The organism is Pusillimonas noertemannii (assembly GCF_003096595.1).
GTDB classification, from domain to species: Bacteria; Pseudomonadota; Gammaproteobacteria; order Burkholderiales; family Burkholderiaceae_B; genus Pusillimonas; species Pusillimonas noertemannii.
In genome coordinates this window covers 59796-115124 of sequence record NZ_QEKO01000006.1, presented here as the reverse complement: position 1 = coordinate 115124, position 55329 = coordinate 59796, and the positions used below count along the sequence as shown (strand labels likewise).

At 64.3% G+C, this 55329-nt stretch carries 56 protein-coding genes and 1 pseudogene (1 of these 57 cut by a window edge); 20 read left to right on the top strand and 37 right to left on the bottom strand.

Annotated elements, in window-relative coordinates:
* Positions 1 to 1014 carry the 5' portion of an aromatic ring-hydroxylating dioxygenase subunit alpha gene (locus C7440_RS16895; protein WP_116519326.1) on the bottom strand. The gene continues 48 nt to the left of window position 1, outside the view, so the window shows 1014 of its 1062 coding nt (coding positions 1-1014); the start codon lies at positions 1012 to 1014; the stop codon falls past the left edge of the window.
* 198 nt (positions 1015 to 1212) lie between these two features.
* On the opposite strand from C7440_RS16895, the gene C7440_RS16890 reads away from it, so the two are divergent.
* A complete protein-coding gene (locus tag C7440_RS16890; RefSeq protein ID WP_116519325.1) occupies positions 1213 to 1920 on the top strand; it encodes a TetR/AcrR family transcriptional regulator in 708 nt (235 codons plus the stop codon).
* Positions 1921 to 1926: 6 nt separating this feature from the next.
* Here C7440_RS16890 and C7440_RS16885 read toward each other — a convergent pair whose 3' ends face one another.
* From C7440_RS16885 to C7440_RS16820, 15 genes and pseudogenes are all read right to left on the bottom strand, one after another.
* Positions 1927 to 3144: a CaiB/BaiF CoA transferase family protein gene (locus C7440_RS16885; RefSeq protein ID WP_165832629.1), complete on the bottom strand. Its 1218-nt coding sequence runs from the start codon at positions 3142 to 3144 to the stop codon at positions 1927 to 1929.
* 25 nt (positions 3145 to 3169) lie between these two features.
* Positions 3170 to 4363 carry an amidohydrolase family protein gene (locus tag C7440_RS16880; protein WP_116519323.1) on the bottom strand — a complete coding sequence of 398 codons (1194 nt, stop codon included), beginning with the start codon at positions 4361 to 4363 and terminating at the stop codon, positions 3170 to 3172.
* Between the two features lie 94 nt (positions 4364 to 4457).
* Positions 4458 to 5042, bottom strand: a complete 585-nt coding sequence (locus C7440_RS16875) for an amino acid synthesis family protein (protein ID WP_017525074.1) — start codon at positions 5040 to 5042, stop codon at positions 4458 to 4460.
* A gap of 78 nt (positions 5043 to 5120) precedes the next feature.
* A complete protein-coding gene (locus C7440_RS16870) occupies positions 5121 to 5765 on the bottom strand; it encodes an amino acid synthesis family protein (RefSeq protein WP_116519345.1) in 645 nt (214 codons plus the stop codon).
* A 1-nt stretch (position 5766) separates the two neighbouring features.
* Complete coding sequence (locus tag C7440_RS16865; RefSeq protein ID WP_116519322.1) at positions 5767 to 6792, bottom strand: UPF0280 family protein; 1026 nt, start codon at positions 6790 to 6792, stop codon at positions 5767 to 5769.
* A 14-nt stretch (positions 6793 to 6806) separates the two neighbouring features.
* Positions 6807 to 8411, bottom strand: coding sequence for a 6-hydroxynicotinate reductase (locus C7440_RS16860; RefSeq protein ID WP_116519321.1), 1605 nt, complete (start codon positions 8409 to 8411; stop codon positions 6807 to 6809).
* 253 nt (positions 8412 to 8664) lie between these two features.
* The gene (locus C7440_RS16855) at positions 8665 to 9360 is read right to left on the bottom strand and encodes a cysteine hydrolase family protein (protein WP_116519320.1); all 696 of its coding nucleotides are present in this window, start codon (positions 9358 to 9360) and stop codon (positions 8665 to 8667) included.
* A 162-nt stretch (positions 9361 to 9522) separates the two neighbouring features.
* The gene (locus tag C7440_RS16850; RefSeq protein ID WP_116519319.1) at positions 9523 to 10572 is read right to left on the bottom strand and encodes a branched-chain amino acid ABC transporter permease; all 1050 of its coding nucleotides are present in this window, start codon (positions 10570 to 10572) and stop codon (positions 9523 to 9525) included.
* A gap of 2 nt (positions 10573 to 10574) precedes the next feature.
* Complete coding sequence (locus C7440_RS16845) at positions 10575 to 11429, bottom strand: ABC transporter permease subunit (protein ID WP_116519318.1); 855 nt, start codon at positions 11427 to 11429, stop codon at positions 10575 to 10577.
* 15 nt (positions 11430 to 11444) lie between these two features.
* Positions 11445 to 12152: an ABC transporter ATP-binding protein gene (locus tag C7440_RS16840; RefSeq protein ID WP_116519344.1), complete on the bottom strand. Its 708-nt coding sequence runs from the start codon at positions 12150 to 12152 to the stop codon at positions 11445 to 11447.
* Entirely contained in the window at positions 12136 to 12885 is a 750-nt protein-coding gene (locus tag C7440_RS16835; RefSeq protein WP_116519317.1) for an ABC transporter ATP-binding protein, read from the bottom strand. The genes C7440_RS16840 and C7440_RS16835 overlap by 17 nt, the downstream gene beginning before the upstream one ends.
* Before the next feature lie 25 nt (positions 12886 to 12910).
* Positions 12911 to 14110: a substrate-binding protein gene (locus tag C7440_RS16830; RefSeq protein WP_116519316.1), complete on the bottom strand. Its 1200-nt coding sequence runs from the start codon at positions 14108 to 14110 to the stop codon at positions 12911 to 12913.
* A gap of 93 nt (positions 14111 to 14203) precedes the next feature.
* Positions 14204 to 14563 (bottom strand): cysteine hydrolase family protein, encoded by a 360-nt coding sequence (locus tag C7440_RS20330; protein WP_371743508.1) that lies wholly within the window; start codon positions 14561 to 14563, stop codon positions 14204 to 14206.
* Positions 14488 to 14727 (bottom strand): annotated as a pseudogene (locus C7440_RS20325) (cysteine hydrolase family protein); the annotation flags it as partial. The pseudogene C7440_RS20325 and the gene C7440_RS20330, both read right to left, overlap by 76 nt.
* 287 nt (positions 14728 to 15014) lie before the next feature.
* Complete coding sequence (locus tag C7440_RS16820; protein WP_017525085.1) at positions 15015 to 15809, bottom strand: TetR/AcrR family transcriptional regulator; 795 nt, start codon at positions 15807 to 15809, stop codon at positions 15015 to 15017.
* Between the two features lie 121 nt (positions 15810 to 15930).
* Between C7440_RS16820 and fdxA the strand changes: the two genes are divergently transcribed.
* Together fdxA and C7440_RS16810 are read left to right on the top strand one after the other, a co-directional pair.
* The gene (fdxA, locus tag C7440_RS16815; RefSeq protein WP_017525086.1) at positions 15931 to 16254 is read left to right on the top strand and encodes a ferredoxin FdxA; all 324 of its coding nucleotides are present in this window, start codon (positions 15931 to 15933) and stop codon (positions 16252 to 16254) included.
* Between the two features lie 35 nt (positions 16255 to 16289).
* Positions 16290 to 17720: an aldehyde dehydrogenase family protein gene (locus C7440_RS16810; RefSeq protein WP_116519315.1), complete on the top strand. Its 1431-nt coding sequence runs from the start codon at positions 16290 to 16292 to the stop codon at positions 17718 to 17720.
* Between the two features lie 66 nt (positions 17721 to 17786).
* On the opposite strand, the gene C7440_RS16805 is transcribed toward C7440_RS16810, so the two are convergent.
* The gene (locus C7440_RS16805; RefSeq protein WP_017525088.1) at positions 17787 to 18545 is read right to left on the bottom strand and encodes an SDR family NAD(P)-dependent oxidoreductase; all 759 of its coding nucleotides are present in this window, start codon (positions 18543 to 18545) and stop codon (positions 17787 to 17789) included.
* A gap of 135 nt (positions 18546 to 18680) precedes the next feature.
* On the opposite strand from C7440_RS16805, the gene C7440_RS16800 reads away from it, so the two are divergent.
* Positions 18681 to 19583: a LysR family transcriptional regulator gene (locus C7440_RS16800; RefSeq protein ID WP_116519314.1), complete on the top strand. Its 903-nt coding sequence runs from the start codon at positions 18681 to 18683 to the stop codon at positions 19581 to 19583.
* A gap of 90 nt (positions 19584 to 19673) precedes the next feature.
* Here the strand turns inward: C7440_RS16800 and nikR are convergent, their stop codons facing one another.
* Complete coding sequence (gene nikR / locus C7440_RS16795; RefSeq protein ID WP_116519313.1) at positions 19674 to 20216, bottom strand: nickel-responsive transcriptional regulator NikR; 543 nt, start codon at positions 20214 to 20216, stop codon at positions 19674 to 19676.
* A 330-nt stretch (positions 20217 to 20546) separates the two neighbouring features.
* Here nikR and C7440_RS16790 point away from each other — a divergent pair, with 330 nt between their 5' ends.
* The 6 genes from C7440_RS16790 (at position 20547) to C7440_RS16765 (ending at position 25988) form a co-directional block, all read left to right on the top strand.
* Positions 20547 to 22652 (top strand): TonB-dependent receptor, encoded by a 2106-nt coding sequence (locus C7440_RS16790; RefSeq protein ID WP_243410959.1) that lies wholly within the window; start codon positions 20547 to 20549, stop codon positions 22650 to 22652.
* A 14-nt stretch (positions 22653 to 22666) separates the two neighbouring features.
* A complete protein-coding gene (locus C7440_RS16785; RefSeq protein ID WP_116519312.1) occupies positions 22667 to 23371 on the top strand; it encodes a DUF4198 domain-containing protein in 705 nt (234 codons plus the stop codon).
* Between the two features lie 82 nt (positions 23372 to 23453).
* Positions 23454 to 23936, top strand: coding sequence for an ABC transporter permease (locus tag C7440_RS16780; protein WP_243410958.1), 483 nt, complete (start codon positions 23454 to 23456; stop codon positions 23934 to 23936).
* Between the two features lie 24 nt (positions 23937 to 23960).
* Positions 23961 to 24605, top strand: coding sequence for an energy-coupling factor ABC transporter permease (locus C7440_RS16775; RefSeq protein ID WP_116519311.1), 645 nt, complete (start codon positions 23961 to 23963; stop codon positions 24603 to 24605).
* On the top strand, positions 24602 to 25213 hold the full coding sequence (locus C7440_RS16770) for an energy-coupling factor transporter transmembrane component T family protein (protein ID WP_116519310.1): 612 nt from the start codon (positions 24602 to 24604) through the stop codon (positions 25211 to 25213). The genes C7440_RS16775 and C7440_RS16770 overlap by 4 nt, the downstream gene beginning before the upstream one ends.
* Positions 25206 to 25988: an energy-coupling factor ABC transporter ATP-binding protein gene (locus C7440_RS16765; RefSeq protein ID WP_116519309.1), complete on the top strand. Its 783-nt coding sequence runs from the start codon at positions 25206 to 25208 to the stop codon at positions 25986 to 25988. Before C7440_RS16770 ends, C7440_RS16765 begins: the two co-directional genes overlap by 8 nt.
* 88 nt (positions 25989 to 26076) lie before the next feature.
* Here C7440_RS16765 and C7440_RS16760 read toward each other — a convergent pair whose 3' ends face one another.
* The 3 genes from C7440_RS16760 to C7440_RS16750 form a co-directional block, all read right to left on the bottom strand.
* Positions 26077 to 26307: a hypothetical protein gene (locus tag C7440_RS16760; protein WP_116519308.1), complete on the bottom strand. Its 231-nt coding sequence runs from the start codon at positions 26305 to 26307 to the stop codon at positions 26077 to 26079.
* 160 nt (positions 26308 to 26467) lie between these two features.
* On the bottom strand, positions 26468 to 28120 hold the full coding sequence (locus C7440_RS16755; protein WP_116519341.1) for a methyl-accepting chemotaxis protein: 1653 nt from the start codon (positions 28118 to 28120) through the stop codon (positions 26468 to 26470).
* A 133-nt stretch (positions 28121 to 28253) separates the two neighbouring features.
* Positions 28254 to 29540 (bottom strand): aromatic ring-hydroxylating dioxygenase subunit alpha, encoded by a 1287-nt coding sequence (locus C7440_RS16750; RefSeq protein WP_116519307.1) that lies wholly within the window; start codon positions 29538 to 29540, stop codon positions 28254 to 28256.
* A 440-nt stretch (positions 29541 to 29980) separates the two neighbouring features.
* Between C7440_RS16750 and C7440_RS16745 the strand changes: the two genes are divergently transcribed.
* Together C7440_RS16745 and C7440_RS16740 are read left to right on the top strand one after the other, a co-directional pair.
* A complete protein-coding gene (locus C7440_RS16745; RefSeq protein WP_017525100.1) occupies positions 29981 to 31060 on the top strand; it encodes an ABC transporter substrate-binding protein in 1080 nt (359 codons plus the stop codon).
* A gap of 65 nt (positions 31061 to 31125) precedes the next feature.
* Positions 31126 to 31674: a cupin domain-containing protein gene (locus C7440_RS16740; RefSeq protein WP_017525101.1), complete on the top strand. Its 549-nt coding sequence runs from the start codon at positions 31126 to 31128 to the stop codon at positions 31672 to 31674.
* A gap of 331 nt (positions 31675 to 32005) precedes the next feature.
* Here C7440_RS16740 and lipA read toward each other — a convergent pair whose 3' ends face one another.
* Positions 32006 to 33007 (bottom strand): lipoyl synthase, encoded by a 1002-nt coding sequence (gene lipA, locus C7440_RS16735; protein ID WP_116519306.1) that lies wholly within the window; start codon positions 33005 to 33007, stop codon positions 32006 to 32008.
* Between the two features lie 270 nt (positions 33008 to 33277).
* On the opposite strand from lipA, the gene C7440_RS16730 reads away from it, so the two are divergent.
* Positions 33278 to 34786 (top strand): mannitol dehydrogenase family protein, encoded by a 1509-nt coding sequence (locus C7440_RS16730; protein WP_116519305.1) that lies wholly within the window; start codon positions 33278 to 33280, stop codon positions 34784 to 34786.
* A gap of 84 nt (positions 34787 to 34870) precedes the next feature.
* Here C7440_RS16730 and galE read toward each other — a convergent pair whose 3' ends face one another.
* Positions 34871 to 35881, bottom strand: coding sequence for a UDP-glucose 4-epimerase GalE (gene galE / locus C7440_RS16725; protein ID WP_017525472.1), 1011 nt, complete (start codon positions 35879 to 35881; stop codon positions 34871 to 34873).
* A gap of 140 nt (positions 35882 to 36021) precedes the next feature.
* Between galE and waaC the strand changes: the two genes are divergently transcribed.
* Complete coding sequence (gene waaC / locus C7440_RS16720) at positions 36022 to 37029, top strand: lipopolysaccharide heptosyltransferase I (protein ID WP_017525473.1); 1008 nt, start codon at positions 36022 to 36024, stop codon at positions 37027 to 37029.
* Complete coding sequence (locus C7440_RS16715) at positions 37026 to 38378, top strand: 3-deoxy-D-manno-octulosonic acid transferase (protein WP_116519304.1); 1353 nt, start codon at positions 37026 to 37028, stop codon at positions 38376 to 38378. Before waaC ends, C7440_RS16715 begins: the two co-directional genes overlap by 4 nt.
* 247 nt (positions 38379 to 38625) lie before the next feature.
* Here C7440_RS16715 and galU read toward each other — a convergent pair whose 3' ends face one another.
* The 4 genes from galU to C7440_RS16700 form a co-directional block, all read right to left on the bottom strand.
* Positions 38626 to 39456, bottom strand: a complete 831-nt coding sequence (gene galU / locus C7440_RS16710) for a UTP--glucose-1-phosphate uridylyltransferase GalU (RefSeq protein WP_116519303.1) — start codon at positions 39454 to 39456, stop codon at positions 38626 to 38628.
* A 112-nt stretch (positions 39457 to 39568) separates the two neighbouring features.
* The gene (locus tag C7440_RS19915) at positions 39569 to 39745 is read right to left on the bottom strand and encodes a hypothetical protein (RefSeq protein WP_017525476.1); all 177 of its coding nucleotides are present in this window, start codon (positions 39743 to 39745) and stop codon (positions 39569 to 39571) included.
* Between the two features lie 29 nt (positions 39746 to 39774).
* On the bottom strand, positions 39775 to 40695 hold the full coding sequence (locus C7440_RS16705; protein WP_116519302.1) for a type III pantothenate kinase: 921 nt from the start codon (positions 40693 to 40695) through the stop codon (positions 39775 to 39777).
* A complete protein-coding gene (locus tag C7440_RS16700; RefSeq protein ID WP_116519301.1) occupies positions 40692 to 41564 on the bottom strand; it encodes a biotin--[acetyl-CoA-carboxylase] ligase in 873 nt (290 codons plus the stop codon). Before C7440_RS16700 ends, C7440_RS16705 begins: the two co-directional genes overlap by 4 nt.
* A 118-nt stretch (positions 41565 to 41682) precedes the next feature.
* Here C7440_RS16700 and C7440_RS16695 point away from each other — a divergent pair, with 118 nt between their 5' ends.
* From C7440_RS16695 to lipB, 5 genes are all read left to right on the top strand, one after another.
* The gene (locus C7440_RS16695) at positions 41683 to 42318 is read left to right on the top strand and encodes an alpha/beta hydrolase (RefSeq protein WP_116519300.1); all 636 of its coding nucleotides are present in this window, start codon (positions 41683 to 41685) and stop codon (positions 42316 to 42318) included.
* A 112-nt stretch (positions 42319 to 42430) separates the two neighbouring features.
* Entirely contained in the window at positions 42431 to 43660 is a 1230-nt protein-coding gene (locus tag C7440_RS16690) for a D-alanyl-D-alanine carboxypeptidase family protein (RefSeq protein WP_040549424.1), read from the top strand.
* Positions 43661 to 43706: 46 nt separating this feature from the next.
* Positions 43707 to 44564, top strand: coding sequence for a D-amino acid aminotransferase (locus C7440_RS16685; protein WP_116519299.1), 858 nt, complete (start codon positions 43707 to 43709; stop codon positions 44562 to 44564).
* Between the two features lie 6 nt (positions 44565 to 44570).
* Positions 44571 to 44858, top strand: a complete 288-nt coding sequence (locus C7440_RS16680) for a DUF493 family protein (protein WP_017525482.1) — start codon at positions 44571 to 44573, stop codon at positions 44856 to 44858.
* The gene (lipB, locus tag C7440_RS16675) at positions 44858 to 45523 is read left to right on the top strand and encodes a lipoyl(octanoyl) transferase LipB (protein WP_116519298.1); all 666 of its coding nucleotides are present in this window, start codon (positions 44858 to 44860) and stop codon (positions 45521 to 45523) included. Before C7440_RS16680 ends, lipB begins: the two co-directional genes overlap by 1 nt.
* Positions 45524 to 45615: 92 nt before the next feature.
* On the opposite strand, the gene C7440_RS16670 is transcribed toward lipB, so the two are convergent.
* The 10 genes from C7440_RS16670 to C7440_RS16625 all read right to left on the bottom strand — a co-directional run.
* The gene (locus tag C7440_RS16670; RefSeq protein WP_180064404.1) at positions 45616 to 46077 is read right to left on the bottom strand and encodes a methyltransferase family protein; all 462 of its coding nucleotides are present in this window, start codon (positions 46075 to 46077) and stop codon (positions 45616 to 45618) included.
* Entirely contained in the window at positions 46074 to 47321 is a 1248-nt protein-coding gene (locus C7440_RS16665) for an MFS transporter (protein WP_116519297.1), read from the bottom strand. Before C7440_RS16665 ends, C7440_RS16670 begins: the two co-directional genes overlap by 4 nt.
* Positions 47322 to 47400: 79 nt before the next feature.
* Positions 47401 to 48444 carry an ABC transporter substrate-binding protein gene (locus tag C7440_RS16660; protein ID WP_017525487.1) on the bottom strand — a complete coding sequence of 348 codons (1044 nt, stop codon included), beginning with the start codon at positions 48442 to 48444 and terminating at the stop codon, positions 47401 to 47403.
* A 260-nt stretch (positions 48445 to 48704) separates the two neighbouring features.
* Positions 48705 to 49319: a cupin domain-containing protein gene (locus C7440_RS16655; RefSeq protein ID WP_116519296.1), complete on the bottom strand. Its 615-nt coding sequence runs from the start codon at positions 49317 to 49319 to the stop codon at positions 48705 to 48707.
* A 49-nt stretch (positions 49320 to 49368) separates the two neighbouring features.
* The gene (locus C7440_RS16650; RefSeq protein ID WP_017525465.1) at positions 49369 to 49923 is read right to left on the bottom strand and encodes a cupin domain-containing protein; all 555 of its coding nucleotides are present in this window, start codon (positions 49921 to 49923) and stop codon (positions 49369 to 49371) included.
* A 26-nt stretch (positions 49924 to 49949) separates the two neighbouring features.
* Positions 49950 to 51056, bottom strand: a complete 1107-nt coding sequence (locus tag C7440_RS16645; protein ID WP_207775425.1) for an ABC transporter substrate-binding protein — start codon at positions 51054 to 51056, stop codon at positions 49950 to 49952.
* Positions 51057 to 51087: 31 nt separating this feature from the next.
* Positions 51088 to 52107, bottom strand: a complete 1020-nt coding sequence (locus tag C7440_RS16640) for an ABC transporter substrate-binding protein (protein WP_051019319.1) — start codon at positions 52105 to 52107, stop codon at positions 51088 to 51090.
* A 120-nt stretch (positions 52108 to 52227) separates the two neighbouring features.
* Positions 52228 to 53436: a porin gene (locus C7440_RS16635; protein WP_017525468.1), complete on the bottom strand. Its 1209-nt coding sequence runs from the start codon at positions 53434 to 53436 to the stop codon at positions 52228 to 52230.
* A 154-nt stretch (positions 53437 to 53590) separates the two neighbouring features.
* The gene (locus C7440_RS16630; RefSeq protein WP_017525469.1) at positions 53591 to 54706 is read right to left on the bottom strand and encodes a cupin domain-containing protein; all 1116 of its coding nucleotides are present in this window, start codon (positions 54704 to 54706) and stop codon (positions 53591 to 53593) included.
* Positions 54707 to 54785: 79 nt separating this feature from the next.
* On the bottom strand, positions 54786 to 55329 hold a 544-nt coding region (locus tag C7440_RS16625; protein WP_133244303.1), incomplete at its 5' end, for a cupin domain-containing protein.

Here is a 55329-nt window from a genome sequence, read left to right as displayed (position 1 = left end):
GCGTTCCGACTTGATCCATTCGTCGACCATCTTGCGCATGCGTATCGGCGAGGCGTCGATGGCCAGCCGGACCGGCGCGGGATTGACCGAGCGCTGTTCATTCTGGTGAATGGCTTCGAGTATGGTCTTGTCTTCGCTGAAGGCCAGGCGGAACTCGGCGGACAGCTTCTTGTTGGTTTCTTCGTCGGCCTTGAAATTCTTCACGTGCAGCCAATGGTCGATGGTGGTGTTTTCGTCGACCGGCGTCATGAAGTGACAGGCATAGATCTGGATGCAGTCGTCTCGATTGCCCTCGGGTGCGCCCGTGCCGGTGGGGGCGCTGCCGAAATCGATGACGGCGATGCTGGGCGCCGTGTAATGGTAGTAGTGCCAGCGATCGACGTTGGTCTTGAAATTGCCGAACTTCTGGAACAGGGGAATGGCCGGCGAATCATTGATCCAGCGCCAGGTAAGCAGGCCGTCATCGGTCTGCTTCATTTGCACGGGAATGTCTTCGCCCGCGGGGGTGCCCAGCGTGCTGAGGTGCACGAAGCTGACGTGGGCGGGGTCGCACAGGTTGTCGCACAGGTTCAGGTAATGGCAGCCGATCTCGAGCGCATCGCCCTCGGCCGAGCTCCAGGCGGGGTCGTGGTACTGGGGCAGGTCGTACACCAGCGAAGTGTCGGCCTTGGCGGGGTCGCCCATCCAGATCCAGACCAGGCCCATGTTTTCATGGGTGGGATAGGTTTCGACGGCCGGGCTGCCGACAATGCGCTGGCCCGGTATGCGGATGCAGGCCCCCGAGCAGTCGAAGGTCATGCCGTGGTAGCCGCACTCGATCGAATCGCCCTTGAGCCTGCCCATGGAAAGCGGGGCCATGCGATGGGGGCAGACGTCGAGGTGCGCTGCCACCTGGCCGGTGCTGCTGCGATACAGCACGACATCTTTGCCGACAATGCGGCGCTTTGCCAGTTCGTATGAAATGTCGCGCGACCAGGCAATGGGGTACCAGGTATTCAGAACGTAATCAGCCATGATTTGTCTCCAGTTGCAGAGGTTTGCGCCCCGTTGCCCGCCAAAACTGCCCTGCGGCTATGGCCCGTAGCGCCAAGTTTATTTAGTACTCACTACATTAGCGTATAATATACTGGAAGGCGCCTGATGTGGCAAACTGTTTTTTTTTCGCCCCATCGGGCGATTCGGAACCAAGGCGCCCACCACTTTGAGCGAGCCATGAATACCAACGACGAAGACATCCGAGGCAGCGCGGCATTCGATACCTCCACCGAGGCGTCCTCGCCCGAGCCCGCCAAGCGCAAGTCGCGGCCCCGGTCGGCCAAGACCACACGCGAGAACATCCTGCGGGCCGCCAAGAAGATTTTCTCCAAAGACGGCTACGACGGCGCCCGCGTCGACAAGATATCCAAGGCGGCCAAGTCGTACGACAGCCTCATTTATTATTATTTCGGCAGCAAAGAGAAGCTGTTCGTGGAAGTGCTCGAGGGCGCCTATAAAGACATTTTCGAGGCCGAGAAGAACCTTCAGCTCGACATGGACGACCCGGTGGGCTCGCTGCGCAAGATCATCGAGTTTCCCTTTCGGTATTACCTTGCCAACCCCGAGATCATCACGCTACTGGGCACCGAGAACCTGCAGAAGGGCAAGCACATAGGCAAGTCGCGCACGGCCGACCAATATGCGCTGCCCGCCATTTCCATCCTCGAAGACGTCATACAGCGCGGCGTCGACAAGGGCCTGTTCCGCAAAGGCGTCAATTGCCGCAAGCTGTACATGTCCATGACGGCGCTGGGCTATTTCTACGTGTCCAACCGCTACACCTTCTCGGCCTTTCTGAATGTCGACCTGATGGACGCCGAGAAAATCGACGGCTGGGCCGCCTACATCAGCGACCTGCTGCTGGATTCGGTGCTTAAGAAATAAGCCGTCTCAGATGGCTTTCAGGGCCTTTAGCTCGGCGATGCGGGCCGTGTCGACACCCAGCTCGGCCAGCACCGCCTCGGTGTCCTGGCCCAGTTCGGGCGGCGGCGAGTCGTAGCGGATGGGCGTTTCGGAAAACCGCATCGGGCTGGCCACCAGGCCCACCTTGCCGTAGCGCGGCGAATCGACTTCGACCCGCAGCTGCCTGGCGCGAATGTGCTCGTCTTCGAATACCCGGTCGATGGTGTTGATGGGGCCGCATGGGAAGCCATGGCGGGTGGCCAGCTCGCACCACTGGTCTATGGTCTTGGCCAGAATGCGCTCTTGCAGCAGGGGGATGAGCTGCGCGCGGTTGTGCACCCGTTCGGCATTGGTGGCGAAGCGCGGATCGGAAGCCAGCTCGGCGCAGCTGGCGGCCTGGCAGAAATTGGCGAACTGGGTGTCGTTGCCTATGGCCAGCATGACATGGCCGTCGGCGCAGGGAAAAGGCTGATAAGGCACGATGGAAGGATGGGCGCTGCCCAGCCGGCCCGGCACTTTGCCCGCGATCAGGTAGTTGCTGGCCTGGTTGGCCAGGGCCGCCACCTGCACGTCGAGCAGGGCGACGTCGATATGCTGGCCCTTGCCGCTATGGCCGCGATGATGCAGCGCCGCCAGGATGGCCGTGGTGGCGTACAGGCCGGTAAGAATATCCACCACCGCGACGCCCACTTTCTGGGGTCCGCCGCCCGGCACCTCGTCGGGCTCGCCGGTAATGCTCATGAGCCCGCCCATGGCCTGGATGAGGGCGTCGTAGCCCGGGCGGGTGGCATAGGGGCCCGTCTGGCCAAAGCCGGTGATGGAACAATAGATAAGGCGCGGGTTGACCTGGGACAGCGTTTCGTAGTCGAGCCCGTATTTTTTCAGCCCGCCCACCTTGTAGTTCTCGACCAGGATGTCGGCCTTCTTGACGAGCTCGAGCAGCACGGCCCGGCCTTGCTCGACCGTGAAGTCGAGCGTAAGCGAGCGCTTGCCGCGGTTGCAGCAGAAAAAATAGGCCGCATCGCCGGCGGCGCCCTCGCCATCGGTGGCGAAGGGGGGGCCCCAGCTGCGGGTGTCGTCGCCCGCCCCCGGGCGTTCGACCTTGATGACTTCGGCACCCAGGTCGGCCAGGCTCTGGGTGGACCACGGCCCGGCCAGAATGCGCGATAGATCCAATACCACCACACCCTGCAATGCTGCTGTCATGTCTTGCCTTGATACCTTGATTTGATCAGTGCCGCTCGATGACCGGGAACTCGGTGGCGGGCGGCGTGTTGCGGCTGCGCTGGCAGCGCACGATGCCGTCGATGATGACCATGCCTACGCCCGGCAGGTCGCCCAGTTGCACGCTTTCAAGCAATGTGGACCCGGCCGTGTGCTGGGCGCGGTCCATGATGACGAAATCGGCGGCCCGGCCAACCTCGATCAGGCCGCAGTCGAGGTTGCGCATGCGCGCGGTGTTGCCCGTGGCGAAACAGAAGGCGATTTCGGCGGGGATGTCGGCAAGGCTGGAAAGCTGCGAAACCATGCGCAGTATACCCAGCGGCTGCACGCCCGATCCAGCCGGGCCGTCGGTGCCCAGTATGACGCGATGCAGGCACTTGAGCTCGTGCGCATGGCGGGCGGTAAGGATGGCGATGCGTTCGTTGCCGTTGTGGACGATTTCGATGCCGCGGCTGGAGCGTTCGCACAGCTCGCATACGTGCTTGTAGGGCAGCGAAGTGTGGCCGCCGTTGATGTGGCCGATGATGTCGGCGTCGGCCTCGAGCACCACGTCCTTGTCGATCAGGCCCGAGCCGGGCACCGAGGGCCCGCCGGTGTGGATGGTGCTCTGGATGCCGTACTTGCGCGCCCACTCGACCATCTGGCGCGCCTCGTCGCCCGCCTTGACGGTACCCAGCCCGATTTCGCCCAGCAGCTTTACGCCCGATTCGGCCAGCTCTTTGAAGTCGGACTCGACCATGCCTTTCTCGATGACCGGAGCGCCGGCCAGCACCTTGACCCCTCCGGGCCGGGCGTTCTCGAAAGCGCGCTGTGCGGTAATGGCCATGGCCTTGAGGCCCAGAATGTCTCTGGGACGGCCGGGGTAGTGCACTTCGCCCGCCGAGATCATGGTGGTAACGCCGCCGTTCAGCGAGGAATCGATCCAGCCCAGCTGGCCCTGGCGCGGCGTCCAGTCGCCCGCGACCGGATGCACGTGGGAATCGATGAGGCCCGGGCACAGCGTGACGCCGCGGCAATCGATGACGGTGTTGGCGCCCTCGACGTCGCAGTCGGCGTACTTGCCCACCGCCGCGATGCGGCCGTCGTCCACGACGATGGTGTCGGCATCGAGTATGGGATTGTCGAGATCGCCCGACAACAGCAGGCCGATATTCCTGATGACGACTTTTCCTGATTTTTCCACTACGGCGGCGGTGGCCATGTTTGCTCTCCTTTCTGTATCGATGACGGGGCGCCGCGCGGCGGCGGCCGGGCCGGGCCCGGAAGCCGCCTTGCGGCGTTACGGGCCCTTGCGCTTAGCGCAGGCCGTCTTCGCCCTTGATTTCGCCGGCCTGCAGGCCGCCGACGCGAGGCAGCGGCCTGCCCGAATCGGTGACCGCCACGGCAACCACGATTTCGTTGGCGCGCGGCGCATCGGAAACACGCGCTTCGACCGCGTCGAAATGGCTGCGCACGAAGGCGGCATCTTTATGGCCCAGCGGCACGTCGATGGCCGAACCGATGCCGCCCATCTTCTTGGAGGAAGGCACCAGGGCGGCACCCTTCTCGACCGCCTTGCGCAGGGGCGCGCCCAGCTTGGGATGCAGGATGGCGGCGGCATGCTCGAGTTCGCCGGCCTCGCCGACGATGGCCGCCTTGCCGTAGCTCTCGGCCTGCCCGGGCTGGATGCCCAGGGCCTTGACGCACTGTTCGCCCAGCACTCCGCCCAGCTCTTCGCCGATGGCGGTGAGTTCGTCCAGGTTTTCAGAATAGCGTCCGGCATAGGGATTTTCGATGACGGCCATGGCGACTGCGCGCCGCGTTGCCGGCTCGATGCGCTGGCCCATTTCGACACGGGTTTCGTCGACCACGACCACCAGTTTGCGGATGTTTGCTGACATGTGTTTCTCCTCGAGTATTCAATGGCGCCGCCCGGCTCGGAGCCGATCGCGGCGGCGTGGGTGCGGCAGGGCCAGCGACTAGCGCAGGCCGTCGTATTTGCTGATCTGCTCGGGGCGCAGGCCGCCCACGCGCTGGTGTATGCGCTCGCCGGTGGTCATGACCAGGACGAAGACGATTTCGTCGGCGGCCGGCGCGCCCGGCACGTGCACCTCCATCGCATCGAAGTGGCCGCGCACGTAGCTGGCGGTGACATGGGTAAGCGGGACGTCCAGCCGGGTGCCGGGCCCGCCCACCTTCTTGGTGGAGGGCACGATGGACAGCGCACGGCCCATTTCCAGGCCCTTGTGCGCCGAGCTTTGGCCTTGCTTGTACGACGAACGGTCGCCCTTCCAGCCCAGCAGCTCGCGCATGGCGTAGCCGCCGGGCACGTGCCAAAGGGCCCCGTGCTCGAGCTCGCCGGCGCCGCCCACGATGGAGCCCTTGCCGTAGCTTTCGATGTCGTCGGGCTCGACGCCCATGGCGGCCACCAGCCTCTTGGCCATGTCCAGGCCGACGTCGTTGAGCTCTTCCATCATGGGCAGGATGTTTTCTTCGTAGCGCCCGGCGTAGGGGTTCTTGAGCACTGCCGCGACCGCGCCTCGGATCAGGGGTTTTTTATCCCTGGGCCCGAATTCGTGGAAGATGGTTTCCACCTCGGTCAGGACCTGGCGTACTTCGATCAAGTCAGACATGGTTTTCCTTTTGTTGTTGCACTGCGAGCGGGCCGATGTGCCCGCTAGTCGCTTTGAAATGAGTGTGCGGCGGCTGGCCTTCTGCCAGGGCCGCCGGGACGGCGGCCAGGCCGACGGTGCGCACCGAGCCCTGCAGCATCAGCACCGCGCCGTGAATGGAGCGGTCGTCGCACAGGCGCTGCGCATAGGCCGCCCCGAGGTTGAGCGCCTGCTCGATGGCCGCCCGGGGCAGCGCCCCCACGTCCACGGTTACCAGGCGGGAGCCCAGGTCGGTGTCGTCCTTGAGTGTATCGGCTGGCGCGCGCCGCACGGCCGGATGGCTGACATACACCTGGTTGGCGACGAGGGTGGCCGCCACGTCGGCCTGGGCGGCGTCCACCGCCAGCACCGTGACGCTGTCGGCAATGCCCATGCTGAAGCTGCGGCCGCGCCACCCGCTGGTGGCAATGCCGCGCACCGGCATGGCGGCGCTGATCTCGAACGCGCCGTCCAAGCCCAGGCCGTCGCGGCCCACGCGGCCCAGGTCGGAAAACAGCCCGACGCGATAGGCTTGCCCCGTTGCGATGTGCAGGGCGATGTCGCCACCATTGTTGACATAGGCGCGCCTGATGCCGGGCTCGGCCGCGAAGAAAGCAATGAGTTCGTCGGCCACCGAGCCCGCGACGGCGGCCATGGGCGTGACGAACACCTGTGAGGCATGAGGCAGGCAGGCGGCCAGCATGCGGGCCGCGACGCGCCCCTGCGGCGCGGCACCCTGCCCAGCGGGCCGGCGCAGCGAAGGCAGCTCGCCGACGAGCTCGGCCAGCACCTGGGTAAAGCGATGCCATGCACGCAGGATGGCCGCCTGGACGGCGGCCGGCTCGCCCTCGATGCCGATGATGAGGTCGATGGGCCCATGCTGGAAATGCCAGCGGCCGTCTTCCAGCACGGCGCAAGCGGCCCCCGACGGATGGGGGGCCGCCACGGCGGCCGCCGCGTGAGAAGCGGCTGCGGCGCCTTGCGTGCCGATGCGGTCCATGGGTTGCGGCCGCCCTAGCCCAGCACGGGCTTGCCGGCAATGGGCCAGGGGCTTGCGGCGTCGACCCAGTCGATGATGCGGTGATTGGCCCGGGCCAACACGTCGTCCATTGCCTGCACGTCGGCCACGTGTCCGCCCAGGCGCTCGTAGTCGCTGAGCCGCATGCTGAACTCGATGGGAGCCACGATGGCCGGCGTGGGCACGTAGCCGAATGAGTTGTCGGGCATGCGCAAGACGTCGACCATGACGGTGATGCCGCCGCCGGCCCAGATGTAGGCCGGCGCGCCCCCGCACGTGACGTTGACCAGCGACTTCTTGATGGAGTTGGTGAGCCAGATGGGGTTCTCGGTAACGCCGGCGCGCAGCGAACCGCCCGCCCCGCCCAGGAACAGCACGCTGGCCAGCGACGGCTCGCAGTTCTCGCCGATGCGATCGACCGTTTTCTGCAGCGGCGCGGGCATGGGCTTGCGCTGCGGCTGCAGGGCCTCGTCGAGTTCGTAGTATTCGGCGTGCTCGCCGGTGGTCGAGGTGATGAGCAGCCGCAGGCCCGGCCGGGCCACCTCGGGGTCGAAGCCCTCAATAATGGACAGCGGATCGGAGATATCGGTGCCGCCCCAGCCATTGCCCGGGTTGGCCACCTGGAAGTAGCGGCCGGGGGTGGACTTGCGGCCCTTCATCTTGATTCCCGATAGGGGAATATCAAGGCAGCGCCCCGCCTGGTGCTCGGTAAGCACGCCGGTGATGTGGTCGTCTACCACCACCACCTCGTCGGTGTGGCCGAACCACTGCTTGGCGAAAATGCCGATCGCGGCCGAGCCGCAGCCCACGCGCATGCGTTTTTCTTCGACGCCGTCGACGATGGGCGCCTTGCCCGCCTGCACCACCAGTTGCGCGCCGCCATCGATGCTGAGCTCTACCGCCTGCTTGTTGCCCAGCGCCATCATTACGTCGCAGGTAATGCGGCCTTCTTTTTTGCTGCCGCCGGTAAGGTGGTGCACACCGCCCAGGGAAAGCATTTGCGAACCGTATTCGGCCGTGGTGACGTGGCCGACGATCTCGCCCTTGTGGCGTATGTTGGACTGCTCGGGACCAAGGTAGCGGTCGGTATCGATCTTTACCTTGAAGCTGCAGTAGCTGAATATGCCTTCTGTCACCACCGTGACCATGTCGACGCCATTGGCCTTGGAGGCCACGATGAAGGGCGCCGGCTTGTAGTCGGGATAGGTGGTGCCCGACCCCACGCCGCTGACGAACAGGTCGGTCTCGGGCACCAGTTCGGTGGAGGCGGGCGCCTCTTGCACGGCGACCCCGCCCCCGGCGTCCTGGCCCTGTGCTTGCAGGCTCAGGGCCGGCGAAGCGGGCGGCCCGACGGGCCGGCGCATGAGAACGACCGGATCGATGCGCGTGAGCACGCCCTCGACGTTGCCCCAGCGATCACAGGCGCCGGTTCGGCCTTCGGTGATCTGGCACAGCACCGGACAGGCATTGCACTCGACCTTGTTGGCCGCCATGTTGGCGCTGCGCGGCTTGGATTTCTCAAGCACGGTGGGCCCCGGGGTGGACGGCATGGTTTCGTCGAGGTTGTCGGAGCTGTGGTCCACTTTGGTATGTTCGGTCATTGCCGGCGACTCCTTTGGGGTATCGAACCGCGCCACACCAGGCCCGGTGACGCCATCCGCCTAAAACTGAATGTAGTGCTTACTATAAATTGTAGTGGTTACTACATTTAAGGCCTGATATTAGCGTAAAAGACATGGCGCGACAAGACGGTTTCAACCCTTAGGGCCCGTTGACCCCAAAGGGAAAGGCCCTAGAGGCCCGCGAACCTCGGCCTCATGAACGGGCCATGCATGGAATATTCGCGGGGGGCGCTTACGCCGGCGCCTCGTTGCGGGCCAGCAGTTCGCACAGCTGCCCCACCGTAAGCACTTCTCCGAACAGGGTCTGGATATTGCTCAAGGTGGCGTTGTGCTCTTCGTCGGTGAGCGTCGCATTGGCGTCCGCCAGGAAGATGACCTGGTAATTGCGCTGGGCGGCATCCCTTGCGGTGCTCTCGGAGCAGCAGTTCGTCATCGTGCCCGACACGATGACGGTATCTATGCCCCGCTCGCGCAGCAAGGCGTCCAGTTCGCAGGTGCCCGGCACAAAACCGCTGAAGCGCGTTTTGTCCATGACCACGTCCTGGGGCTGGACGTCGAGGTCCGGCCAAAGTTCGAATTCCGGCGAGCCCCGCGTGAACGCGTTGCGCGACCGTTCCTTGGCCTGCGGGCTGGAAATTACGTCGTACCAGAACGACCAGCTCTGGGGCTCGTCCTCGTCGTAGGTGAAGCGCAGGAACACGTTCAATCCGCCCGTCTCGCGCACCTTCGCGCTGCAGCGGTTTACGTTGTCGACGATCTCGCGCGCCAGCGGGATCTCTACCGCCGCGCCGGGCGCCAGGAACCCCACCTGCATGTCCACGATCAGGTGGGCCGTTCTGCGCGGATCGAGCGACTCGAAAATACACGCCCGCCCGCGGTGCTGGCGGCTTCTTTCGATGATCTCGGGCGATAGGTGAATGTTGTGCATGTCTCGTCTCCTTCAGTGGGTGGGGCCTCACGCCGCCTGGACGGCGGCGAGTCAGCCCGCGTTCGCGCTTGCGGCGAAGCTCCGGCCACAAGACGATTCTTTCGATTAAGGCCGGTGAATACTAAAAGGACAGTACGGCCGTCCTTTTAGTGTCGGCAGGCCCTATGTTGAATCCGGCGTTCTTCGCATGCTCAGCGGATCTTGCCCGGGCTCCGTGACCCGGCCCGCCCCCGGCGAGCGCCAGGCCTTGGGCAGCGGAAGCCGAAGCAGGCGTCCGAAGATGCCCTCGGGCATGACGACCACCGTCAAGACGAAGAACCCGCCCAGGGTCAACAGCCAGTATGGGCCCAGCGCGGAGGACAGGAAGCTTTCCACCGAGCGTACCAGCACAACGCCCAGGAAAGCCGCCATCAGGACGGCGCGTCCGCCGACCGCGACCCAGATCAATACCTCGGTGGACAGGGCCGTGCCGATCACTGCCGGCGAGACAAAGCCGAACTGGGCCGTGAACAGCGCCCCCGCATAGCCGGCCATGGCGCCCGAAATCGTGAAGGCCAGCACCTTGTAATCGGTCGTCCGATAGCCGAAGGACGCCGTGCGCTCGTCGTTGTTGCGGATGGCGGCCAGGACCACCCCCAGCGGCGAGCGCTGTATGAACAGCACGGCCAGGTAGATCAGCAATGCGGAGGCCAGCACGACGTAGAAGGTTTCATTGGTGCTCAGCATGTCGTCGCCGGCCCGCCAGCTTGCCGTCAGCGGCGGCACGCCCAACAGGCCGTCGAAACCGCCGATGAAGTCGATGTGCTGGGCGCTGATCTCGACGATGAAGGCCGCGCACAATGTCACGATGGCAAAAAAAGCACCCGACAAGCCACGGCCGACAAACAGCAATTTACCCAGTATGTAGGCGGCCAGCGCGGGGCCCAGCGTGGCCAGCAGCAGGCCCGCCGCCTGCGACCCGCCGAACCAGGTGAAGCGTTCGAGCGTGGTCAGGCCCATGAGATAGCCGCCCAGGCCGAAGAAGATGGCCTGGCCGAAACAAAGGATGCCGACCTGCCCCCAGATGAAGGACAGGCTCATGGCCAGGATGCCGTAGGTCACGTACTGTCCGAGCTGGCTGACGCTCCATTCGTCGGCGAACAGCGGCACCGCCATCAGCCCCGCCCACACGGCCACGGTCAGGCCGGCGCCCAGATAACGAGTGTTCATCATGGTTAGCGCTTCCTTGTGATCAGGCCTTCGGGCCACAGGCGGATGATGACGATGGCCAGCAGGAACACGGCGATCTGCGCGGCCAGCTGCGTATCGAGCGAGGAAATCACCGTGCTGGTGCTGCCGATCAGGCCGACACCCAGCACAACGCCGAACAGGTGGGAGACGCCTCCGACCATGATCGACAGGAAGGCGGGAATGAGAAAGCCCCCGCCCATTTGCGGGTCGACGCTCATGATGGGCGCCATGACCGCACCGGCGAACCCTGCCAGGGCCGCTCCAAACGCGAAGGTCCAGCGGTCCATGCGCCGGGTGTTCAGGCCCAGGGAGGCGGCCATGGCGCGGTTGGCGATCACCCCCCGGATGGCGAGACCCAGATTCGAGCGGTAGAACACCCAGAAAGTGGCGATGCTGACAGCCAGCGCCGCCCCCATGATGAACAGCCGGAACGAGGGATAAACGACGCCCAGGATGTGCACCGGCTCGGGCAAGGGATTGACGATGCTCTGCGAGGTCGGGCCAAAGCCGATGATGATCAGTTGCTTGAGCACGATGGAGATGCCCCAGGTCGCCAGGATGGTGTCGATGAACCGGTGGTAGACGTGCCGGATGATCAACTGCTCGAGCACCAGCCCGACCAGGGCCAGCGCGACGGGCGCCACGATCAGCGCCGCCCAGTAGGGCAGCTGCAGTTGCTGCACCGCCACCACGCTGTAGGCCCCCAACAGAAAAAACTCGCCGTGGGCCATGTTGATGACGTTCATCAGGCCGAAGATAATGACCAGGCCCAGGCTGACCAGCAGCAGGCTAAGCGAGAAACTGAGCGTATCCAGCCCCAGTCCGATGGCAAAGTTCATGCTAATGCTCCAGTTCTAAACCGACAGGTATCGATGAATGGGCGCCGGGTCGGTGCGCAGCTTCTGCACTTCGTCCGTCTCGTAGGCGATCGCACCGTTCTCCATGAACAGGCAACGCTGGGCCATGCCCAACACCAGCTCCATGTTCTGCTCGACCAGCAGCACCGTCAGCCCCTCGTCGCGGGCAATACGCCTGAGCACCTGGCCGATTTCCTGCACGATGTTGGGCTGTATGCCTTCTGAAGGCTCGTCCAGCAGCAGCAGCTTGGGCCGGCCCACCAGGGCCCGGACGATGGCCAGCTGCTGTTGCTGCCCGCCCGACATGCTGCCGCCCCGCTGCTTGCGGCGCTCGTGCAATATGGGAAAGATTTCGAAGGCCCAGTCGGGTACCTCGCTGGGCAGGTCGGGGCGCCCCAGCAGGCCCATCAGCAGATTCTCCTCGACGGTGAAGTCGGGAAAAATCTCGCGTCCCTGAGGCACGTAGCCCACGCCGCGGCGAGCGACCTCGTAGGGTTTCAGGCCCCCGATTTCTTCGCCGTCCAGGCTGAGGGAACCGCCGGAAACCGCCACATGCCCCATCAGGGCTTTCAGGAAGGTGGTCTTGCCCATGCCATTGCGGCCCAGCAGGGCCACGATCTCGCCGGGCTGGACATGCATGGAGAACCCGTCCAGGACCCGGCTTCCCGCCTGGTAGCCCGCAACAACTTCACTCACTTTCAGCATGGACGGCTCCTCCGAGATAGGCCGCGATCACTTCGGGGTCGGTCTGGATGTCTTCGAGGCGGCCTTCGCGCACGACCTGGCCGCGCAGCATGACGATCAGGTGGCAGTCCAGCGCCCTGACAAAACTCATGTCGTGCTCGATGACCAGCACCGTCTTGCCAAACTCGGTCCGCAGGCGCTTGACCAGCTCTGCGGTCTTCTGGGTTTCCGGCACCGACATACCCGCGGTGGGCTCGTCCAGCAGGATCAGGTCGGCATCGACGGCAAGCAGCATTGCGATTTCCAGCCACTGCTTCTCGCCATGAGCCAGCGCCGCCACTTTGTATTCGGCCTTGCCCTCGAGCCCGCACAAATCCAGCAGCGCGTGCAGCCTGTCTTCACTTTTGGCGAACAAGGTCGCCAGCATGCCCGCGCGCCGGTTCGAAGCGGCAAGCGGGACGATCAGGTTCTCGGCCACCGTCAGCTCGGGATAGACGCCGGGTATCTGGAACTTCCGGGTCATGCCCAGCTGGGCGATGCGCCACGCCGGCAGGCCGGTAATGTCGCGGCCCTCGAGCAGCACCCGTCCGCCCTCGGGGCGCAGCCGCCCCGTCAGGACATTGAACAGGGTGGTCTTGCCGCAGCCATTGGGGCCGATGATGCAATTGACACTGCCGGCCTGCAGCGACAGCGACAATTCATTGAGCACGGTGATGCCGCCGAACCGTTTGACGATGGAATGGACTTCAAGCATGTGCGCCTCTATACCTTGCGGTTGCTCAAGCCTTGTCGCACTGCGGAGATGCCACCACGCGCCCGATGTCCTTCAGCACGGCCATGCGGCCATCCTGCGCCTGGGCGATCAGGATGTTCAAGTCGGCATGGCGGTCGCTGGCGCGCAGCATCACCTCGCCGTTGCCGGACATCAGGCTGTGGCCCACGATGGCGTCGGTGACAGCCTCCTTGTCGTCGCTGCCGGCGCGCTTTATGGCTTCGATGTAGAAGCGCGTCATCGTGTAGTGGGCGTCGACCGTATTGCTGACGATCGCCTTCTCGCCGTACTTGGCGCGCATCTTGCGCACCAGCTCTTTGGCCTCGGGCTTGTCGAGCGCCTCGGTGAAGTTGCAAGCCGTAAGAATGCCCTCGGACTCGTCGCGGGTCAGGCCGGCCAGGTAGTTCTCGCTGAACCCGAAGAACGCGAGCTTGATGCGGTCTTTGAGGCCCGCCGCGGCGAACTGCTTGACAAAGGTAATCGCATCGGCGCCGACAATGGAAATCACCACCATGTCGGCTCCGGATGACGAGATCTTGCGCAGCGTGCCCGTGTAGTCCTTCACGCCCCATGGCGCGTATTCTTCGGCGACCACATTGGCGCCGCCCTTCTGGGCATTGGCCCTGACCGCGGCGTTGATCTTTCGGGGCCAGACATAATCGCTGCCGATCAGGTACAGGCTTTTGGCGCCCTGCTCGACCACATAGGGAATGAATGTGTCCACCCACTGGTCGGGCACCGAACTGTACAGGGTGATGTAGCGGCTGCAGGTGCCGCCCTCATAATCGGTGGCGTAAAGCAGAGGCGTTTTGTAGCGCTCGACCAAGGGGCGGATGGCATCGCGCTCGGCGCTGGTGACGGGGCCTATGATGGCGTTGACCTTGTAGCGCCGGATCAGCTCGTTGGTGCGCTCCACCGCTGTCTTGGGGTCGGTCTTGGTGTCGGCGCGTATGTATTCGAACTTGCGCCCGCCCAGTACGCCGCCCGCCTCATTGGCCTCGTCCAGGGCGAGGCGCGTGGCCTGGCCGCCCTGCTCGCCCAGCGCTTCCAGCCCGCCCGAAAACGGCTGGAGGATGCCGACCTTGATGGGTTCGGCCGCGGACGCGATGCGGGGCCAGCCCGCCGCGGCACCCACCGCCAGTCCGGCTGAACCCAGCAGCAGGCCGCGGCGTCGTGCAAATGCAAGGCTTTCCTTGTCTTGGGTCATGATTTTGTCTCCAGTGTGGCTGTTTTGATTTGATATCGATGCTGCGCAAGGGCGGGAAGCGGCGTGCGACGTCGACGCGCGCCCCGCCCAGGCTCATTCGCAGTTCAGGACTTCGACCGGCGAACCAGAGGAAAGCGCCGCCATGGTCGAATCGGCCGTGCTGACCACCCCGAAATGGGTGGCGATGTCGTACAGCGAAGAGGCCTGTTCGCGAGGCCCCGTCGCCGCCACGCAGTCTTGCGGCACCACAACGCGATAGCCCAGGAAGAATGCGTCGTGCACGGTAGACCGCACGCAGATGTTCGTGACCACGCCATCACGACCAGGGTGTCGACCTGCAGGTCCTTGAGGGTGAGATCGAGATCGGTGTTGAAGAAGCCCGAATAGCGCCGCTTGATCACGACGAAGTCGCGCGGGCCGCGTTCGATCTGGTCGACGATCTGCGCCCCCCATTCGCCCTCCATGCAATGCGGCGTGCGCTTGAGGAACTCGCGGTCGCAAACCATGTTGGGACGGTGCGTATCGACAATGTGGATCACCGGAGATCCGGCCTCGCGCGCGGCGCGCATCACGGCATTCTGCGGCCCGTACAGCTTTTCGGCCCCAGGCAGTACCATTGCCCCGCCTTGCGTACAGAAATCGTTGATCATGTCGACGACCAGAACGGCCGTGTGCCGGGGGTCGAGCCCCATGGGCTGGTCGGCGTTCCGGTGTTCGGCGAATCCCTTTGCCATGCTGTCTCCTTCGTGCGCCCGGCCAGTACACTGCGCCCGTCGCGTTCTTATCTATTCATCGCGCCGCGTTGGCGAGCACGTGGCATGAGCTTATCACGACGCCGTTAATTTGTTTAGTACTCGCTACATTATTTTGCTACGGAACGTTCCTGGAAAGCGGCTGGCAAGCCTTACGCGCCCGTCCGTGGCGCGAGCCCGTTGGCCGACGGAAGCGCTGTGCCTGCCTGGCCAGGCAGCACGAGCAAGACACTGCGCAAGATGGTGTCGGTGATGACCGATTTCCAGTGGTCGAGTTCGCCTTCGCCGCGCAGGTCGGAGTTGAGGAAGACGCTGAGCGTGTAGCGGTTGGAGAGGTAGAAGTAGCCCAGCGCGGCGATCTCGATGTAGAGGTCGCGCGCCGACTTGTCGGAGCGGAACAGGCCCTGCTCGACGCCCGAGCGCAGGACGTCGTTCAAGATGGCCACCGCGGGCGAGGACAGCTGGCTGGCGCGCGCCGACTTCTTGATGTGCCGGCCCTTGAGCAGGTTTTCGCTGTTGAGCAGGGTGATGAACTCGGGGTGGTCGAGATAGTATTGCCACACGAAGTGCACGACCGTGGTCAGCGCCGCGATGGGCTCGTTCAGGTCGATGTCGATTTTTTCTTCGGCCTCGTTCATTTTTTCGTAGGCCGCTTCAAGCACTTCGACGAACAACTGCGCCTTGCTGCCGAAGTAGTAGTAGATCATGCGGTCGTGGGTACGCGACAGGCTGGAGATGCTTTCGATCTTGCCGTCGGTGAAACCGTTGCGGGCAAAGACGCGGGTGGCTGCGCGCAGTATGGCTTCGCGGGTTTTATGCGCCCGCACCTGGGTGGCGACATGTATCGAAGCCTTGCCCGGCCCGGCATGAAGGGCTTTTTTAGGAACGGGGGCTTTCTTGCGCGCGTTGGTGGCCATGGGCATCTGGGCTTCAAGGTTCGGATTCATCCAGATTCTACCCAACATAAAAATGTAGTCAATACCGAAAAATTTGGTGTTTACTACATTTATTGAATACACTACGATACGCCGAAAAACATCGTCCGCATCCATTTCTGATAGGTTCCCCATGACCCACGTCGTCACCGAAGCCTGTATACGCTGCCGCTACACCGACTGCGTCGACGTCTGCCCCGTCGACTGCTTCCATGCCGGCCCCAATTTCCTCGTCATCGATCCCGACGAATGCATAGACTGCGCCGTATGCGTGGCAGAATGCCCGGTCGAGGCCATCTACGCCGAGGAAGACCTGCCGGCGGACCAGACGCACTTCATCGAAATCAATGCCGAGCTGTCGCAGCAATGGGAAGTCATCTCCCGCAGCGTCGGCGCGCTGCCCGACGCCGACGACTGGAAGGACAAGACGGGCAAGCTGGACGAGCTCGAGCGCTGAAGCCGCCCTTCGCACACCCACAGGGAAACCGAATAATGCACAAGAACTGGATAGCCGGACAATGGACCGGAAGCGACAACGTTCAGCAAAACGTCAATCCGTCCGACCTCTCCGACGTGGTGGGCGAATATGTGCGCGCCAGCGCCGCCGACGTCGACATGGCGCTCGAGTCGGCCCAGGCCGCCTGGCCCGCCTGGTCGCTCAGCACGCCGCAGCAGCGCTTCGACGCTCTGGACATGATCGGCACCGAACTGCTGGCGCGCAAGAACGAATTGGGCGAACTGCTGGCGCGCGAAGAAGGCAAGACGCTGCCCGAAGGCATCGGCGAGGTGGCCCGCGCGGGCCAGATATTCAAGTTCTTCGCCGGTGAAGCGCTGCGCATCGAAGGCGATGCGCTGGCTTCGGTGCGCCCGGGCATACAGGTCGAGGTGTCGCGCGAGCCGCTCGGCGTGGTGGGCATCATCACGCCCTGGAACTTTCCAATCGCCATTCCCGCCTGGAAGATCGCGCCCGCCCTGGCCTACGGCAACTGCGTGGTGTTCAAGCCGGCCGACCTGGTCCCGGGTTCGGCCTGGGCGCTGGCCGAGATCATCAGCCGCAGCGGCCTGCCCGCCGGCGTGTTCAACCTGGTCATGGGACGCGGCTCGGTGGTAGGCGCCGCCTTCATCGAAGACCCTCGCGTCGAAGCCATTACCTTCACCGGCTCGGTGCCCACCGGCCGCCAGGTGCTTGAACAGGCGGCCGCCCGGCAAAAAAAGGTGCAGCTCGAACTGGGCGGCAAGAACCCGCTGGTCGTACTCGACGATGCCGACCTCGAAGTAGCGCTCGATTGCGCCATTCAGGGCGCTTTTTATTCCACCGGCCAGCGCTGCACCGCCAGCAGCCGCATCATCGTCCAGCGCGGCATCTACGACCGCTTCACCAGCGAACTGACCCATCGCACCCAGGCCCTGCGCGTAGGCCATGCCCTGCGCTCCGACACGCAGATCGGCCCGGTCAGCGAGGCCTCGCAGCTTGAACAAGACCTTTCCTACATCGAGATCGGCCGCCAGGAAGGCGCACGCCTGCTGTGCGGCGGCGAGCGCCTTCAGCGCGACACCGAGGGCTACTACTTCAGCCCCGCGGTCTTTGCCGACGTGGCAAGCTCGATGCGCATCGCCCAGGAAGAGATCTTCGGCCCCGTCGCCAGCGTGATCCCGGCCGACGACTACGAACACGCCCTGGCACTGGCCAACGACACCGAGTTCGGTCTGAGCTCGGGCATCTGCACCCGCTCGCTCAAGCACGCCACCCACTTCAAGCGGTCGGTGCAGGCGGGCATGGTCATGGTCAACGTGCCCACGGCCGGCGTCGACTACCATGTGCCCTTCGGCGGCCGCAAGGGTTCCAGCTACGGGCCCCGCGAGCAAGGCCGCTACGCGCGCGAATTCTTCACCATCGTCAAGACCGCGTACACGGCGGCCTGATCCGCCGCCCCCCCTCCCGGCTTCCCCGGGGCGGCGGGGGCCGCCCGCCCGAGCGGGCTGCCAAGCCTACAGGAACATCCCGCCCGACACCTCGATGCGCTGCGCGGTCACCCAGCGGTTGCCTTCACCCAGCAGGGCGGCGATGGCGCCGCCGACATCGTCCGGCAGCCCGGCCCGGCCCATTGCCGTATTGCCCGCCACATAGCTGTTGAGCTCGGGGTTGTCGCGTACCGCGCCGCCGCCAAAATCTGTTTCGATGGCCCCCGGCGCCACGATATTCACGGCGATGCCGCGCGCGCCCAGCTCTTTGGCCTGGTAGCGCGTCAGGACTTCCATTGCACCCTTCATCGACGCATAGGCGGCATGGCCCGGCAGCGCAAAACGGGCCAGGCCGCTGGAGATGTTGACGATGCGGCCGCCGTCCGCGATAAGCGGAAGCAGGGCCTGCGTAAGAAAGAAGGGCCCCTTGAAATGCACGTTCACCAGGTCATCGAACTGCTGCGCCGTGGTTTCGGCATAGGACGCATACACGCCCATGCCGGCATTGTTGACCAGGAAGTCGAAACTGTCGCGCCGCCACTGCGTATCCAGTTCCCGGGCGGCCCCTTGCGCAAAATCGGCGAAGCCTGAAGCATCGGCTACGTCCAGCCGCAGCGCCACGGCGCGGCGTCCCAGTGCGCTTATCTCGGCCACGGCCTCGGCCGCCTGCTGTTCGCCTTCCCGATAGGTAAGGATGACGTCGGCGCCCCGGCGGGCGATGTGAATGGCGGTGTTGCGGCCCAGGCCGCGGCTGCCGCCGGTGATGAGTGCGATCTTGCCTTGCATGTCGATTCCTTTTCGTCAGGGCGGGCGCCGCCTTTCGGCGCCCCATGCAAGCCAGTTTATTGATGTCCGTATTTCAAATAAATCGTATATTCATCACTACACTGTTGTTGCTGTATGGATAATAAGGACAAGGGCATGAACCGCATGGACGCCTTGCAGGTCTTCGTGAAAGTGGCCGAGCTGGCCAGCTTTACCCAGGCGGCACTCGCCTTGAACATGCCGCGCGCCACGGTCTCCAGGGCCGTACAGCAGCTCGAGGCCCAGCTGGGCGCACGCCTGTTGCAGCGAACCACCCGGCAGGTACAGCTGACGCAAGAGGGCCAGGCCGCATATGAACGGGGCCGTGAGCTTCTTTCCGGGCTCGACGACCTGCAAGACATGTTCCGGAACACACCCATGGCGCTGTCCGGGCGCTTGCGCGTCGACATGTCTTCGGGTGTGGCCCGCCAGTTGGTCATTCCCCGCTTGCCCGAGTTCCTGCAGGCGCATCCGGGCCTGTCCATCGAACTGAGCAGCACCGACAGGCTGGTCGACGTGGTGCGCGAGGGCTTCGACTGCGTCCTGCGCGCCGGCGGGCCTCGCGATTCATCCTTGGTCGGGCGCCTGCTGGGCCATATGGTTCAGGTCAACTACGCCAGCCCCGCCTATCTCGCCCGCCACGGTACGCCCAGGCGGCTGCAAGACCTCGCCCGCCACCGCCTGGTGCACTACTCCAGCGTGCTGGGCGCCCGTGCGGCGGGCTGGGAATACCAGCAAGGCGGACGCAATCGTGTCGTGCAGATGGCCGGCGTGCTTACCGTCAACAATGCCGACGCCTACATGGCCGCCTGCCTGGCCGGCCTGGGCATGATCCAGGCGCCTTTGCTGGGCGGCGCAGCGCACCTGAAGCGCGGCGATCTCATAGAGGTGCTGCCCCGGTACCGGGCGGCGCCTCTGCCTCTGACCCTGCTTTACGCCGACCGCCGCATACCGCCACGCGTGCGTGTGTTCATGGAATGGCTGGAAAGCGTGGTACGCCCCTGCCTGGCCGCGGCTTAGAGCCTGTTAACGCTAAAAAGGCAGCCGCGCAAAATCCGCAACGGCGGCCCAGGCGCCGAAGATAAGTACGCGAATTAACCAAACAGGACACTAGGATTTGGGCCGGGTGTGCTGGTGCAGCTGGCCCGCGCCGGCTTCCTCGTTCCCTGTATGCTCCGCGCCATGATCATGCTCGTGGCCGTGGTCATGCGCATGCCCGCCCCCCGATGAATGCGGATGGCTGTGCGTATGAATCTCCACCGGCACCAGGTTCATGCCGCCATGCCGCACCCCTCTTTCGGCGGTAAGGCGATCGGCGCAGGCACGCACCCGGTCCACGGGCCCTTTCAGGAACAGGCTTTCCATGCATTGATCGTGGTCCAGGTGCACGTGCATGGTGGCGATGGTCAGGTCGTGGAAGTGGTGCTGCAGGGCGATGACGCGATCAGCCAGCTCGCGCTCGTGATGGCTGTACACATAGCTGACGTTGGCCACGCAATGCGAAGCCTCGCGAACCCGCAGGCGCTGCTCTTCGATGTGCTGGCGCAGTATGTCGCGCATCGCTTCGGAGCGGTTCTGGTATCCCCGCGCGTGGATCAGTTCGTCGAACTCGCGGGCCAGTTCCGCGCCCAGGGAAATAGTGAAACGCTCCATGTCCTTTCCTTTGAAGAGAGTCTTTGCGTATGAAATTTTAGGCAATCTGCATAAATAACTGCTTGACGCGACGTGAGGGCTTGGGTACGATTAAACCATATAAAGGAACTGCGTTCCATATATCAGAAATTAAAAATTTCTGATCGAAAGAAACCGGTTCCGCCGTTGCTAGATTTTCGCCGCTCGATGCGCCAGAAACACCCGGCAAAGGCCAATTCGTTGGCTTTTATTTTGCGCCCGCGTAAGAAGAAAAATATTTTCTTCTTACTGTTGCGGGGGAAACGCCGGAATGACGCAAAAGCAGACGCCGCGAGCGAAGCCCGAACAATAATGGAGACATTCTTGCTGCACCTTACGCCCCTACGCCTTGCCATCCTGGCCGCCGGCGCCGCCCTTTCCGCCGCCAGCGCCCACGCCGCCGATACCGCGGATGCCGACGCGGCGATCCAGCTGGCCCAGGCCTCGCCCGTCCAGCTCAGCCAGGTCGTCGTCAAGGGCCAGCGCTTCGCCCCCGAAACCTCGGGCTTCACCGCCAATGTCATCGAGCAGGACACCATACGCGAACGCCACGTGGGCAACATTCAGGAGCTGTTCCGCGAAGTGCCGGGCATGTCGGTCAATGGCCTGGGCCTGGGCGGCGTGGCCGACAACCTCGTCATGCGCGGCTTCGCCAATGGCGGCCACGGCGGCGACATCGGCATGGTCATCGACGGCATCCCCCTGAATGAAGCCATGTCGCACGCCGACGGCTATGTCGACCAGAACGTCATCATTCCGCTCGAACTCGAGAAAATGACGGTCTTCAAAGGGCCTTCGTCGGCCCTGTACGGCAACTACAACCGCGGCGGCACCATCGCCTTCGAATCACGCAAGGGCGGCGACTATCGCGAGCTCGACCTCAAGGCGGGCTCGTTCGGCACGGTCGACCTGCAGGGCGCCCTGGGCGTCCCGCTGGGCGACGGCCACGAAGGCAACTTCGCCGCCCAGCTGTATCGTTCGGACGGCTTCCGACAACAGTCGAAGACAGAGCAGGGCACAGTGGCCGGCCGGCTCGGCTTCAAGCTGGGCGGCGACACCACCCTGGCCATTTCGGGCCGGGCGCACCAGGGCAGGTGGGATTCGGCCAGCTATATCACCGAAGAACAGAACAACAGTTCCGGCCGCCGCTTCGACAAGGACCCCCGCGTGCAGAACGACGGCGGCAAGAAAGATTTCTACACCGGCCGCATAGACCTCAGCACGCCGCTGACCCAAGATATCGACCTGCTGGCCTATGGCTACTTCACGCGCCAGACCTTCACCCGCTCGTTCAGCCGGCCCGTCTCGGCGGCGGAATGGCGCCAGCGCGAAGAAGACTATGACCGCGACGTCCTGGGCGCGGGCGTCAGCCTCAATGGCCTGAACACCGTGGCCGGCAGCGACCTGAACTGGATCCTGGGCACTGAATACGTCGATGAATCCACCCGCTACAACTTTCGCGACGGCCTGGACAACCGCCATAACACACCATTGACCACCGGCGGCACGCTGCCCTACCTGGACCGCGACTACGGCAGCAAGGCTTTCTCGGTCTACGGGCAGGCCGAGTGGAACCTCTCGCCCATGTTCCGCCCCATTCTTGGGCTGCGCTACGACAGCATGACCGGCGACTGCCACGCCAGGTCCGACGAGATACTGGGCGGCACCACCTGTGGAGACATGCCCCGCTATACGCACGCCAGCCCCAAGATAGGCATCCGGTCCACCTGGTCGTCCGTGGTCGATACGCGACTCAGCTATTCAGAGGGTTTCCAGCTTCCGCCTTCAGACGCCCGCTACGGCCCCAACGGCCAGTCGCTGGACCCCACCGTACTGCGCCAGGTCGAAGCCGGCATCACGCTGAAGCCGCTGGACGGCCTGTTCGTCGACGCCGCGCTGTTCCGCATCGACACCTCGAACGAAGTGCGCAGCCTGGGAGGCGGCGTGTACGAGAACTTCGGCAAGACCCGCCGCCAGGGCATCGAGCTGGACCTCGGCTACGCCGTGACCCGCAATTTCGACCTTTCGGCGGCCCTGACCTGGATGGACACCAAGGTGCTTCAGCACGCCGACCCCTCCATCGAAGGCCAGGCCGTGCCCAGCGTACCCAGGCGCACCGCCCTGCTGCGCGGCACTTACCGGTTCGACAACGGCTGGGCGGCTGACCTGGCCCTGCAGCACAACTCGGGCTACCCCGTGTCGTCCGACGGCTCGAAAACGCTCGACGGCTTTACGGTTGCCGACCTGACCATCTCGTACGAACGCAAGTTCTGGGGCCAGAACCAGCGCTTCTACCTGGCCGTCAACAACCTGACCAACCGGCAGTACAGTACCAACTCCTTCATCATGGGCGGGCAGCAGCTGTACGCCCCCGCCGCGCCCCGCAGCTTCATGGTGGGCGTCAACCTCAATCTCTGACCCGGTACAACGACATGAAACAACTGATACGCACACTCTCTTTGTCGATACTCGCCAGCGCGGCCGTCGCCCTGCCCGCCGCGCAGGCTCACGATGCCTGGCCGGTTGCCCAGGAAGGCGGCTATGCCGTCGTGTACGGGCACCAGGGCAAGCAGGAAAACTACGTCAACGACAAGGTACGCCAGGTCTCTGCCTTCGACCTGCAGGGCCAAGCCCTGCAGACAGCACGCCAAGACACGGACAAAGGCGTTCGCTTCACAGTACAAGGCGATCCCGCCGTGCTGACGCTGGAGTTCGACAACGGCTACTGGAGCAAGACCACCAAGGGGTCGGTCAATCTTCCCAAGAACGAGGCCGAAGGCGCGCTCAGCGGCGCTCACGTGGTCAAGTTCAGCAAGACCGTGCTGGGCTTCAGCCCCGCCGCGGCCACGGCCCACGGCCAGCGGCTGGAAATCCTTCCCTTGTCGGCGCAGGCGCCCAAGGCCGGCGACGCCCTGCCGGTGCAGGTACTGTGGGACGGCAAGCCCCTGCCCAATGCCAGGCTGATGCGCGGACACGACGATGAAAAGCCGGTGTCCACCGATGCCCAGGGCAAGGCCAGCCTGCCCGTCGAGTCCGGCCGGCAGGCATGGTCGATCGTGCACAAGCAGGCCCTGCAGGGCGACCCCAAGGCCGATGAATACTCGGCCTCGGCCAATCTGATCTTCCAGGTCCAGTAGGGCCTGTTAGCACTAAAAGGGCAGTCGCATGAGCACGCAAATAGCTGACCATCAAGGCGCAAAGGCCAGAAGGAGCCCTGTCTTGATAAAGCTGCCCACCCTGGCGCGCAACCGTATTCCCCGCTACGCGGCCATGGCCGCCATGGCCTTGCTGCTTGCCGCCCCCGCACAGGCGCACGAAGTCGTGAACCAGGTCCAGCGCCAGCAGGCCGTGACGGTCACGCTGCAGTACTCCGACGGTGAACCGTTTTCCTATGAAACCTACGAGCTCTACGCGGGCCGGGGCGCCACGCCCGTGCAGACCGGCCGCACCGACTCGCAGGGCCGCGTCGTCTTCCTGCCCGGAGAGGAAGCAACCATGAGGCTGCGCGCCTTTTCGGCCGACGGGCACGGCGTGGACCTGCGCTTCAAGGTACCCGCGGCCTCGCCGGAAAGCACGGCCGACAGCCCGGCAATCGCAACGGACACGCTCGGCAGGCCCGCAAAGCTGCTGATCGGCCTGGCTGCCATCCTGGCATTGTTCGCGGGATGGCAACTGTTCATTCGGCAAAAAAACAGGCCCTGAACGGGCCCACCGCAAGGCTAGCGCATGCACATTCCCGACGGCTTCCTCTCTCCTCAAACCTATCTGCCGGCTTACGGCGTGGCAGCGGCCGCGTGGTACTGGGCCGCGCGCGGATTGCGTCAAAGCCTGGACGAACAGACCGTGCCCAAGCTGGCCGCCATGACCGCGCTGGCCTACGGCCTGGGCCTGATCATGGTGCCCATACCCGGCGGCACGTCGGGCCATGCGCTGGGCGTCGCCATGCTGGCCCTGCTGTTCGGTCCACGCCTGGCCTTTCTTTCGTACAGCCTGGTGCTGTTGCTGCAATCTCTGCTGTTCGGCGCAGGCGGCATCACCGCCCTGCCGGTCAATGCGCTGGCGATGGGGCTGCTGGGCGCCTGGTCGGCGGTCGGCGTCTACCGGGTCCTGCACAACGTCAGCGATGCGCTGGCGGTCGCGGCGGCGGCCTGGCTGTCGGTCATGGTCTCGGGCCTGGCGGTGGCGCTGGTACTGGGGGCGCAGCCACTTGTCGCCCATGGCGCCGACGGCACGCCGCTGTTCTTTCCCTTCGGCTTTTCCATCGTCCTGCCGGCCGTGCTGCTGCCGCACGCCTTGATCGGCGTGGGCGAAGCCCTGCTTACATTGTTCGTATGGCGTTTTGCGCGCAAGCGCAACTGGTGTCCCGCATGAAGACTCAAACCCTGCAAAGAATTCCCGCGCCGCGCCCGCGCATGCCCGATGAAGGCCGCCTGGCCCAGGGCTGGCTGCTGGCCTATCTGGCCAGTGTGGTGGGCGTCACCTTCGTACACGAGCCCGCCTGGCTGGCCGCCGCACTGGCCATGGCCGTCGCCGCCGCCGGACCAACGCGCTGGCGCCTGTTGCGCCGTACCGTGCTGGCCGTACTGGCCTTCAACCTGGCCGTCAGCGCGGGCTATGTGCTGGTGGCATGGTGGCAGGGCGGGTACTCGGGCCGCTATCTGCTCATGATCAATCTGCGCGTCGTGCTGCTGGTCTTCCTGGGCTTCTGGTTCATCAGCCGCGTCAATGTACTGCGCGCACTGGCGTTTTCGCGCACGCTGGCGTTCGTCGCTACGCTGGCCGTGGGCCAGATAGGTACTTTCACGCGCATCATACGCAACTTCCGGCTGGCCTTCGTCAGCCGCAACCCCGTGCGCGCCAGTCTTGCCTCGCGCGGGCGCCATGCCGCCGCGCAGGCGGGCCACCTGCTGGACAAATCGGTGTGCGGCGCCGCCGACACCGCCATGGCGATGCGTTCGAGGGGATGTTTCGATGATTGAACTGCAAGCAGTGGGATTCGGCTGGCCCGATTCCCGGGAAACCCTGGCGGATATTTCGCTTGCCCTGCAGCCCGGCGAGAAGACCGTGCTGCTGGGGGCCAATGGCAGCGGCAAGTCGACTTTGCTCAAGCTGCTCAACGGCCTGGTGGTCCCCAGCCACGGCAGCTACCATTACCATGGCCATCCCATCGACAAGGCCAGCATGGCAGACCGTCAATGGCTGCGCCGCTTCCGCCAAGAGGTGGTGCTGCTGTTCCAGCACCCCGAGGCCATGCTGTTCAACCCCACTGTGCGCGACGAGATCGCCTACGGCCCCCGCCGCCTGGGCTGGGACGACATCGACGAGCGGGTAGCGTGGTGGGCCGACCAGCTCGGCCTGCGAACCCTGCTCGACAAGCCTCCGTTCACATTGTCCGGCGGGCAGAAGCAGAAAGTGGCCCTGGCCAGCATACTGATACTGGAACCCAAGGTCATACTGATGGACGAGCCGTCGGCAAGCCTGGACCCGCGCTCGGTGGGCTGGCTGGTGGATTTTTTGCTGGATACGGCGGCCACCGTGGTGGTCAGCACCCACAACCTGTCGATGGCGGCCGAATTCGGATCGCGCTGCCTGGTGCTGGGCGAGAACGGCCGGCTGGCTTACGATGGGCCCATAGGCCCGGCCATGCGCGACATGGAGCTGCTGGAACGCTGCAATCTGGCCCACCGGCATCGCCACCGTCATGCGGGCGGCGAACACTCGCATCTGCATGGGCACGAATGGGAAAGCTCGTGACGAACGGCATGGTGCCAGCCGCCCCGCCAAGCCGCAGGGCCTGATTCACCCAGGTCGGCCAGCAGGCCGGCCCGGTCGCGTTCATGGCTTAATCCAGGTTCTTGCTCGTCCAGCCTATCCAGCTGTCGCACTCGTACACGATGGCGTTGCCGGTTTTGGAAGCCAGTTGAGACTGAATGATGCCCAGGGGTTCGCCCTGGCCGAGGGCATGCTTGAACTCTTTGAGGATCAGGACAAAAAGAGTGGCCGCGATTGAGACCAGGCTGGTCGCCTTGCCCCGTGACACGCCGGCGGTGTCGTCGATGGTAACGACGGACATATGCTACTCCTACACAACAATACTAGGGAATGTTGCGGTGCAGTGTAGCATACCTCTATGCGGAACGCCAGGCGCTATGACGGCACATGATGAAATGCACCGTCATCAACCGCCCGGGAGCCCGGCGGATCGACCCGCTTTTGCGCTGCAAAAATCTACGTCATGCCGGCTGGTATGACAACACCAGCGGCGGGCCGCTGTCTTCGCCGGAATCCGCCGGAAGCCGGGCCACATAGCGCGACTCGGGCGCTTCGTCTTCTTCCTGCGCCAGCCTGAACACTCCCACCGCCTGCGCCAGGCCATCGGCCTGATCACGAAGCGATGCCGTGGCGGCGGCGGCCTGTTCCACCAGCGCCGCATTGTGCTGGGTGACGGTATCCATCTGCGCCACGGCCCGGTTCACCTGCTCGATGCCCGACGCCTGCTCCTGGCTGGCCGCCGTGATCTCGGCCATGATGGAGGCCACGCGCTCGACGCTGGCCACAATGCCGTTCATGGTGTCGCCCGCATCGTTGACCAGTTGCGAGCCGGCCTGCACTTTCTTCACCGAATCGTCGATCAGCGCCTTGATTTCCTTGGCCGCCGCCGCGCTGCGCTGCGCCAGCGTGCGCACCTCGGACGCCACCACCGAGAAGCCGCGGCCTTCTTCGCCGGCCCGCGCCGCCTCGACGGCGGCATTCAGGGCCAGGATGTTGGTCTGGAAGGCGATGCCGTCGATGACGCCGATGATGTCCACGATTTTGCGCGAGGAGGCGTGGATCAGGGCCATCGTGTCCACCGCCTGCGACAGCACCCGGCCGCCGGCCACGGCCTCGCCGGACGCCGCCCTGGCCAGTTCGTTGGCCTGGTGCACGCTGTCGGCATTGTGCTTGACGGTAGAGGTGAGCTCTTCCATGGAGCTGGCGGTCTGCACCAGCGAGGCCGCCTGCTCTTCGGTGCGCTGGGAAAGATCTGCATTGCCGGCGGCAATCTGGCTGGAAGCCGTGGCAATGCTTTCGGTGCCCTGGCGCACGCGTCCCACGATGCGGGTCAGGCTGCTGTTCATTTCCTGCAGCGCCTGCATCAGCCGCCCGGTCTCATCGCGCGAGGTGGCGTGCAGCCGCGCCGTCAGGTCGCCCTGGGCGACGCGCTGGGCCATTTCAACCGCCTGGTTCAAGGGCCGCGATACGGTGCGCGCCACCCACAATGCCAGGAACAGGCCCAGCACGATTGCGCCCGCCAGCGCCGCGCCTATCCACATGCGCGACTGGGCATACAGCGCCTGGCCGGCCTGCGCCGCCGCGTCCACGCCCTGTTGATTGATCTGTATCAGCCCCTCGACCGCCGCATCCATGCTCTGGTGGATGGCGGCCATCTCGTCGCTTTTCAGCACGGTGGGAACGTCCCAGCTTTGCTCATCGCGAATCAGCTGGAAAACGCGCTGGTGTACCGCCATGTATTGGCCAAACTCGTCGTTGAGCTGCTGGAACAACGTCCGGGACTGTTCGTCCACCAGCAGCGGCTGGTAGCGCTGACGCACTTTGTCGAAATCGGCCAGCACTTCGTTGATGCTGGACTCGTACCGCTGCATATCGGCGCCTCCTGCGGCATACGCGTACTGCAGCTCGATGCTGTTGAAGCGCGCCAGGTCGGACTGGATCTCCATGGCTGCGTTGCTGCGGGGCAGCCATACCGATTGCATCTCCACCGCCGACTGGTTCACGCGGGCCAGTTGCACCACCGCAAACACGCCGAGCAGCACCGTCAGCACCAGCACCGCCACGAAAGCCACGAGCAGCTTCGTCGAGATTCTCAAGTCATAGAACCATTTCATTGTCCCCTCCTCCTCTTCTTCATTTTTCTTCCGCTTCTTCTTTAGAAAGAAGCCCCCCATTCGGCATCCTGTCAATGCAGCCTCGGACAAAAAAGGGCCGCCATCGCGGCGGCCCAACCCATTTTGTCTTGTTCTACACCGAAGCTGCCGGCACGTCCGGCTTGGCGATGAGCGCTTCTTTGGCGGCCTCTTTGAACACCGCGTCGGGCGGCAGCACGATCGAGGCCGAACGCACTTTCTGCTCGTCCAGGTCGCGGCCCGGCGGCTGTATGCCCTTTTGCAGCTCCATCGCCGCCTTGCGCAGGCGGTGCCGCGCCATGATGATGCCGCTGTCGGTAGCCACCAGGTTCTCTTTGCTGCGGTCGACGATGGCGCCCATGCTTTCCTGCAGCGAGGCGTCCTGGATGCCTATGCCCTCGATGCCGCTGTAAGTGGTGCCGGCCTTCTGGGCGGCACGGTCCATGAGATAGTCGTTGTCCTTGTTTTGCGCGGGAATGAATGTGCCGGGAATGAGCTTGACGTGAATGCCCTTGCCGTCTTCCATCGCCTGGCGCTCTTCAGGCGTAAGGGCGCGGGTGGGATGATAGTCGTAGCTCCAGGCCCAGCAGGTGTCGTCGTCGATGGGAATCCAGAAGTGGCCGTGGATGGGATGGTCACCGCGCGGCGGAATGGCGGTAAAGCAGGGCATGACCCATTGCGTGATGCGCCAGTAGTAGTTGCCGTTTTCGGCATTGCGGCGCGCGCCGATCAGCAGGCCGCCCTTGGACTCGACCACCTCGAACTTGACCTTGTAGTCGCCCAGGTTGTACTGGTTGCCCTTGGCGCCCTTGAACAGCGGATCGTGGTTGAGCGCGCCGCTGTGCAGGAAGGACACGTGGCTGGAATCGATGCCGCCTTCCATGGCCTGCAGGTAGTTGCAGTCCTGGAAGCGCTTGGAAACGTAGCTGCGCTCGGGCGCCACGGTGCAGAACTCGAACTCGGGCGGCTCGGGCTGCATTTCGGGCGGGCCCATGTAGGTCCACAACACCCCGCCGCGCTCGATCAGCGGATACGACTTGAGCTTGATGCGCGTGGCATAGCCGTTTTCAACCGGCTCGGAAGGCACGTCGACGCACTGGCCCGTGACGTCGTACTTCCAGCCATGGTAGGGGCAGCGCAGGCCGTCTTCTTCGTTGCGCCCGAACCAGAGCGACACGCCCCGGTGCGCGCAGAACTCGTCCACCAGGCCCAGCCGGCCGCTGCTGTCGCGAAACGCCAGCAGCCGCTCGGAAAGCAGTTGCACACGCACCGGCGCACAGTCGGGCTCCGGAAGTTCTTCGGACAGCAGCGCCGGTATCCAGTAGCGGCGAAACAGCTCGCCCATCGCCGTGCCGGCGCCCGTGCGTGTCAGCAGTTCGTTCTGTTCATGTTTCGTTGCCATGCTTGATCTCCTCGCGGCAATAATGAGAATCCCTTGGGACAGGACACGCCGCCTATTGCGGGCGAGGGACTTGCCTCCTTTTGTTCCGTTATAAAGAACGGCGTTCCTATATAGGGATAAGATAGCACCGACAAAAACATTCTGTCAATAAGGAAAGCACCCAGGACGGTTTCGGGCCGCATGAAAAAAGCCGCGCCCGGCGCTCCGAATGGCGCGCCATCCTTCGACATCCTCGAGCACGCGGGCCGAAGACAGAGGCGGAAAGCGCATTGCGGACACCCGCCGCGCCGCGGCGTTCCGCAATGAAAAAGGAACGGCGTCCCAATTTCTTATTGACTTGGAACAGAGGCGGGTCTAAATTCCATCGTACCTTTATATAGATCAGTGTTCCATATAAAGGAATAATATGAATGCCATCCATGGCCCACAGGAGACAAGCAATGAGAAACCGCCCGCTGCACCTGTTCCAAAGCTTCATGCTGTTCAGCCTATGCGCTGTGCTTTCACTCCATACCTCCCACGCGCAGCCCAGCCCCGAAGAAGTCAACGCCGTCCTTTCCTATGAAGGCCCGGACCGCGAACAGCGCCTGCTGGAAGGCGCCCGCGAGGAAGGCACCGTCGTCATCTACACCTCGTTGAATCTGAAGGATTCCGTGCCCATTACCGAGGCCTTCGAAAAGAAGTATCCGGGCGTGAAGGTCACGCTGTGGCGGGCGGGCAGCGAGAAAGTGCTCAACCGCGCGGTCACCGAGGCGCGCGCCGGCAGATACTCGCCCGATGTGATTGAAACCAATGGCCCCGAGATGGAAGCGCTGTACCGCGAGAAGATCCTCACCACCTTCTTCAGCCCGCATTTCAAGGACATTCCCGACGTCGCCTTTCCCGAGCACAGGCACTATGTGGCCGACCGCTTCAATTTCTTCGTGCTGGGCTACAACACCGACCTGGTCAAGGAAGACGAAGTACCCGACACCTATGAAGACCTGCTCGACCCGCGCTGGCACGGCAAGGTGGCCATCGAGGCCGGCGACAGCGACTGGTTCGCGGCCGTCGTCAAGAGCATGGGCGAAGAAAAAGGGCTTGAGTACTTCCGCAAGCTGGCGGCCACCAAGCCGCAAATACGCACGGGCCACACCCTGATCGCCGAATTGCTGGCCGCCGGAGAAATGCCCATGGCCGCCACCGTGTACAACCAGAACGTCGAACGCCTGCGCCTGAAGGGCGCCCCCGTGGGCTGGAAGCCGCTGGCGCCCACCTTCGGCCGCCCCAACGCCATCGGCATCGCCGCCCATGCGCCCCATCCCCACGCCGCGCTGCTGTTCACCGACTTCATGCTCTCGCGGGAAGGACAGGAGCTCATCAAGGCCCGCAACCGCGTGCCCTCGAGCAACGCCGTCGACAGCCCCCTGAACAAGTTCCCCTACAAGATGATCGACCCCGTCATCGTGCTGGACGAAGCCCAGAAGTGGCAGGCAATCTGGCAAGACCTGTTCCTGAAGGACCAGGCAAGCGTCAAGTAGAGGCGCGCAAGCACACCCGTGCGGTGCGCACACGCCCCGCACGGCACATGAAAAGAGGAGGACATATGGCCGACGAATCGCATCACTACAGCACCAAGGACCGCACATTTCTACGCGCCATCGCCGGCGAGTACAGCCTGAAGGACGAGCTCGAGCGCCTGCGTTCCGCGCCCCGCGTCATCAAAGGCACCAAGATCAAGCTCAAGGACGGCCCGCAGTCATTCAGCCGCCACTACGTCGAACCACCCGACGGCCTGACCCAGACCCTGCACATCCACCTGGAGGAATACGCCCCGGGGGGGCGCAACGGCAAGCACGGGCATGTGAACGAAGCCGCCTTCTACATTCTTGACGGCATCGGCTACGAAATACACGACGGCATCCGCTATGACTGGAAGGCAGGCGACGTGGCCGTTGTGCACAGCAATTGCGTGCACCAGCACTTCAACGCCGACCCGCACAAGCCCGCGCGGGCCCTGGTCATCAAGTCCAAGCCCATGTACATGTTCATGAACATGCTGTTCCAGAAGCGCGTAATTTCACGCCCCAAAGAACCCGCCCCCGGCGCCGAGGGCTACGAGCCGCGCCAGCTGGAGGATGACTACAACCACTGATTGGTGGTCAAGCGTCATTGTCATGAACCCGGCTCTAGTATCCACCCCAACCCTGAGGGCGAGGGGCGGCATGCCCTTTTCCGGGCCGTCCACCCGCGCCGAATTTCTTTCGTTTGACCGGGGGCCTTCGGCGACAGCCTGTCTGAATCCCGAGCCGCAAAGCGGCGAGGTTGAGTTCTGCCGCCGCCCGGGCAAACGAGAGAAATTCGGGCAGCCCGAAGGGCCGCAGGGTGCCGGCCCGGAAAAGGGCATGCCGCCCCTCTCCCGGCTGAAGAACTCAAATCACCCTGCTAAAGAGCTCAAAAAACACCTAGATATATGCGCAAAGCCACTAAAGCGCGTCCACCCCCGCCGCATGAGCCTGCTCGTCGGCATGGTAGGAAGACCGCACCATGGCCCCCACCGCCGCATGCGTAAAGCCCATCTCGTACGCCTCGCGCTCGAACATCGCAAACGTATCAGGATGCACGTAGCGCAGCACAGGCAGGTGATGCTCGGAAGGCTGCAGGTACTGGCCGATGGTCAGCATGTCGACATTATGGGCGCGCAGGTCGCGCATGACCTCGAGGATTTCCTCGTCGGTTTCGCCCAGGCCCAGCATCAGGCCCGATTTCGTGGGAACGTCGGGGTGCAGCGCCTTGAACTCGGACAGCAGCTTGAGCGAATGCTGGTAGTCGGAACCCGGACGGGCCTGCTTGTACAGGCGGGGCACGGTTTCGAGGTTGTGGTTCATGACATCGGGCGGGCCGCCATTGAGAATGGCCAGCGCGCGGTCGAGCCGGCCGCGGAAATCGGGCACCAGCACCTCGATGCGGGTCGAGGGCGACAGCTCGCGCACCTTCTGGATGCATTCGACGAAGTGCGCGGCGCCGCCGTCGCGCAGGTCGTCGCGGTCGACCGAGGTGATGACCACGTACGACAGCTTCAGTGCCGCAATCGTGCGTGCCAGGTTGACGGGCTCATTGACATCGAGCGGGTCGGGGCGGCCGTGGCCGACGTCACAGAAAGGACAGCGGCGCGTGCATTTGTCGCCCATGATCATGAAGGTGGCCGTGCCCTTGCCGAAGCATTCGCCGATATTGGGACACGAAGCCTCTTCGCACACGGTGTGCAGGTTGTGCTCGCGCAAGATGCGCTTGATGTCGTAGAAGCGCGAACCGGGCGAGGCCGCCTTGACGCGGATCCACTCGGGCTTTTTCAGCCGCTCGGCGGGAATGATCTTGATGGGAATGCGCGAGGTCTTGGCTTGCGACTTTTGCTTCTGGCTCGGATCGTAGCCAGGGGCGGGGCCTGCCGCTTCGTGGGCGGCCGGCCTATCGAGGGGTGTGGTCATACCTGTTCCCGAGGGGCGAAGCCCGGGGCTTCGCATTCAAACAAGCGGCCGCGCCGGGCGGCCGCATATGGAAGGGCCGGCGCCCGAGAAACATGACACAAGACGCATGGCCGGAGCCCATTTTAACGCCGATCGCCCAAAGCGCCCAAACCGGCAAATGCGCCGCCCCAGCCGTTTGCCTTGCTCGATAAGCCGTCTCATAATAGGGGTCTGCCCCGGGCCGGGCAACGCAAGCAGAACCCGCCCCCTTTACGGTTTGGAGCCGACGCCATGCCACGACTCTCCAGCGCAACCCTGCAGATGGTACCGGGCCACATTGCGCGCCCCGGCTACCCGCGCGACAACCTGCCCATGCGCATCGTCCACCTGGGCGCCGGGGCCTTCCATCGCAGCCACCAGGCCGTCTATACCGACGACATCATGCAGGCCGAGCCGATTTGGGGCATGTTCAGCGTCAGCCTGCGCAATCCGGCGCTGGCCCAGGCCCTGGGCCCGCAAGACAACCTCTATACCCTGCTCGTGCGCGACAACGACGCGCTGCAGGCGCGCATCATCGGCAGCATCGCCCGCAGCGCCTGCCTGCAAGACGACCGCCAGGCCGTGCTCGACGCCCTGGTCTCGCCCCAGACCCAGATCGTCACGCTCACCATCACGCCCAGGGGATACCATCACGACCCCGTCCATGACGCCCTCGACGTCAATGACCCCGACGTCGGGCTCGACCTGAACTCCCCCCACAACGCCGGCACCGCCATCGGCCTGCTGGCCTGGGCCATATTCCAGCGCAAGCAGCTTGGCCTGGCGCCCTTCACCTTGCTCAGCTGCGACAACATGGCCTCCAACGGCAAAGTGCTGCAGCGCGTGCTCGAGCACTACATCGACCACGTGCAGCGCGACCTGGGCGACCAAGGCCTTCTGCAGCACTTCCTCGACCGCTATGCCTGCCCCTGCTCGCTGGTCGACCGCGACACGCCTACGGTGCGGGCGGGCGACCTGGTGCAGGCCGAAACCCTGCTGGGCCTGCACGATGCCGCGCCGGTGGTCACCGAGCCCTTCTCGCAATGGGTCATCCAAGACTGGTTCTCGGCCGGCCGGCCGCCCTGGGAACAGGCGGGGGCGATCTTCACGGCGCACGTCCTGCCCTACGAGCAGATGCACGAACGCCTGCTGGGCGGCGCACAATGCGCCCTGGCCTGCCTGGGCAGCGCAGCCGGCTACAAAACCACGCACCAGGCCATGCAGGTGCCCGAAATGGCGCAATTCATCGACAGCCTCATGGTCGATGCGGCAAGCACCTTGCCGCGCCTGGTCAAGCCCGACTGGCAAGACTACAAGGCGCGCCTGCTGCGCCGATTCGCCAACGTCGCGGTCGAACGCTCGATCCCCCAACTGGCCATGGACACCACCCTGGTCCTGCCCGGCAGCATCATCCAGCCCATGCAGCTGCGCCTGGCGCACGGCCTGCCCATTGACCGCCACGCCCTCGTCGTCGCGGCCTGGATACGCTGCCTTACCGGCCTGAACGAGCGCTTCGAAGAGCTGTTCCTCAATGACCCGCTGCGCGACGAACTGCTGGCCGCGGTCCGCAAGGCGGGCGGCCGTCAGGCCAATCCTCACGACCTGGTCGATGCCGTGCTGCAGGTCGAGGCCGTGTTCGGCACCTCGCTGCCCCAAGACATGGAGTTCACGCGCTGCATTACCGCCGCGCTGCAAAGCCTGCTCGAGAACCGGGTCGTGGGCGCGCTGTCGGCGCTCAACGCCGCCGACAGCGTGCAATAAGCGGCTTCGCTTCGCAAGCGCCGCCGGGCCGCTTCGCCGCCAATGCCGGCGTCAGGCAGACAAGCGCCCATGCCAAGCCCGGGTCTATTGCGAACGTCCGCTTTCCCAGCGCCAGGCATCGCGGCACATATCGGCAATGCCCTTCTCGGCGCGCCATCCCAGCGCCTTCCACGCCAGCGTCGTGTCCGCCCAGCATGCGGCGATGTCGCCGGGGCGCCTTGCCGCCACCTCGTAGGCAATCGTCCTTCCGCTGGCCTCTTCGAAAGCCTTGATCATCTGCAGCACCGAATAGCCGGTGCCCGTGCCCAGGTTTACCGTCAGCATCTCGCCCTCGGACTGCAGACAATGCCGCAATGCGGCCACGTGGCCCTGGGCCAGGTCCATCACGTGGATATAGTCGCGCACCCCGGTGCCGTCCGGCGTATCGTAGTCGCTGCCGAACACCTGCAGACAGGGGCGCTGCCCCGACGCCACCTGGGCCACATAAGGCATGAGGTTGTTGGGAACGCCCTGCGGCGCCTCGCCGATGAGGCCGCTGGGATGCGCCCCCACGGGATTGAAATAGCGCAGGCGCGCAATGCGCCAGCCCGGTTCGGAGCGATGGACGCTTTCCAGAATGTCCTCGACCACCAGCTTGCTGTGGCCATAGGGGTTGGTGGCCGAGCGGGGATGCGACTCGACCAGGGGAAGCTTCTGGGGGTCGCCGTACACGGTGGCCGAAGAAGAAAACACGAAGCTGCGCACCTCCGCCTCGCGCATGGCCTGCAACAAGCATGTGCTGCCATGCACATTGTTGTCGTAATAGGCCAGGGGCAGGCGGGTGGATTCGCCCACCGCCTTCAGGCCGGCAAAATGCAGCACGGCGCTGATGTCGTGCTGTGCGAACAGGCGCTTCAGCAAGGCGGCGTCGCGGATGTCGCCTTCAATGAAGTCGGCACGGGCTCCCGTGATGCGCGCGATGCGATCCACGACGTCGACACTGCTGTTGCACAGATTGTCCAGTATCAGCGCGTCGTATCCGGCCTGCTGCAACGCAACGACCGTATGGCTGCCGATGAATCCGGCGCCGCCCGTGACAAGAATTTTCGATGCCATATTGCTGGGTAGGCCGCGCTGCGCTACAAGGCCGGGCGCGGCAAAACAGGGTTGGAAACAGTCCTGCAGTGTAACGCCCCCGCGGCTTCAATTTGTTCGCATGCCGGTCGCGTCCATGCCGTTCTCTTTATAATCGCGCCATGACAACGAAAATCCTCATCGTTCGATCATCCTCGCTGGGCGATCTGGTCCACATGCTGCCCGCCATTTCGGACATTGCGCGGCACGTTCCGCATGCGCGGATCGATTGGGTGGTCGAAGAGAATTTCGCCGAGATTCCCGCCTGGCATCCCGCGGTGAACGAAGTGATCACGGTGGCGCATCGCCGCTGGCGCAAGCATTGGTGGTCGCGCCAGACGCGCAGCGAGCGCGCCGCTCTGCGCGACACCCTGCGCTCGCGGCAGTACGACGTGGTGCTCGACATGCAGGCCCTGATGAAATCGGTATGGGTGGTGCGCCAGACGCGCGGCCTGCGTCACGGCCTTGACCGCAAGTCGGCGCGCGAGCCGCTGGCCTCGTTCTTTTACGATGTAAAGCACGCGGTCAAGTTCTGGCAGCCGGCCATTACGCGCCAGCGCGAACTGGCCGCGGCGGCCTTCGGCTACCAATACGAGGGGCCGCCCGATTTCGGCCTGCAGGCCTTCACCGAGGGCCAGCCCATCGAGCCCTACGCCATCATCATGCCGTCGGCTAGCAGGCCCGACAAGCTCTGGCCTGCCGAAGACTGGCACGCCGTGTTCGACCGGCTGCAAGAGCACGGGCTCGGCCTGAAGCTGCTGGCCGGCAACGACGCCGAAGCCGCGCGCGGCCAGGCCCTCGTGGCCGGCCGCCAAGGCGCCCAGGTGCTGCCGCGCATGAGCCTTACCGACATCGCCAAGGTACTGGCCCGCGCCCGCATCATGGTCGGGCTGGACAGCGGCCTTACCCATCTTTCGGCGGGTCTGGGCCGCCCAACCATCGGCATCTACAAGGCATCGACCCCGGTGCGCACCCCGCTGCAGGGCGCGGCCTACACCGCCAGCCTGGGCGAGCGCGGCAGCGCCCCCTCGGCGCAAACAGTCCTTAGCGCCGTCGAACTGGCGCTCGACTACAGCAAGCCGGCTCCCCTTACGGGCCAGTCGTCCGGCGAGCAGGACGCGTCCACGTGAACCGCTTTGCCTACACCGCCGGCGTAACCCTTCTTGCCCCCGCGCTGCTGATCTGGATGGGGCTGCGGGCCCGGCGCGCCGGCGGCCAATGGGAAGTGATGTCGGGCCCGCGCTTCGGACGCTATGCCAAGGCCGCCCCGCAACGCCAGCCCGTCTGGATCCATGCCGTAAGCCTGGGCGAAACCCGCGCCGCCCAGCCCCTGGTCCAGGCCCTGCTCGACGAAGGCCGGGTGGTGCTGCTGACCCACATGACAGCCACCGGCCGCGCGGAAGCGGCGCGCATGTTCGCCCGGGCCATTGCCGACGGCCTTCTCGTGCAGGAATGGCTGCCCTACGACTTTCCAGGCGGCGTGCAGCGTTTCCTGGCCCACTACAAGCCCCGCCTGGGCGTCATGATCGAGCGCGAGATCTGGCCCAACATCATCGCCACCGCACGCCGCATGGGCATACCCATGGTGCTGGCCAGCGCGCGGTTCTCCGACAACGCCCTGCGCCAGAGCCTGCGTGCCGGCCGGGTCATGCGCGAGGCCTATGAAAGCCTGCACGCGGTCTATGCACAGACCCTGCAGGACGCTCAGCGCCTCGAGCAGGCGGGGGCCGTCGCCGTCCGGGTATCGGGCAACTTCAAGTTCGACGTCTCCCCACCGCCCGACGAAGTGGCGCGCGGCAAGGCCTTTGCCACCGCCCTGCCGCGCAAGATGCTGACCATCGCCAGCACGCGCGAGGGCGAAGACGAGCTGTTCATCAATGCCATCGCCCAGCAACTGAAGCGCGGCGCGGCCCTGGGCAACCAGTTGGCCGACGAAGTGCTGTTCTGCCTGATCCCGCGCCACCCCCAGCGCTTCGACGAAGCGGCCGCCCTGCTCGCCAAGGCCGGCATCCCCTTCGTGCGCCGCAGCCAGTTCGCCAGCGGCGACGGCACCGCCTCGCGCAACATCAAGGCCTGCGCCACGGCCGCGGTACTGCTGGGCGACAGCATAGGGGAAATGACGCGCTACTACGCCGCCAGCCAGGTGGCCATCGTCGCCGGCAGCTTTGCGCCGCTGGGCGGGCAAAACCTGATCGAGGCCTGCGCGGTCGGCCTGCCCGTGATAGTGGGGCCCCACACACGCAATTTCGAGCAGGCCGCCGCCGACGCCATCCAGGAAGGCGCCGCCCTGCGCGCCCCCGACCCCGACAGCGCCGTGCAGCTGGCCCTGCAGTTGCTGGACGACCCGCAGCGCCTGGGCAGAATGGGAGAAGCCGGCGCCTATTGGGTAAAACAGCACGCGGGCGCCGTGGCGCGCGTGCTGATCGGCCTGCACAAGCTCATGGCCCGGCAAGAAGAGCAGCAACAGCACATGACATGAGGACGAGGGACGGCATACCTTTTTGAAGCCGTCCACCCGCGCCGAATTTCTCTTGCTTGGGCGGGGGCATTCGGCGACAGCCTGTCCGAATCCCGAAGCGCGAAGCGCTGAGGTTGAGTTCTGCCGCCGCCCGGCCAAGCAAGAGAAATTCGGGAAGCCCGAAGGGCCGCAGGGTGCCGGCTTCAAAAAGGTATGCCGTCCCTCGTCCGGCTAAAGAACTCCTGCAGTCGAGCCGGCCTAGAAACCTCTACATCCCGTGGTACTTGCGCCCCAGCTCGAGCGTGGCCCGATAAAACCCCTCTTTGCTTCCACAGTCGTAGCGGACGCCTTCGTACTCGTAGCCGTACACGCCCCTCACCTTGAGCAGCCCCGCAATGCCGTCGGTAAGCTGGATCTCTCCGCCCACGCCCGCCTGGGTCTCGCGCAGGTGCTCGAAGATCTCGGGTTCGAGCACATAGCGCCCCACCACGGCAAGCGTCGTGGGCGCATCCTCGGGCAGCGGCTTCTCGACGATGCCCTCGACCCGGCTGGTCTTCTCATTGATGCGGGGGCCCGAGATAATCCCATACTTGTTCGTCTGGCTGCGCTCGACATTGTTGATGCCCAGCACACTGCCGTTCTGCTGGTGGGCCGCCTCGACCAGCTGGCGGGTGACCGGCGTCTGCGCGTCGATCAGGTCATCGGCCAGAATCACCACGAAAGGCTCATTGCCCACGATGGGCGCCGCGCACAATACAGCGTGACCCAGCCCAAGAGGCGCGGGCTGGCGCGTATAGATGCAGTTGACGTACGAGGGAATGACATTCTGCACCGCGTGCAGCAGCTCGGTCTTGTTCTTGGCCGCCAGGTCGGCCTCGAGCTCGGGGGCGCTGTCGAAATGGTCTTCGATGGCGCGCTTGTTGCGTCCCGTGACGAAGATCAGGTCGGTGACCCCGGCCGCGATGGCCTCTTCGACCGCGTACTGTATCAGCGGCTTGTCGAAAACGGGCAACATCTCTTTGGGCATGGCCTTGGTGGCCGGCAGAAAGCGCGTGCCCATTCCCGCCACGGGAAATACAGCTTTGCGAATAGGTTTCATAGCTTAGCGGTCGATTGAAAAGAAACTCGGGGAAAAACGCCTGTGATTGTAACCGTGCAGCCAAGGCAGCGGCGCACGGCCGTGCGCCGGGGCATGGCCGCCCCGCACGACACTAGGACCTGTCATGCGCCGACAGCACCGGCTCGCCCAGGACGACGCGCTCGGCATTGAGCGGAGAGAACAAAGTCCCCGCGCGCCCCGCCTCGCTGGGCGGAACGCCGAAAAAGCCCCGGCCGAAGGCGAACAGCCCAAGGTTCACGACGACGATCAGCAGAAGCAGCAAGCGCATGATGAAGCTCTCTTGAAAATAGTGGACAACTACTCTTCAGCCTGGCTCGCCAGGCAGGCCAGGCCGTCCAGAACCGGTGCATCCAGCCAATGGACAGCCTGCTCCGCCAGGCCCAGCCCGGCACATGCCCGGGCCAGCAGCCGCAGGGTTTCATCCCGCACCGCCGGCCACCCCCCGCCCGACACATAAAGCTCGGGCGGCTGGCCGCACTGTTCCAGCCCCGCCAGCCATTGACGCAACACCGCCCCCGCCTGGGCCGCCGCCACGCCCGTGGCGATGGCCTGGTGGGTGTGCGTGGGGTACAGCGCGGTCTCGGCCCGGGCCAGCGGAAGATTGGCCGTGCCCGACGACAGCGACGACAGCATCATGGCCGGCCCCGGAAGAATGAGCCCGCCCGGAAACTCGAAGCCGACCTCGCCGCCGGCGCCGGACCCCGCTGCGGCCGCCGCAGGACACAATGTATCAATGGTGGTGGCCGTGCCGAAGATGGCAAGCAAGGCGCAGGCCCGCGTGTCCAAATCCTTCGCGGAACCGGCCTGACCAGCGGCGGCAGAGTGGCTGTCCGGAACGTCTGCCCGGCCACCGGCATGCCCCGCCGCCGCCCGGCGCCGGCGCTCGTGCCAGGCCAGGCCCAGCATGGCCGCCCAGCGGTCGGCGCCCAGTTGGGCGGGCTCGCGGTAGCCATTGAGCACGCCCAGCCCCTGCGCTCCCGCCTTCACCCACCTTACAGGCTGGCCCAACAGGGAATCCAGCTCGACCGCCACCGCCTCGCCCGCCACGTTGACGCCCAGCGCGCGGGACGGCCGCCGCGGCAGCGCGTCCAGCCAGTCGCGGGCCGCATCAATCTCGGCCAAGGCAAACGCAATGGAACGTCCCGCCCGGCCTTCGTTTCCGGCTTCCATCCAGTCCAGCTTGATGCGCGTATTGCCCGCGTCAACGAGAAGAATCATGATTTTGCCAAGGTGTGGCCGCGGTCATCGGGCAAGGGCCGCACGGACACCTCGCCGACCGACACCGGCATGATGCCCTGCATGGTGCGGACCAGCAGCTGGCCGTGTTCGTCGACCCCGTCCGCAATGCCCGAATGAAGGGTTCGGCCGCCGTCGACCACCTGCAGATGCTGGCCCAGCAAGTGGTCCACCGCAGCGTAGCGCCGAGGAAAGTCGGACAGCCCGTTCCGCACCACGTGGGCCAGCGCCTTGGACCAGGCCAGCGCAAGCGCCACGACGATGTCGTGTGCCTGGACGCCCCGGGCGTGCTCGTCGCAGGAAAGTATCTCGGCCCAGTCGGCCACCAGGCGATTCAGCGAGGTGCTGAGGGCCCGGGCGTCGTGCAGGTTCAGCCCCATTCCGATGATCACCACGTGATGGTCGGCGGACTGCCTTATGGCTCCCGAGCGGGTGGCCTCGACCAGTATCCCGGCCAGCTTGGAGAACTTCCATTGCAGGTCGTTGGGCCATTTCAGCGACAGCAGCGGACGGCTTTCAGGCTGGAGCAGGCTGCGCAGCGCCTCGCAGGCGGCCACCCCCGCCAGCGGCGACAGGGCCGGCAGCCAGCGGGCGGGAAGGAAGACATCGAAGGCGCAGGAAAACATCAGGTTCGCACCCGGACGGTTCTGCCAGGTGCGCCCGGCACGGCCGCGCCCGCTGTCCTGCAAATGTGCGCCCAGCAGCCAGGGGCGGGCCGGCTGCTCTTCGTTGCGCGCCATCAGCAGCAGGTCGGCGTTGGTCGAGCCGGTGCGCTCGACCCAGTCGACATGGCGAAAGCCGGGCAGGGCGGCGCGCAGCCGGTTCGCCAGGGGCAAGGGCTGGGGCAGCATGGACGGCGCGATGGCGGAAGGCGTGGAACTCAAGGCGAATAAGCCCGGCGGGGCGCTCTGTGACAGGACATATTGTAGTGAAGGTCTACAATATTCCGTCCGTCATTTTTCCAGCACCATGTCAGCACGCACCGAACACACCACTTTCGACGGCCTGGCCGGAGACATCGACTGTGCCATAGACTGGCCCGAGGGCCCGCCGACCGGCTGGGCGCTCGTGCTGCATCCGCATCCCCTGCACGGCGGCGCGCGCGACAACAAGGTGGTCACCACCATCGCCCGCTGCTGCGTGCAGCACGGCCTTGCCGCGCTGCGGCCGAACTTTCGCGGTGTCGGGGCGTCCAATGGCGAGTTCGACAATGCAAAGGGCGAAACAGCCGACATGCAGGCACTGGTCGAGCAGTTCGCCCTGCGCCATGCCGATGTCGCCGCCGGCCCCTGGGTGCTGGGCGGCTTCTCGTTCGGCACGGCGGTCGCAGCGCAGCTGTATTCGGGCCTGCAAGGGCATCGTCCACGGGCCGTCATCCTGGCCGGCACGGCGGCGCAGCGCTTCACCTTCCGCGACATCGCATTGCCGGACGACACGCTGCTCATCCACGGCGAAACCGACGAAGTCGTGCCGCTGGACGAAGCCATGGGTTTCGCCCGGCAGCACCAATTGCCCATGGTGGTCATTCCAGACGCCTCCCATTTTTTCCATGGCAAGCTTCTGGTATTGCGCCGGCTCGTGCAGCAACGGCTGTCCGTCCCATGACGATGGGCCCCCAGGGGCGGCCGAAAGGGTTCCGGGACACCGGCTCCTGCCTATAATGGAGCGCGATGCGCAATCCCGGTTTGACAAATATTTTCATGGCACACGACTATCAATGACTTTTTCCCCGCTACGTCCATTGACCGCAGTTTCCCGAAACCTGGCCCTCAGCATCGCACTGGCCTGCGCCCCCGCGCTCGCGTCGGCCCAGGCAGATTCGGCGCCGGCGCCGGCAACCGCTTCCGCAGCTGAACAGGTCGTCGCGGTCAGCGAGCTGTCCTCCATACCGGCGCCTACTGTGCCGGCAAAGGCCTGGCTTACCCTGGACGTCAACAGCGGGCAGATCGTCGGCGCCAACAATCCCGACCAGCAGGTCGAGCCGGCTTCCCTCACCAAGCTCATGTCGGCCTATGTGGTCTTCGAGGCCATCAAGGCCGGCCGGCTGTCGCTCGACCAGGAAGTCACCGTCTCCGAGAAAGCATGGCGCACCGAAGGCTCGCGCATGTTCATCAACGTCAATTCGCGCGTCTCGGTCGACGAATTGCTGCAGGGCCTTATCGTGCAGTCGGGCAACGACGCCACAGTAGCGCTGGCCGAGGCCGTGGCGGGCAGCGAGGCGGCCTTCGTCGCCCTCATGAACGAAGAAGCGCAGCGCCAGGGGCTGGCCAACACGCACTACACCAACTCGCCGGGCCTGCCCGATCCGCAGCACATGACCACCGTGCGCGACCTGGCCACCCTGGCCGCCAACCTGGTCGCCGACTTTCCCGAGTTCCTGCATTACTACAGCCAGAAAGAATTCACCTACAACAAGATCAAGCAGCCCAACCGCAACCGGCTGCTCTGGGCCGATCCCACGGTCGACGGGCTGAAGACAGGCCACACGTCGTCGGCCGGCTACTGCCTGGTCTCCACCGCGCTGCGCGACGGCCGCCGCGTCGTCTCGGTGCTGGTGGGCGCCGACAGCGATGCGGCCCGCACCGAAGCCAGCCTGAAGCTGCTCAACTGGAGCTACCAGAACTTCGACACGATCAAGCTGTTCGACCAGGGCCAGCCGGCCGTGCAGGCGCGCGTCTGGGAAGGCGAGGCCGAAACCGTCGACCTCGGCCAGACCACCCCCATCTGGATCACGGTGCCGCGCGGCAAGGGCCCCGAAGTCAAGCCCATCGCCCGCTACACCCAGCCCCTCATCGCCCCCCTCGCCAAGGGCAGCGAAGTGGGAACGGTGTCGCTCTCGCTCGATGGCAAGGTGCTGCGCGAAGAACCCCTGGCCGTCATGAACGACGTGGCCCAGGCCGGCTTCTTCGGCCGCATGTACGACAAGATCCGCCTCATGCTGCAGTAAGCGGCCAAGGCAATACGCAACCCCTTCCGCGCCCAGGGCTAACACCATGATTCCCGACGTCGACGGCGACAGCGTCGTCTACCTGAATGGCCAATATCTGCGTCTGGCCGACGCAAAAGTATCCGTGCTCGACCGCGGCTTCATCTTTGGCGACGGCATCTATGAAGTCGTGCCTTTCTACCAGGGCAAGCCCTTTCGCATGGAAGAGCATCTGGACCGGCTGGAACGCAGCCTGGCCAGCATCGGCATCGATCCGGGCTACAGCCGCGACGACTGGCGCGCCCTGGTGCGCGACATGGCCTCGCGCAGCCCTCACAGCCATTTCACCGTCTACCTGCAGATAACCCGGGGGCCGGCCAAGCGCGACCACGCCTTTCCCAAGGACGCGCAGCCCACGGTGTTCTGCATGGTCTCGCCGTTTTCGCGCCCCGATGCAAGGCTGCGCGAACAGGGCCTTACCGCCATCTCCGCGCCGGACATCCGCTGGCTGCGCTGCGAGATCAAGTCGGTTTCGCTTCTGGGCAATGTGCTGGCCAAGCAGCAGGCCGTCCAGGCCGGCGTCGACGAAGTGCTGCAGTTTCGCGACGGCTTTCTTACCGAAGGCGCGTCCTGCAATGTGTGGATCGCCCGCGACGGCGTGCTGCTGGCGCCCCCGCTGGACAACCTCATCCTCGAGGGCATACGCTATCGTTTCCTGGAAGAGCTCGCCGCCCAGGCCGGCATTCCGTTCGAAGCGCGCCGCATCTCCCAGTCCGAAGTGGCCCAGGCCGATGAAATCATGCTTTCGTCGGCCACCAAAGAGGTGCTGCCCGTCGTCCAGTACAACGGGGAACCCGTCGGAAACGGCAAGCCCGGGCCCATCTACACGGCGCTGCGCGCCGCCTACGACCAGATACTGGGTTGAAACGACATGGCCACCACACCGCCCCCCATTCCGCCCGAAGACTCGCTTATCGAGTATCCCAGCGACTTTCCCATCAAGGTCATGGGCAAGAGCCACCCCGAGCTGGCCCAGCGCCTGACCGAAGTGGTGCTGCGCTTCGACCCCGGCTTCGACCCCGCCACGGTCGAGATGCGTGCCAGCAAGCAGGGCAACTACATAGGCCTTACGTTCACGGTGCGCGCCACCTCGCGCGAGCAGCTCGACGATCTGTACCGCGCCCTGCACGGCCATCCGATGGTTTCGATAGTGCTGTAATGATCGCCGTAAAATGGCTGCCCCGCCCGGCGCCCTATCCCGAGGTGTGGCAGGCCATGCAAGACTACACCGAAGGCCGGGGCCCCGACACGCCGGACGAGATCTGGCTGGTCGAGCACGCAGCCGTCTATACCCTGGGCCAGGCCGGCAAGCCCGAACACATACTCAATAGCGGCGCCATCCCGGTGCTGCGTTCCAACCGGGGCGGCCAGGTCACCTACCATGGGCCGGGCCAGGTGGTGGCCTACTGCCTGGTCGACCTGCGCCGCGCCGGCATGTATGTCAAAGAATACGTCGCCCTGCTCGAGGACGTGGTCATCGAGCTGCTGCGCGACCTTGGCCTGGCGGGCGCCTGCCGCAAGCCCGGCGCGCCGGGGGTCTACGTGCCGGTGGGCAAGGCCGCCTATTCCGGCGAAGCCGATGCCGGCGAATTGGCCAAGATCGCAGCCCTGGGCATCAAGGTGCGCAATGGCTGCGCCTATCACGGCATCGCGCTGAACGTCGACATGGACCTCTCCCCCTTTCTGGGCATCAATCCCTGCGGCTACGAGGGCCTGCGCACCACCGACCTGGCCGAACAGGGCGTGGCGGCCACTGTGCAGGAAGTCGGCGAAGAACTGGCCCGGCGCCTGGCCGAACAGCTGCAGCGTGCGCCGCAAGGCTGACACGGCCGGCTCCGGCTTAAGCTTGAATCGCCTGGCTCATAGAACGGCATCGCCATGTGTGTAGGGCCCGCCGCACCTATCCGGCAGTGCGGTCAGATCCAGCGGCGCACCTTCGTCATGTACACGGCGTAGGGTTCGCCGAAGCGCTCGACCAGGCGGGACTCGTCACGCCGGATGCGGCTGTTGAAACGCAGCACCGTCGCCAGCGCCAGGGCCGCGGCCAGCCAGGAATGCAGTGCAAGGGCCAGGCCCGCCAGAAAAATGATGTGGCCCATGTACATGGGATTGCGGCTGAAGGCGAAGGGCCCCGTGGTAACCAGGCGGTCGGGCGGAGTGTCCATGCCCGGCCCGCCGCCCCCGAGCCGGATGCGGTAGCGCCCGCACAGGCGGTATTGCGCGTAGCCCCAGACCATCAGAAGCAGGTACCAGGGGCTGAATTCGGGCCGCCCGCCATGCAGCGCCAGTTCGAAAGCCAGCACCGCCACGGGGTAGACCAGAAAGGTCAGGGTAGAACTGCCCGGCCTGCGCCGCAGCAGCGGCGCCCGCTTGCTCATTGGGCCGCCGCGCCCCGGCCGCGCTCGGGCACCGGCACGAAGAAGATGAACAGGTTGGCCACCACGATGGTGAAGGCCAGGAAGGTGAAGGTGGCCATCAGCCCATAGGTGTCGGCGATGAGGCCGCCCAGAACCGGTCCTATGGAGGAGCCCACCGCCTGGGTGCCGAAAAGAAAGCCGATGCTGGTGCCGCCCATGTTCTTGGGCGTGGCGTCGAGCAGCCAGGCTTGCAGCACGGGCCGTATCGCATACAGGAAGAAGCCCAGCAGCGCGATGAAGAAGATGAACAGGTTCGACTGGCCGGCCAGCACCATGAAGATCAACACCACCGCCGTCATGCCCATGCTGCTCATGACGATGCGGCGGCGGCCCATTTTGTCGGACAGGTGCCCCGCCACCGGCGCGGCCAGGAAGCCCGCGGCCTGCAGCGTGAACAGGCAGGCGCCCACCCAGAAGGGCGAATAGCCCATCTGGTGCGCCAGGTAGACGGGCAGGAAGGTAAGCAGGGTGGTCTGGGTCATGGAGCGGAAGGCCGAGCTGACCGCAAGCAGGATCATGATGCGATTGCGCACCAGGCTCTTGAAGCCCGAGCCGTACTCCTTGAGGCTTTGGCTGGATTCTTCGGGAACCGCGCGCGCCTTCTTGCGCGAACCCATGCGCAGGGCTCCCATGCTGGCCAGGATGAGCACCGCCATGATGGCGCCCGGAATCACGTTCATCACCACGATCTCGCGCCAGCTGAAGGTGACCAGCAGGGCGCCGATAACCAGCGGCGCAATGGCGTCGCCCGCGTTTCCGCCCATGCCGTGCAGCGACAGCACCAGGCCCTTCTTTTCGGGATAGCGCTGGGCCAGCGTGGGAATGGCGGTGGGATGCCAGAGATTGTTGCCTATGCCGACCATGGAAATGCAGATCAGCAGCATGAGGTAGCTGTGGGCAAAGCCCATGAGCAGGTAGGGCACGCCCACCCACATCAGGGCCAGGCCCATCAGCAGGCCCTTCTTGCCCACCGTGTCGACCAGCATCCCGCCCGGCACATTGGACAACGCGCCGGCGATGTACTGGCAGGTCATGATGAAGCCGATCTGGCCGTAGCTGAGACCCAGCTCGACGCCGATCAGAGGCAAGATCAGGTAGAAAGTGGCCGGGTACCAGTGGGTCAACGCGTGGCCCACGGTAATGAGCCATACGTCCCTGAATGATTTTTCGGGTGGCGCTTCGGGTGTGATGGCGGCAGTGTTCATGGCGTTTCCTTGCAGGGAAGTTGTGTCTCTATACCGCGCGGGGCTCCGGTCCGGCGGCCCCGAAGCCTGCGTGCTTCCTTCATCGGCGCCCCTGGCTCACGATGACCTGGTCATACAGCTGGCTCCATTTGGCCATGCCGCTCAGCGATACTTCGGGATCGATCAGCGTAAGCTCCATGCCCTTCAGGGGTGACTCGACCTGGGTGTTGGACGGCACGTAGCTCAGTGAAGCCAGGATGCGCTGCGCGTCCTGGGAGAGCATGTAGTCGTAGAACAGCAGCGCGGCATTGGGGTGCTTGGCGTTGCGGGTAATGCCTATGCCATTGGCGCGGGCCACGACCGGATCGATCGTGAACCAGTCTATGGGAGCGCCGCGCTTCTTGGCGGCCTCGGGCATGTAGTTGTACACGGTAAGCCCCAGGGGCACTTCACCCGCAACCACCATATTGGTCAGCAACGAGTGCCCCTTGCGCACCGAAATGCCGTTGGTGGCCACGATGTCGCGAAACAGCTGCACGCCTTTTTCTTCGCCCAGGGCGGTGACCACGGCGGCGAACCAGTCGAAGTCCTCGGTCTCGATGCCCAGCTTGCCCTTCCATTTGGGGTCTTTCAGGTCTTCAAAGCTTTGGGGCAGATCTTCTTTCTTGATGCGGTCGGTGTTGTAGGCCTGTACGAACACCGTCAGCATGGTGGCCGCCCATTCGCGATGGTCGGGCACGGCCTTGGGCAGCAATTGTTCAAACAAGGGAGACTTGACGGGCTGCAGCACTTTTTCCTGGCTCAGGGCCTCCATTTCGGGCGCACTGATATGGATGGCGTCGACGTCGTGCCGGCCGGCCTGGGCCTCGGTAAGGGTGCGCTGCAAGACCTTGTCGGTGCCCGCGCGCCATATCTTGATCTTGATGCCGTACTTTTCTTCGAACGGCTTGATCAGCGGAGGAATGTCTTTTTCGGCGATGGACGTGTACAGGGTGAGTTCGCCTTCTTCCTTGGCCGCCTGGACGATTTTTTCGCTGCGGTCGGCTCCCTGGTATTCAAGCAAGGGCTGGGCAAAAGCCGGCGCGGCCAGCGCCACCGACATCAGCGCGGCGGCCAGACAGCGTGTAAAACCGAAACTGCTCATGTCTGCTCCTTCTCGTATCCGCTGGCGGGCCAGACCCGCGGGCCGGGGCGTGCCGTCGACGCGACGGCACGGCGCCTGAAGACCCGCGCGCTTCGGGCGTGTCTGCCCGTCCGCTGGCTACGATTATTGTTCTGTTATAAAGAACAATGTTCTTTATATTGGATAAATTAGCACGAAAGGCCCGAGCTTGCCAGCCCCTCGCGCGCTGCGCGCCGGCCCGCCGGAGGCGGGCTCGACGGCCCCCGATGCCCTGCCGCGGCCTACGCGGTCTGGGTGGACTTCTTCTTCATGTACTGCTCGACCAGCTCGGCCGTCAGCACCACCCCGGGTTCGTACTCCGGCGCATCTTCGATCTGCTCAAGATCGTTCAGCCCGAACTTCTCGTAAATACGGTTGATCGCCGATATCAACCGCACCGGACGGTCAGGGTCGGCATTGAAATGCTGGTGGATCGTATTGGGCGGAATGTAGATCACGTCCCCAGCCTCCCACTCGTAGCGCTTGACCTCGTCCTGCGCCTTCCAGTGATACGTGTCCGTGATCTCAACGTCGCAGTCCTGGTGCAGGTCGTAGCCACGGCCCTCGAGCACGTACACGCACTCTTCGGCCAGGTGACGGTGCTTGCCCGAGCGGCTGCCCGGCGGAATCAGCTGCATGTACGCGTCCACCGACTCCATGCGCGTGTTCATCTTCTCGTTCAACAGATGCTTGAGCAGGCCCTGGCGCGACATCTCCCAGGGCATCTCCTCCGGATGCACCACCTTCTTGCGCTTGGACTGCAGCCCAGGCAACTGCGCCGCGTCTTCAAGCAAATCCTGATAAAGACCCTGGTTCAGCTCTCCGGCCAACCAGGCCTTGGATTCTCCCCATGCCATGCGTTTACTCCTTTAATGTGATCTGAGCGGTTCGAAGAAAGCCCCGGAATCAGTCCGGATGGTTGTAGTTTTCGTCGAAGTGGCGCGGCTCGAAGCCCTCGGCGCCGGGGGCCGGCTCGGTGGGGCGGGGAATTACCTGTTTCTGGAAGAGCAGGTTCATGAACATCATCATGGGCTTGGGCTTCATGACCAGGGCGCGGGCCGGCTTTTCGGGGTCGGCATTGAAATGCTGGTGCACGCAATTGTTGTGCACGATGGCCACGTCGCCCGCCTTCCAGTCGTAGCGGATGCCGTCGTGGATCTCGTAGCCCACGCCATCGAGAATGTAGAAGGCCGCCTCGTTCACGTGGCCGTGCTTCTGGGTGCGGCCGCCCGGTGCATATTCTTCAAGGTGGATATGCAGCGTCTGGGTCAAGCCGTCTTCCGGTTCCACAAAATGCTTGCTGTACGATTGCGGGCCGTCGTTGAACAGCAGCTCTTTGCCCTTGATCACGCGGGGCATGGCACGCAGCCGGTCCAGTTCGTCCTTCAGGTTGTAGGGGCCGGCAATGGCGCGCAGGAACACGCGATCACGCTTGCTGTTGTAATGAGATTCCTTTCCCATGGTGCTTCCTTATAAAAAAACTTGGCTCACTTGGATTGCCGAGTGAAGATTTCCTCGTACAGGCCGGTCCACTTCTGGTTCTCGTCCAGAATCACGCTCGGATCGACGAACTTGATGGGCATCTTGTTCAGGTTGGTCTCGACCTTGGTGCTGGTGGGCACGAAGTCGCGCTTGAGCAGGATCTCTTGCGCATCGCTCAGCATGAAGTCGAAGAACAGTGCCGCGGCATGCGGATGGGGAGCCTTCTTGGTCATGGCCACGCCGTTGGGGCGCGCGATGGCCGGGTTGAAGGTGAACCACTCGAGCGGGGCACCCTTGTTCTTGAGCTGCTCGGCCTTGTAGTTGTATACCGTCAGCGCCATGGGCACTTCGCCCGAAGCCACCAGGTTGGTCAGCAGGGTATGGCCCTTGCGCACCGAGATGCCGTTCTTTTCAACAATGTCGCGGAACAGTTGCAGGCCTTTCTCTTCGCCCATGTTCTTGACCACACCGGCGAACCAGTCGGCGTCTTCGGCCTCGATGCCCAGTTTGCCCTTCCATTTGGGGTCGAGCAGCTCTTCATACGAGCCGGGCACGTCCTCTTTCTTGATGAGATTGGTGTTGTAGGCGGCCGCAAAGATGTTGAGGCGGGTGCTGATCCACTCCTTGTGCGGCAGAATCGCCTCGGGGATGAGGTCGGCCAGGTAGGGCGACTTCACTTCTTGCAGCAGGCCTTCGCGGTGCAGGGCTTCGAGCTCGGGGCCGTTCGTTTCCACGATATCGACATCGAAGCGCCCGGCGTGGCCTTCGGTCACGGTACGCTGCAGCACTTTCTCGGAGCCCGCGCGCCACATCCGCACCTTTACGCCGTACTTCTCTTCGAAAGCCTTGGCCAAGGCGGCCATGTCGTCGACAGGCGCCGAGGTGTAGATCATCAGTTGGCCTTCTTCTTTGGCGCCCTTGGCCAGGAACTGCTCGCGATCCGGACCCGTATGGCCCGCTATCGCCGCCTGGGGCGATTCCTGCGCCCAGGCTCCCCCGGCCCCCATCGATAAAGCGGTGCCCAGCAGCAGCGAGGCCGAGAGGGCCTTCAGGGCATGCCGCCGGCCGGCGCCGGCCGCGGGTCGCGAGTATGTGAGGGGAGTCGATTTCATGATCATGATGTCTTCCAACAAATTAAAAGTTTTATCTAGACCGCTTGGTGAAGATTTCGTCGTAAAGCTTGGCCCACTTCGCGTTCTCGTCCAGTACCACCGCGGGGTCCACGAACTTCATGGGCATCTGGTTCAGCTTGGACTGGGCCTTCTTGCTGGTGGTGACGAAATTGCGCTCCAGAAGTATGCGCTGGCCGTCGGTAAGCAGGAAGTCGAAGAACAGCAGCGCGGCGTTCGGGTGAGGTGCACCCTTGGCCAGCGCGACCCCGTTGGCCCGGACAATGGCCGGGTCGATGGTGAACCAGTCCAGTGGCGCACCCTTGTTCTTGAGCTGCTCCGCCTTGTAGTTGTACACCGTCAGGGCCAGGGGCACTTCACCGGAGGCGACCAGATTGGTCAACAAGGTGTGGCCCTTGCGCACCGAAATGCCGTTCTTCTCGACGATGTCGCGGAACAGCCGCAGGCCTTTTTCCTCGCCCAGCTCGCCCACCACCGTGGCGAACCAGTCCAGGTCTTCGGCCTCGATGCCCAGCCTGCCCTTCCAGCGCGGGTCGAGCAGGTCTTCGTATGTCTTGGGCAGCTCTTCCTTCTTGACGAGGTCGGTGTTGTAGGCCATGGCGAAGACGTTCAGGCGGGTGGCGGTCCAATCGCCGTGCGGACGCACCGCCCCCTCCATCAGGTCGGCCTGGTACGGCGACTTGACCGGCTGCAGGGCGCCCTCGCGATGCAGGGCCTCCAGCTCTATGCCGTCGGTTTCGAGGATGTCCACTTCGTTGCGGCCGGCGCGCGCCTCGGTCAGCGTGCGCTGGGTGACCTTCTCTCCGCCGGCCCGCCACAGCCTCGCCTTGATGCCGTACTTCTTCTCGAAGGCGTCGATCAGCACCGTCATGTCCTCGACGGTGGCCGAGGTGTAGATCAGCAGCTCGCCCTCCTTGCGGGCCGCTTCTTCCAGTTTCTGCTGTCGATCGGGGCCGGAATAATCGGCCATCGACGCGATGCCGGCCGATTGAGCCATGGCGGCTGGCGCCGCGCCCAGGCCCGCCGCCAGCATCGCCACCGACAATACTGTCCTCAGGAATCCGCGGCGCGGACCGCGCCGCGGGCTCTTGCTACCCGATTGATGGTCCATGGCTCATCCTTCCTATAGATATCGGTTAGAAGCGCCGGCCGGTCAGAAGCTGTGCGCCAGGCCCACGGCCACCTGGGTGATGTCCGCTCCCGGGCTGATGTCGCCATCCAGGCTCAGGGTGTTGAAGCGCGCGGATTCGCCGTTGATCAGCTTCGAGGCGATGGCATACACGAAGGTGCGCTTGGACAGCGCATACGAAGCACCGATGTTGAACTGGCGACCCTGCAGGCCCGAGGTGCTGCACTCGACATCGCCCACCAGGGTGCACGAGCCGGCCGTTGCCTGGGCGTAGGAAGCCTGCAGCGTGGCTGCGCCTATCTTGTGCTGGATGTTCAGCGACCAGGTGTTGTGCCGGTAGCTCTCGAAGTCGCCGACCGGCCCGCCCGATTCCTTCAGCCGAAGGTGGGCGAAGTTGGCTTCGGCCCGGGTGCTCTTGGTAAAGCGGTAGCCCGCCGTCACGCGCACCGCCGAGTCCTTGGCCTCTTTGCCGGTGAGGTCGCGCTGGGCGGACGTGGGCATGTTGCGCGAACCGCCGTACAGGTTCTTGTGGTATTCATAAGCCAGCGCCAGGTACAAGGGCCCCTGCTCGTAGAGTACGCCTGTCGAGAACACCCAGGGCTTGGGGTCGTCGGCCGTGAAATCGGGCGTGTTCTTGGAGTACTGCGCCAGGAACTGGAAGCCGTTGACCTTGGGCGATTCGTAGGTAATGGCGTTGCTGCGCCGCAAGTGGAAGCTGGACGCCGAGCTGGTGCCGAATCCGTGCTTGGACAAGATGGTGCTGTTGGCCACGAAGTTGCCGCTCGACACGCCCAGGAAGCTCAGGCTGTCGCCCAATTCCTTGTACGGCGTGTCCATCTGGCCGAACTTGATGGTACCCAGGTCGCCCTGCAGGCCCACAAAGGTATTGCGGTTCCACATCGACGAGCTCGACCCGCCGCTGCCGTCATTGACACCGACGTTCATCTCGAGCTGGAAGATGGCCTTCAGGTTGCCCCCCAGGTCTTCCGAGCCCTTGAGGCCGAACTTGGAGTTGCTGGACGCCATGCCCGTGCCGCTGTAGCTGGCGTTGTCCAGGCGGGCCTGATTGCTGAGCGAACTGGTGCCCGCATCGCTGGCGCCGCTTACCTTGCCATAGACGATTTGCGGATACAGCTTGCCGTACATGGTGACGCTGGTTTCCGCCTGGGCGGCCCATGGCAGTCCGAAAGCCGCGACGACCGCGACCAATCCTGCCTTCTTCACGTGCTTCATTTTTATCTCCCCCTGAATTGTAGAGTTGAATCGATGTCCGCCAGACGCCAATGAAATAGTCTCTTTATGCGGAACATCGGTCCACTTAAATTCACGCAAAAAAAAGAACCGAAAAGCTCGGTGGTTCTTTTTTGCGTGAATACGTCGGGCCGGCTCAGACCTTTTCAGGCAAGTCGGCCAATTCTGCTTCGTACACGGATTCCATGCGCGGTTCGAGCCCGATTTCGGACAGCGCGTCCTTGAACATGGAGCGCACCACGGGGCTTTCGTCCGCGTAGTCGATCTGGTCTCCGCCCACGCGCTTGCTGATCCACGCCTTGGGTACGCCCTGCGCATTGCGGATGGACACCACCTCGTGCTTGAACGCCAGGTAGCGGGCGGGCGCCGCGCCGGTGTTGAAATGCTGGTGGTACCACATATTGGGCGGCACGATCATGGTGCCGTCGCCCCAATCGTATCGGCGCGGCTCTTCGCCCTCTTGCCACATCAGGCTGTAGCCCGTGCCCGACATCATGATGACGTGTGCGCCGGGACCATGGCAGTGGGCCTTTTTGTACGTGCCCACCGGGAACTGCGAGATATGGCTGTTCATCGAGCCCTTGGCCATGTTGAAGCGGATATGGCCGCCGCCCGCGCCACGCTCTTTGGCCTGGATGAGCGGCAGGTTGATCGCGTCCGCCACGAAGTTGGTCTCAAGCAGCAGACCCTTCTGCTCGCCCTTGTTGTCGAAGTAGTCGGGTTCGCCCGAGAAACGATTCTTGAAGTCGTACTGGGTGCCGAAGACGAAATCGATGTCTTCGTACAGGTTGATGATGCCGGGGCCGTTGGTGACGGCGACGAAACGGGCGGCGTCCTTGCCCGAGCCGTTGAAATGCTGGCAGAAGGCGTTGAGCGGGATGGCGAACAGCGAACCGGCCTGCCATTCGAAGGTGATGCGCTTGCCGGCATCGTTCCAGACCGTGGTCGAGCCGCGGCCGTCAAGCACATAGATCATTTCCTCGAACAGCTGCCGCTGGGGCTCGAGCTGCTTGCCGGGGGGAATCTCGCAGACATAGCAATCGTTGGACGTGCGCGACGCTTCATGGTTGATGTATACGCCTTTTCCGCCGCGGCGCGCCCAGGGCTTCAGGTCGACCGTATGCAGGTTGGGAATGTAGTGGGCGCTGATGATGTCCAGGCCCTCGTTGGCGACCCAACGCGTATACGGGGTTTCTTTTTCTGTAGCGAACTTGCTCGCCAGCTCTTCGGTTACTAGAGCGTTCTTGGTCATGCAAAACTCCTGCTTGTGTGATGATTGATCGTTGCCGGGCGCACCCCCGCTTGCGCAAGGCCGCCCGGCCCGCCGCGGCCTACGCGGTCTGGGTGGATTTCTTCTTCATGTACTGCTCGACCAGCTCGGCCGTCAGCACCACCCCGGGTTCGTACTCCGGCGCATCTTCGATCTGCTCAAGATCGTTCAGCCCGAACTTCTCGTAAATACGGTTGATCGCCGATATCAACCGCACCGGACGGTCAGGGTCGGCATTGAAATGCTGGTGGATCGTATTGGGCGGAATGTAGATCACGTCCCCAGCCTCCCACTCGTAGCGCTTGACCTCGTCCTGCGCCTTCCAGTGATACGTGTCCGTGATCTCAACGTCGCAGTCCTGGTGCAGGTCGTAGCCACGGCCCTCGAGCACGTACACGCACTCTTCGGCCAGGTGACGGTGCTTGCCCGAGCGGCTGCCCGGCGGAATCAGCTGCATGTACGCGTCCACCGACTCCATGCGCGTGTTCATCTTCTCGTTCAACAGATGCTTGAGCAGGCCCTGGCGCGACATCTCCCAGGGCATCTCCTCCGGATGCACCACCTTCTTGCGCTTGGACTGCAGCCCAGGCAACTGCGCCGCGTCC

Coding starts and splice junctions, on each gene's coding strand:
- fdxA (WP_017525086.1), top strand. CDS start 15,931: ATGACCCACGTCGTCACCGAAGCCTGTATACGCTGCCGCTACACCGAC.
- C7440_RS16740 (WP_017525101.1), top strand. CDS start 31,126: ATGGCCGACGAATCGCATCACTACAGCACCAAGGACCGCACATTTCTA.
- C7440_RS16755 (WP_116519341.1), bottom strand. CDS start 28,120: ATGAAATGGTTCTATGACTTGAGAATCTCGACGAAGCTGCTCGTGGCT.
- nikR (WP_116519313.1), bottom strand. CDS start 20,216: ATGGAGCGTTTCACTATTTCCCTGGGCGCGGAACTGGCCCGCGAGTTC.
- C7440_RS16875 (WP_017525074.1), bottom strand. CDS start 5,042: ATGTCAGCAAACATCCGCAAACTGGTGGTCGTGGTCGACGAAACCCGT.
- C7440_RS16820 (WP_017525085.1), bottom strand. CDS start 15,809: ATGAATCCGAACCTTGAAGCCCAGATGCCCATGGCCACCAACGCGCGC.
- C7440_RS16785 (WP_116519312.1), top strand. CDS start 22,667: ATGAAACAACTGATACGCACACTCTCTTTGTCGATACTCGCCAGCGCG.
- C7440_RS19915 (WP_017525476.1), bottom strand. CDS start 39,745: ATGCGCTTGCTGCTTCTGCTGATCGTCGTCGTGAACCTTGGGCTGTTC.
- C7440_RS16670 (WP_180064404.1), bottom strand. CDS start 46,077: ATGAGCAAGCGGGCGCCGCTGCTGCGGCGCAGGCCGGGCAGTTCTACC.
- C7440_RS16805 (WP_017525088.1), bottom strand. CDS start 18,545: ATGCAAGGCAAGATCGCACTCATCACCGGCGGCAGCCGCGGCCTGGGC.
- C7440_RS16835 (WP_116519317.1), bottom strand. CDS start 12,885: ATGCTTGAAGTCCATTCCATCGTCAAACGGTTCGGCGGCATCACCGTG.
- C7440_RS16770 (WP_116519310.1), top strand. CDS start 24,602: ATGAAGACTCAAACCCTGCAAAGAATTCCCGCGCCGCGCCCGCGCATG.
- lipA (WP_116519306.1), bottom strand. CDS start 33,007: ATGACCACACCCCTCGATAGGCCGGCCGCCCACGAAGCGGCAGGCCCC.
- C7440_RS16705 (WP_116519302.1), bottom strand. CDS start 40,695: ATGATTCTTCTCGTTGACGCGGGCAATACGCGCATCAAGCTGGACTGG.
- C7440_RS16730 (WP_116519305.1), top strand. CDS start 33,278: ATGCCACGACTCTCCAGCGCAACCCTGCAGATGGTACCGGGCCACATT.
- C7440_RS16880 (WP_116519323.1), bottom strand. CDS start 4,363: ATGGCCACCGCCGCCGTAGTGGAAAAATCAGGAAAAGTCGTCATCAGG.
- C7440_RS20330 (WP_371743508.1), bottom strand. CDS start 14,563: ATGGGGGGCGCAGATCGTCGACCAGATCGAACGCGGCCCGCGCGACTT.
- C7440_RS16790 (WP_243410959.1), top strand. CDS start 20,547: ATGGAGACATTCTTGCTGCACCTTACGCCCCTACGCCTTGCCATCCTG.
- C7440_RS16760 (WP_116519308.1), bottom strand. CDS start 26,307: ATGTCCGTCGTTACCATCGACGACACCGCCGGCGTGTCACGGGGCAAG.
- C7440_RS16855 (WP_116519320.1), bottom strand. CDS start 9,360: ATGCACAACATTCACCTATCGCCCGAGATCATCGAAAGAAGCCGCCAG.
- C7440_RS16680 (WP_017525482.1), top strand. CDS start 44,571: ATGGCCACCACACCGCCCCCCATTCCGCCCGAAGACTCGCTTATCGAG.
- C7440_RS16865 (WP_116519322.1), bottom strand. CDS start 6,792: ATGGACCGCATCGGCACGCAAGGCGCCGCAGCCGCTTCTCACGCGGCG.
- C7440_RS16640 (WP_051019319.1), bottom strand. CDS start 52,107: ATGCTGGCGGCGGGCCTGGGCGCGGCGCCAGCCGCCATGGCTCAATCG.
- C7440_RS16665 (WP_116519297.1), bottom strand. CDS start 47,321: ATGAACACTGCCGCCATCACACCCGAAGCGCCACCCGAAAAATCATTC.
- C7440_RS16850 (WP_116519319.1), bottom strand. CDS start 10,572: ATGATGAACACTCGTTATCTGGGCGCCGGCCTGACCGTGGCCGTGTGG.
- C7440_RS16645 (WP_207775425.1), bottom strand. CDS start 51,056: ATGAAATCGACTCCCCTCACATACTCGCGACCCGCGGCCGGCGCCGGC.
- C7440_RS16700 (WP_116519301.1), bottom strand. CDS start 41,564: ATGCTGCCCCAGCCCTTGCCCCTGGCGAACCGGCTGCGCGCCGCCCTG.
- C7440_RS16630 (WP_017525469.1), bottom strand. CDS start 54,706: ATGACCAAGAACGCTCTAGTAACCGAAGAGCTGGCGAGCAAGTTCGCT.
- C7440_RS16695 (WP_116519300.1), top strand. CDS start 41,683: ATGTCAGCACGCACCGAACACACCACTTTCGACGGCCTGGCCGGAGAC.
- C7440_RS16830 (WP_116519316.1), bottom strand. CDS start 14,110: ATGACCCAAGACAAGGAAAGCCTTGCATTTGCACGACGCCGCGGCCTG.
- C7440_RS16745 (WP_017525100.1), top strand. CDS start 29,981: ATGAGAAACCGCCCGCTGCACCTGTTCCAAAGCTTCATGCTGTTCAGC.
- C7440_RS16635 (WP_017525468.1), bottom strand. CDS start 53,436: ATGAAGCACGTGAAGAAGGCAGGATTGGTCGCGGTCGTCGCGGCTTTC.
- waaC (WP_017525473.1), top strand. CDS start 36,022: ATGACAACGAAAATCCTCATCGTTCGATCATCCTCGCTGGGCGATCTG.
- C7440_RS16650 (WP_017525465.1), bottom strand. CDS start 49,923: ATGGGAAAGGAATCTCATTACAACAGCAAGCGTGATCGCGTGTTCCTG.
- C7440_RS16890 (WP_116519325.1), top strand. CDS start 1,213: ATGAATACCAACGACGAAGACATCCGAGGCAGCGCGGCATTCGATACC.
- C7440_RS16860 (WP_116519321.1), bottom strand. CDS start 8,411: ATGACCGAACATACCAAAGTGGACCACAGCTCCGACAACCTCGACGAA.
- C7440_RS16685 (WP_116519299.1), top strand. CDS start 43,707: ATGATTCCCGACGTCGACGGCGACAGCGTCGTCTACCTGAATGGCCAA.
- C7440_RS16845 (WP_116519318.1), bottom strand. CDS start 11,429: ATGAACTTTGCCATCGGACTGGGGCTGGATACGCTCAGTTTCTCGCTT.
- galU (WP_116519303.1), bottom strand. CDS start 39,456: ATGAAACCTATTCGCAAAGCTGTATTTCCCGTGGCGGGAATGGGCACG.
- C7440_RS16655 (WP_116519296.1), bottom strand. CDS start 49,319: ATGGCATGGGGAGAATCCAAGGCCTGGTTGGCCGGAGAGCTGAACCAG.
- C7440_RS16750 (WP_116519307.1), bottom strand. CDS start 29,540: ATGGCAACGAAACATGAACAGAACGAACTGCTGACACGCACGGGCGCC.
- C7440_RS16840 (WP_116519344.1), bottom strand. CDS start 12,152: ATGCTGAAAGTGAGTGAAGTTGTTGCGGGCTACCAGGCGGGAAGCCGG.
- C7440_RS16660 (WP_017525487.1), bottom strand. CDS start 48,444: ATGAGCAGTTTCGGTTTTACACGCTGTCTGGCCGCCGCGCTGATGTCG.
- galE (WP_017525472.1), bottom strand. CDS start 35,881: ATGGCATCGAAAATTCTTGTCACGGGCGGCGCCGGATTCATCGGCAGC.
- C7440_RS16765 (WP_116519309.1), top strand. CDS start 25,206: ATGATTGAACTGCAAGCAGTGGGATTCGGCTGGCCCGATTCCCGGGAA.
- C7440_RS16800 (WP_116519314.1), top strand. CDS start 18,681: ATGAACCGCATGGACGCCTTGCAGGTCTTCGTGAAAGTGGCCGAGCTG.
- C7440_RS16775 (WP_116519311.1), top strand. CDS start 23,961: ATGCACATTCCCGACGGCTTCCTCTCTCCTCAAACCTATCTGCCGGCT.
- C7440_RS16810 (WP_116519315.1), top strand. CDS start 16,290: ATGCACAAGAACTGGATAGCCGGACAATGGACCGGAAGCGACAACGTT.
- C7440_RS16690 (WP_040549424.1), top strand. CDS start 42,431: ATGACTTTTTCCCCGCTACGTCCATTGACCGCAGTTTCCCGAAACCTG.
- lipB (WP_116519298.1), top strand. CDS start 44,858: ATGATCGCCGTAAAATGGCTGCCCCGCCCGGCGCCCTATCCCGAGGTG.
- C7440_RS16885 (WP_165832629.1), bottom strand. CDS start 3,144: ATGACAGCAGCATTGCAGGGTGTGGTGGTATTGGATCTATCGCGCATT.